A 54638-nucleotide genomic window follows, 5' to 3' on the forward strand; every position below is an offset into this window, starting at 1 on the left:
GATAGAAGTGCGGCAGCGGCCCCAGGGCCACGTCCGGCCAGCACTCGGCCGAGAGCGCCGTGCTCTTGCCGGGCAGCCATTCCAGGTTGCCGTGCTTGCCGACGTGGATCACCGCGTCCACCCGGTAGTGCTCGCGCAGCCAGAGGTAGAAGGCCAGGTAGCTGTGAGGCGGCACCAGCTCGGTGTCGTGATAGCTCCTGACCGGATCGGCATCCGGACCGGCGTCGATGTCACGCGCCGGCTGGATGCCGACGAAGGTCTCGCCGAGGCGAATGCCGGCGATCAGCAGCCGGCCCTGGCGGTGCTTGGGGTCGTCCTCGGGGGCGCCCCAGCGCCGCCAGACCGCCTCCTGCAAGGAGGCCGGCAGGGTGCGGAACCAGGCCAGGTAGTCGTCGACGCCGAGGCTCTGCCAGCTGCCGCGCCAGGCAAGCGACTGCGGATCGTTGGTCACGCTGGCCTGGAGGCGCCGGACCAGCTCATTGCCGTCCTCGGGCAGGTCCGCCAGCGGATAGCCGGCACCTTCCAGCGCGCGCAGCAGGTTGACCGTCGAGGCCGGGGTGTCGAGGCCGACGCCGTTGCCAATGCGGCCGTCCCGGGTCGGATAGTTGGCCAGCACCAGCGCCAGGCGCTTGTCGGCGTTGGCGGTGTGGCGCAGCCGCGCGTAGCGCCGGGCCAGTTCGGCGACGAAGGCGGCGCGCTCGGGATGCGGCTCATGGCGGGTCACCGAGAGCTGGCAGCGCTCGCTGTAGTGGGCCTCGGCCTTGAAGCCCACCGCGCGGGTGATGACGCGGCCGTCCATCTCCGGCAGCACCACCTGCATGGCCACGTCGCGGCTGTGCAGGCCGGCGGCCTTGTCGCGCCAGTCGTCCTCGGGGCTGCTGGCCAGTATAGCCTGCAGCACCACCGGGCGGCCGGCGAACAGGCCGCTCGCTTCGTCAGCCCCGTCGTCGCAGAACGCGCCGGCGTCGAGCGTGCCCTCGTCGGGCTCGCGGTTGACCGAGAAACCGGTGGTGTTGACCACCAGGCCGGCGCCGGTGCGCTCGATCAGGTGATCGACGAAGGCGACGCAGGCGTCTTCCTTCAGCGAGGCCACCGCCACCGCCAGCGGCGCCAGGCCCTCGGCCTCGAGCGCCGCAATCAGGCCGTCCAGCACCGCGGTGTTGGCCCCCTGCAGATGGCTGCGATAGAACAGCAGCAGGCAGACGGGACGCACAGAGTCGCGCTGCGCCTCCCAGTCCGCCAGGGTCGCCTCCTGTCCGGCCCTCGGCGCGGATTCGGGCGCCTGAGAGAGCGCCGTGTCGGGCGCCCCAGAAAGCGCGGGGTCGGGCGCTTTGGAAAGAGACAGATAGATCAGCGCGGGGGGAATCGCCCGCGGCTCGCGCCATTCCAGCGGCGCGTCCAGACATTCCGCGCCGACGAAACGCAGCAGCTGCTCGGCGTTGTCGGCGCCGCCCTCGCGCAGGTAGCGCCATACCCGACGGGCCGATTCGACCGGCACGCTGGAGGCCTCCAGCAGGGCATCGTCGGGAGCGTCGCAGCCCGGTACCAGGAGCAGCTGCCGCGTCGGGTCCGCAGCCGCCCAGGCCCGCAGGCGATCGAAGCCGTACTGCCAGTAGGCACTGCCGCCGAGCAGCGAGACGATCACCAGCCGCGCGTGCTCCAGCACCCGATCCTCGTAGAGGTCATAGGCGGCGGGCTTGACCAGGTTCATCCAGTTGGCGAGGCGCACCGATGGAAAGGCGTCGCCCAGCCGCTCGACCGCCTGGGCCAACGCCGACAGGCTGCTGTCGGCGGCCGACAGGATCACGACCTCGGCGGGCGTCTGCTGCAGGTCGACGATGCCCTCGTCGTCGACGAAGCCTCCGGGCTTGGCGGCGAACAGGTGCATCAGGCGGGCGTCGCGCTCTCGGCACCGGCCAGCGCCGCCTCCAGCACCTCGCGATCCAGGTGCCGGCCGATGATGACCAGCTCGGTGTGACGCGGCTCGTCCCGGGCCCACAGCCGATCGTAGTAGCCGTCCAGCCGCTCGCCCACGGCCTGGATGACCCGGCGCATGGGCTTGCCGGGAATCGCCGCGAAGCCCTTGGCGCGATAGATCTCGTGTTCTTTCAGCAGCGCGGCCAGGCGCGCCTCCAGCGCCTCGGCGTCGACTTCGCCCAGGCGGATCACCAGGCCGTCGAAGTGATCGTGGGCGTGGTCGTGGTGAGCGCCCTCGGCGTGATGGCGGTCGTGGTGGTTGTCGATGCGGTCGATGCCCTCCTCGCTCGCCGCGCCGATGCCCATCAGCGCCTCCAGGCGGGCCGGATCGTCGGCCAGGCTCGGATCGATAAACAGCGTCTTCACGGACCCGGGGACCTTGTCGGCCACCAGCGCCTCGACCCGCGCCCGCTCGTCCTCGGCGAGCAGGTCTCTCTTGCTGACCAGCACCAGGTCGGCGGCGCTCAGCTGGTCGTCCAGCAGCTCGCGCAGGCTGGGATCGTGATCCAGGCTGTCGTCGGCGCGGCGCTGGGCCTCGACCCGCTCGACGTCGCTGGCATAGCGGCCGGCGGCCACCGCCGGGCCGTCGACCACGGTGATGATGGCGTCGACGGTGCAGTGCTGGCGCACCTCCGGCCAGTTGAAGGCCTGCACCAGCGGCTTGGGCAACGCCAGGCCGCTGGTCTCAATCAGGATGTGGTCGATGTCGTCGCGGCGGGCCACCAGCTTCTTCATCACCGGCAGGAACTCTTCCTCCACCGTGCAGCAGATGCAGCCGTTGGCCAGCTCATAGATGCCGCCGTCGTCGTCCAGCGCCACCGCCCCCTCGTCTTCACAGCCGATGGCGCAGCCGCGCAGCAGGCTGGAGTCGATGTCCTGCTCGCCGAACTCGTTGACGATCACGGCGATGCGCTTGCCGGTGATGCGGCGCAGGATGCCGGCCAGCAGCGTGGTCTTGCCGCTGCCGAGGAAGCCGGTCACCACCGTGGCGGGAATCTTGTCGAGTTTCATGCGTGGCATTCCTTTGTCGAATCGTCAGCGACCGCGGCCGCGCCAAACAGGCGGGCCACGGCGGCGGGGTTGTCGGGGAAGAACAGGTGCAGGTAGGACGCGGTCAGGCCTCGCGCGCGATAGATCGCCTCGCCCGGCGCGGGATGGCGCTGGCGGCGACCGTGGGCGATGGGCTCGGGCGTGCCGCTGGCCTGGGAGCGGTGATGGGCGTGGCCGCGCACCGGCCCTTCGGGCAGCTCGGCGCTCTGCATGCCCTGGCAGCCGCGGCGCCCGCGCATGGCGCCGGCGCCGGGCAGCAGGCCCAGCATGGCGTGGGTCTCGCCGTCCTGATCGGTCAGGGTCTCCAGGCAGTAGAGCAGCCCGCCGCACTCGGCGAGGATCGGCAGATCGTCATCGAAGGCCCGCCGCAGGTCGTCACGCAGCGCGGCGTTGGCGGCGAGGCCTTCGGCGTGCAGCTCCGGATAGCCGCCAGGCAGCCACAGGGCGTCGCAGGCCGGCAGACTCGTATCGGCCAGCGGCGAGAAGAATCTCAGCGTCGCGCCCATGCGCTCAAGCAGGTCCAGGTTGGCCTGGTAGACGAAGCTGAAGGCGGCGTCGCGCGCCACGGCGATGGTGCGGCCGGCGAGCCAGGCCGGCGGTGCGGAGGCCTCGGTGGGCGCGGGAGTGAAGGCCACCGGCGGCAGCGCCAGCAGGGACTCGGCCAGGTCCTCGGCGGCGAGCGCCTCGGCGCCGGCGTCGAAGCGCGCCTCCAGGTCGTCGCGGATCTCCTCGGCCTGGACCAGCCCCAGGTGGCGCTCGGGCAGCGCCAGGGCCGGGTCGCGGGGCATCGCCGCCAGCAGCGGCACGGTCGCCGGCAGCGCGTCCTCGATCAGCTCGCGATGGCGCGCCGAGCCGCAGGCGTTGGCGATCAGCCCGGCGATGCGCACGTCGTCGCGGAAGCCGGCCAGCCCGGCCACCAGCGCCGCGGCGGTCTGGGCCATGCCCTTGACGTCCATCACGATCACCATCGGCAGGCCGAACAGCGCGGCCAGATCGGCGCTGGAGGGCTCGCCGTCGAACAGGCCCATGGCGCCTTCGACCAGGATCAGGTCGGCCTCCCGGGCGGCCTCGAACAGCCGCTGGCGGCAGTAGGCCTCGCCGGCCATCCACAGGTCGAGCTGGTCCACCGGCTGGCCGGAGGCCTGGGCCAGCACCCGCGGGTCCAGGTAGTCCGGGCCGGTCTTGAACACCCGCACCACCCTGCCCTGGCGTCGCAACATCCGCGCCAGCGCCGAGGTCACGGTGGTCTTGCCCTGTCCCGAGGCCGGCGCGGCGACGAACACCGCCGGGCAGCTCACGGCGTCGTGCTCGTGCATCGCGTTCGCTTCCTTGACGTTCATGTCGATGCCCCCGCCTCCAGGCCGGCCAGCGGCCGATAATCGGCGCCCAGCGCCCGGGCGATGTCGCGGCCGCGGCCGCGCTTCACGGCGGCGGATTCGGTGTCGACGACCACGCAGTCGCCGAGCGGCGGCAGGCCGCTCAGCGGCTGGCGGGTGCGGCCGTCGGTGATCAGGTAGGTGCGCACCTGCAGGCCCGCGTCCTGGCGGCGCCAGCGGCGCACCAGCTGCGCGGCGTGGCCCACGGCCTCGCGCAGCGGCGTGCCGCCGCCGCCGGGGACGGCATCGAGCCGCTCGAGCAGGTCCCTGGGCGCGCGGCGCCGGGGCTGGAGGGTCTCGATGCCGTCGTTGCCGAAGCCCAGCACCGCGATCTGCTCGCGGGCGGCGTAGGCCCGGCGCGCCAGGGCATCGACCGCGCCCTTGGCCCGGCCCAGCAGGCGCCGCCCGAGGGTCGAGGCGGAGGTGTCCAGCAGCACCAGGTGCAGCATCGGCTGACCGCTGCGCGGGCGGCGATAGCACAGGCGACGCCAGGGGCGTCGACCGCGGTGCTCGAGCAGGGTCGCGAACCAGTCCGGGCGCGGCGTGGGATCGCCAGATTCGGCCTGGCGACGATCCCGGCGGCGGCCGACCTGGCGGCCGGGGCGCCGGCTCGATGAGGCCGAAGCCGAGACCCCAGCGGCCTTGGGCGCGGTCGTCTCGGGCAGCGACGGCATCAGCATCGCGACGCTCGACTGCACGACCGGCGGCATGGCGCCCCACTGGCCCTGAGGTTGCGAATCGCCACCGGGGGCCTCGGGGGCCGGCTTGCGTGAATCGTCGCTGCTCGCCCTGCCGCGGCCCGTGTCAGGCTCGCCAGCCCGGTTCATGCCGGACCCGCCCTCGCCAGCCCCGTTCCCGCCGGCGCCGGAGTCGGAGTCGGAGCCGCTGCCGTTGTCGTCGGGGGCGGCGGTGCGGCGATGGGCCAGCACCCAAGGCTCGACGACGTCCAGGTCCTCACGCTCGACGCGCGCCGCACCGCGCCAGGCCGCATGGGCCCGGGCGGCGCGGTGCCAGGTGACATCGGCGCGCAGCCCCTCGACCCCGGCGGCCTCACTGCGCTCGGCGATGCGCTCGTAGATGTCATCGTCGGCGACGATGTCGGGAAGGCGCTCGCGGGCCTCGGCCAGGCGCCGGGTCAGCGCCGCCTGCTCGGCCTCGTGGGCGTCGACGAAGGCACGCGGGTCGCGGTCGAAGGCCTCGCGCTGGCGCAGGATCGCCACGCGCTCGGCCACGCCGGGGCTCGCCGACTGCTCGACACACAGGCCGAAGCGGTCGAGCAGCTGCGGGCGCAGCTCGCCCTCGTCGGGATTCATGGTGCCGATCAGGCTGAAGCGCGCGGCGTGGGCGTGGCTCAGGCCGTCGCGTTCGACGCGGTTGACGCCGCTGGCGGCCACGTCGAGCAGCAGGTCGACCAGCGCATCCGGCAGCAGGTTGACCTCGTCGACGTACAGCAGGCCGCCGTGGGCGCGGGCCAGCAGGCCCTCCTGGAAGCGCGCCTCGCCGTCGGCGAGCACCCGCTGCAGATCCAGGCTGCCGGTCAGGCGCTCCTCGCTAGCGCCCAGCGGCAGGGTCACCAGCGACGGTCGCCGGCCCTCGGCATCGCGCGGCAGAATCTCCGCCAGCGCCCGGGCCAGGGTCGACTTGGCACTGCCCTTGGGACCGCTGATCAGCACGCCGCCGAGGCGCGGATCGACAACGCTGAGCAGCAGCGCGGTCTTGAGCGCCGGCTGGCCGACGACGGCGACGAAAGGAAATTCGGCAACGGCGCTCATGGCGTCACGGCCGAGAAACGGCAGACGGACGCGGGACGCGCATCGCGGCGGAGGCTCCGCCGGGAGGGGGAATCGACAAACACGGGCATGGTGATCCTCTCGGTGCCCACCGCACCGGCATGGAATGACTCGACGTGACAGGCCGGTCTCCGGGCTCAGAAGGGGCACTCGCCGGGGCATGGCCGTGGGCGTCGTGCCGTGATCCGCACCTTCCCGGCATGTCGCCAGTGGTCGTCGCGGATCGCGCTTCATTACCGTTGCGGGGGCAGCGCTGGGATCGGCCGTGGCCTCACCAGACTTCCCGATTATCCCCTGAACCTCAGGGGCACCTGTCTTCGGAGGGGTATCGTAATGGACCGGCCATGTCCCGCGCAATCGACCACGCACTCGACCAGCGACGGCAAGCAAGCCCCTTGCCGGATAGATTTGTTATGATATAACATAACTTTTTATTTTCGCGGAAAAGCCTCGCGCGCAGGTCGCCGGCCTCTCCTCAAAGTCGGCGTCGACGCAGGCGTCGATGGGAGTGGAAAACGCCTCGAAACTCGTGGCAATCTCCCGTCGCCGGTCGGCCACTTCCCCTCCCCCACCTGGACACCGACGCATGACTCTCGCTCGTAGACTACTGGCAGTGCTCTCACTCATTACGGCGTCATCCGCCGGAGCGGAGGCGACACATTATCCGCTGACGATGATGAATTGCGGCCGCGACATTCACGTCGATGCCGCGCCGGAACGAACCGTCACCGTCGGTCAGTCGGCGACCGAAATTCTCTACGCTCTGGGGCTCGCCGATCGCGTCGTCGGCACATCGGTCTGGTTCACGCCAGTGCTGCCGGAATTCCGCGAAGCCAACACCGATATCGAGCGCATCGCCGACAATGACCCGAGCTTCGAGGCGGTCGTGAACAGGCGGCCGGACATTGTCACGGCCCAGTACGAGTGGCACATCGGCCCCACCGGCAGCGTGGCGACCCGCGACCAGTTCCAGGATCTCGGCATCAACACCTACATCATGCCCGCCGACTGCGATACCAAGAACAATGCCACCGGCGGCGACGGCACCCGTACCGCCGCCTTCTCCACCGATTCGGTGTACAAGGGCATCCACGAGCTGGCCACCATTTTCGACGCCAATGATGCCGGTGACGAGCTGATCGACGAGCTGAAAGACCGCGAGGAAAACGCCATTTCCCGCGCCGAATCGCTGTCGCTTCCGGACGATATTTCGGCGGTATTCTGGTTTTCGTCTCCCGACGGATCATCGGATCCCTACGTCGCGGGAAGGCTCGGCGCTCCCGGCTACATGATGGACAAGCTCGGCATCCAGAACGTCATCCAATCGAACGAGGAATGGCCGACCGTGGGCTGGGAAACGATCGCCCGCTCCGACCCGGACCTCATCGTGATCGCGACCATGGATCGCCGCCGCTATGCGGCGGACAGCGTCGAGACCAAGCGCGACTTCCTGCGCCACGATCCCGTGGCGAGCCAGATGTCGGCGGTGCAAAACGGCCACATCATCGAGATGGATGCCCACGCCATGAGCGCGACGATGCGCACCATCTTCGGCCTCGAGACGCTGGTGGATGCCCTGTCCGGGATGTCCTTCGCACGATGAATGACGCCGTTCGACTATCGCGCCCGCCCATGGCCAGGATAAGCGTCTCGCACTCCGCCTGGCACTGGGGCTGGCTGGCACCGCTGCTGCTGTTCGCCGCGGTGATGGCAGGCACCGCCATCGGCGAAACCGCGATTCCGTTCGACACCATCCTCAAGGTGCTGGCCAACCATCTCGGTGGCACGGCCTTCGCGGTGGATCGCATCGATGCCGGCATCGTCTGGGAATACCGTCTGAGTCGGGCGATCCTCGCCGCCTGCTGCGGCGCCGGCCTGGCGCTCGCCGGCGTGGTGCTGCAGGCGCTGCTGCGCAATCCCCTGGCCGACCCCTTCCTGATGGGCATCTCCGCCGGCGCCTCCACCGGCGCGGTGTCGGTGGCCATCCTCGGCGTCGGCGCCGGCACCCTGACGCTGTCGCTCGGCGCCTTCGCCGGCGCAGGCCTGGCCTTCGGTCTGGTGGTGCTGCTGGCCCATGCCGCCGGCAGCGGCACCGGCGGCGGCCGCGCGACCCAGGCCGCCGGCGCCATCATCCTCGCCGGCATCGCCGGCTCGCAGCTGTTCAACGCCCTCACCGCGCTGATCATCGCCAAGTCGGCGAGCGCCGAGCAGGCCCGCGGCATCATGTTCTGGCTGATGGGCAACCTCTCCGGCGTGCGCTGGAGCGACGTCGCCCTGGGGCTTCCCGCCGCCCTGGCGGGCCTGGCGATCTGCCTGTGGTACCGGCGCGCCCTGGACGCCTTCACCTTCGGCGCCGACAGCGCCGCGTCGCTGGGCATCCCCGTGCGCCGGGTGCGCGGCGTGCTGATCGCCGCCATGGCGCTGGTCACCGCCGCCATGGTGTCCATGGTCGGCGCCATCGGCTTCGTCGGGCTGGTGATTCCCCATGCCATGCGCTTCCTGGTCGGCAGCCGCCACACCCGGCTGCTGCCCGCCTCGGCGCTGGCCGGGGCCGTCTTCCTGATCGGCGCCGACGTGCTCTCGCGCACCCTGGTGGCCGGCCAGGTGCTGCCGATCGGCGTGGTCACGGCGCTGATCGGCGCCCCGGCCTTCGCCCTGATCCTGATCCGTGGGGCGAGGACGCAATGAGACTCTGCGCCGAACGCGTCGACTGGCGAGTCCACGGCCGCCGGCTGCTGGACGACGTCAGTCTGACGGTGGAACCGGGCGAGACCTTCGGCCTGGTCGGCCCCAACGGCTCGGGCAAGACCACCCTGCTGCGCGTGCTGGCCGGGCTGCGGCGGCCGAAGACCGGCCGCGCACTGGCGGACGGCCGGCCGATGCACGCCATGAAACCTCACGAGATCGCCCGCGCCATCGCCTTCGTCGAGCAGCAGGCGGACACCCTCGACCGCCTCCAGGTGCGCGAGGCCGTGGCACTGGGCCGCACGCCCTTCCTGTCGCCGCTGAGTCCCTGGCGCGAAGAGGACGATGCCATCGTCGACCGGGCACTGGCCGAGGTCGGCCTCGAGGCAATGGCCGAACGCCTGTGGCACACCCTCTCCGGCGGCGAGCGCCAGCGCGTGCACATCGCCCGCGCCCTGGCCCAGCGGCCCCGCGCCTTGCTGCTCGACGAGCCGACCAACCACCTGGACATCCGCCACCAGCTATCGATCCTGCGCCTGGTGAGGCGGCTGCCGATCACCGTGGTCGTCGCCCTGCACGACCTCGATCAGGCCATGGACTGCGACCGAATCGGCGTGATGGAAGGCGGCCGCCTCATCGACATCGGGCCGCCCCGGGAGGTGCTGACCCTCGAGCGACTGCGCCACACCTTCGGCGTGCACGCCGACTTCCTCGACGATCCCGAACAGGATCGACCGGTGCTGCGCTTCCGCCGCGCCCTGTAGATCGCTACCCTGCCCCACCACACGACATGACACGAGAGGGCTCGACATGCTCGACAAGAAAGCCAGCCGGCAAATGGAACGCCGGCTGACCCAGGCCCTGACCGACGCCTGCGAGACCGCCAAGCCGCTGCTGCCGGGCTTCGCCTGGCTGACCCACTTGGTGGACTACCGCCGCTTCCCCGACAGCCTGCGGGTGGTCTGGGTGTTCGAGACCCAGGACGACCTGGCCCGCGCGCTCAAGGGCGACGACCGCCGCCGCATGCGCGAGCTCACCGAAGCCGCCCTGTTCGAGGTGGACGTGGATATCCGCGACATCGACGCCCATCTGGACGCCGACAGCGAGGAAGAGTGCCGCCGCGTGCACGGCGGCGACTGGGAGCGGCGGCTGGCCGTGCTGGAGCGGCACTGATGGCCAAGCGCATCGAGAGCCCCTGCGTCTCGATCTGCCAGCTGAAGGGCGGGCTGTGCGTGGGCTGCGGCCGCACCACCGATGAGATCACCCGCTGGCAGTCGATGAAGCGCCCGGAGCGCATGAAGACCAACCAGCTCGCGACGCAGCGGCTGAAGAAGCTGAAAAAGGACTGAGTCAGCGGGTCGGCACGAAAACCGGCGCCCCGTCGACTTCGACACACATCAGTTTCTGGTGATAGAGGCTTTCGAGGGCCTCGACCGTCAGCATGGCCTCCGCCTCCCCCCAGCAGGCCTCGCCGTCGGGATAGAGCAGCAGCAGATGACTGCACCAGCGCGCCGCCAGGTTGAGGTCATGCAGGCACATCATCACGCCGTGGCCGCGATCGGCCTGCTCGGCGAGCAGCGCCATGGCCGCCACCTGGTGATGCAGGTCGAGGTGATTGGTGGGCTCGTCGGCGAGCCAGACGTCCGGCGCCTGGGTCAGCACCGTGGCCAGGCTGACCCGCTGGCGCTCGCCGCCGGAGAGCGTCGCCAGCTCGCGCTCGGCCAGGTGCGAGAGCTCGAGGCGCTCCAGCGCCGCCACCGCGCGGGCGTGATCCTCGGGGCCCTCCTGGCGCCAGGGCGAGAGGAACGGATGGCGGCCGATCAGGGCGGTCTCGCGCACCGTGGCCGGAAAGTCGTCGTGGCGCTCCTGGAACACCACCCCCAGCCGTCGGGCCAGCGCGCGGCGCCGCCAGTGCGACAGCCCGCGCCCGTCGAGGCGCACTTCCCCCGCCCGCGGCGGCCGGAGCCCGGCCAGGGTATGCAGCAGCGTGGTCTTGCCGGCGCCGTTGGGCCCGAGCACGCCCCAGCGCTGGCCAGGCTCGATGGCGAGATCGAGCGCCCGGCCATCCGGCCGCCCCGGCACGTCGATCACCAGGCCTGTCGCTTCCAGCCCCTTCGCCATCCGCCCCTTCGCCGCCGGGCCCGTCATCGCCGGCTCCGCTGCAGCAGGAAGAGGAAGGTCGGCACCCCGATCAGCGCGGTAATCACGCCCACCGGCAGCTGCTGCGGGGCGATCAGGGTACGCGCCAGGGTATCGGCCAGGGTCAGCAGGGTGCCGCCGGCCAGCAGACTCGCCGGCAGGATGCGCCGCTGGTCGTTGCCGAGCCGCAGACGCAGCATGTGCGGCACCATCAGGCCGACGAAGCCGACGCTGCCGGCGGTGGTCACCGCCACCGCGGTGACCAGGCTCGCCAGCAGGTAGAGGGCCCACTCCAGCGGCCGCACCGCCACGCCCAGCGCGGCGGCCTGCAGCCCGCCCCGGGCCAGCACGTTGAGGGTACGCCCCAGCGGCAGCACCACGGCCAGCGCGGCCGCGGCCGTCACCAGCACCGGCCAGGGGCTGCCGGCGTAGGCCAGATCGCCCATCAGCCAGTAGAGCATGCCGGGCAGGCGCTCCACCGGGCTGACCGCCAGCAGGAAGCTGATCAGCGCGCCCCAGCCCGAGGCCATCACCACCCCGGTGAGCAGCAGCCGAGTCGGCGTCCAGCTGCCGCCGCCGTGGGCCAGGCCGAACACGATCAGCGTCGAGGCCAGCGCTCCGGCGAAGGCCGCGCCGCCCACCAGGGCGGCGCCGAGTCCGGCCAGCATGGCGGCGAGCGCCGCCACCGAGGCGCCGCCGGAGAGCCCCAGCACGTAGGGATCGGCCAGCGGGTTGCGCAGCAGGATCTGCATCAGCGCGCCGGCCATGGCCAGCAGCGCGCCGGTGCCGAAGGCCGCAAGCGCCCGGGGCAGGCGCAGCTCCAGCACCAGGGTGCGATGCAGCGCCTCGCCGCCGCCGGTCAGCACCTGGACGAGCTCGCCCGGGCCGATCGCCACGCTGCCGAGGGACAGCGCCAGCCCCTGAGACAGCAGCGCCGCCAGCGCCAGCCCGACCAGCGGGCCGCGGGCGCTACTCAGCCGCTCCGACGCCCTAGCGCCGCTCACGGGCGGCCTCCAGATCCGCGCACAGCGCCCGGGTGCCCTCGACCAGCCGCGGCGTGGCGCGCTGCACCAGGTCGGGGTCGACGAAGAACAGGTTGTCGCGGCGCACCGCGGTCAGCTCGGGAAAGTCGCGCCAGGCCTCGAGCCAGCGGAAGTCGGCCTTGCCCATACCGCCGGTGATGATCGCCTCGGGATCGCGGGCCAGCACGGCTTCGCGGCCGATGCGCGGCACCAGCGGCGACTCGTCGGCGAACAGGGTCTCACCGCCGCACAGCGACAGCGCCCGGCTGATCCAGTGCTCGCCGTTGACCGTCATCAGCGGCTCGTCCCAGACCTGGTAGAAGACCGACACCGGGGCGGCGCCGGCGTATCGGCTGCGCAGCTCGGCCACCTCGCCGCGCAGCCTGTCGGCCGCGGCCCGGCCTTGCGCCTCGCTGCCGGCCAGCGCGCCCAGGCGCTCGAGGCTCGAGGCGATGGCGGCGAAGTCGCCGGCGTCGGAGAAATAGACCGGCAGACCGAGCGCGGCCAGGCGCTCGACCTGCTCCCGGGGATTGCCGCTCGACCAGGCCACGATCAGGTCGGGGTCGAGGGCCAGCAGCGCTTCGAGGTCGAGGCGGTCGTAGCTGCCGACCCGGGGCAGATCCTCGGCCGCGGCGGGATAGTCGCTGAAGCTCACCGCCCCCACCACCTGCTCGCCGGCGCCGGCAGAGAACAATAGCTCAGTGACGCCGGGCGAGAGCGCCACGATGCGCGTCGCCGGTGCGGCCAGGCAGACCTCACGCTCGGCATCGTCAGTGACGCAGATCGACTCATCGGCCTGGGCCTGCGCGAAAGACAGCCCCGCCGTCAGCCACAGCATGGCCACGACGGCCCACCGCGCCGGGTGTCGCCGGATCGGCATCAGCCGCCGAAGCTCACGCTGACAAAGGCCGCGCGGCCCGGGCTGTTGTAGCCACCGACCGTCTGGTACTGCTTGTCGAGCAGGTTCTCCAGCGTCAGGCGCGTCGACCAGCCCGGGGCGAAATTCCAGCCGGCGCGCAGGTCGAGGGTGGCGAAGCCGCCGAGGCGCTGTTCGTTGGCCTCATCCGCATAGCGATGGTCCTGGGCGATCACCGAGCCGCCAAGCGTCCAGTCGCCCAGCGCGCGGTCGGCGTCGAAGCGCAGGCTGCGCGAGGCACGATGCTGCAGACGCTTGCCGGTCTCGCGGTTCTCGGGGTCGACGTAGGTCAGGGCGGCGCGCAGCGTCCAGTCCTCAACGTCGGCGCCGGTGGCGACTTCCACGCCGCGAATCCGGGCCCGGTCGACGTTGTCCGTGGTATCGACGAAGCCATCGCCGTCGCTGTCGACATTGGTGATCAGGTCGTCGATGTCGCTCTGGTAGACCGCCAGGTCCCAGAATCCGCGGCCGAGCTGGCCCCGGATGCCCAGCTCATAGGTCTCCGAGGTTTCCGGGTCGAGATCCGGATTGCCTACGAAGAAGCCATCGAACGGATAGTAGAGGTCGTTGAACGTCGGCGCGCGGAAGGCGGTGCCATAGCTGGCCCGCAGGGTATGGATATCGTCGAGGGCGACACCCAGCGCCAGGCTGCCGGTCGTCTCCTCGCCGTAGGCCTCGTTGTCGTCGTGGCGCAGCGAGGCCTGGACGGTCAGCGGCGAGAAATCCATCAGCGCCTGGGTAAAGACGGCCGTGTTGTCGCGACTCTCCACCGAAAAAGCCCCGCTTCCGGTCTCGCTGTCGTTGACCTCTTCCTCACGGTATTCTCCGCCGACGACCAGCTGGTGCGGCCCCAGGTCCAGGGTATTTTCCCAGCGTGCCGTCTGCGCCTGGGTATCGAAGACACTGCCATACAGCGGCGTTGCCTGCTTGTCCCTCGCCTCGCTCAGCGTCAGGCGGCTGGACCAGGTCTCGGTGATCGGCAGCTCACCGTAGACGCCGGCCACCTGCTGCACGTAATCGGTATCGGCGGGAGTGCCGAAGGCATCGAACTCGGTATTGCCGCGCGCCCGCAGCGCCAGCACGCCCAGCTCGGCGCCGCCGGCGAAGGTGTGCGAGAGGCGCATCAGACCGGTGGTGTTGTCGTAGCCCTTGTCGCCCTCGCCGTCGACGATCTCGTAGCCGTCGCTCTCCAGTCGGCTGGCGGCCACATAGTAGCGGGTGCCCCCCTCGCTGCCGGACAGCGAGGCACTGGCACGGCGGGTATCGAAGCTGCCGCCGCCGAGCGTGATGCGCGGGGCCGGCTCGCCCTCGCCCTCGGGGGTGAACAGCTGGACCACGCCGCCCACGGCGTCGGCGCCGTAGAGGCTGCCGCGGGGGCCACGCACGATCTCGACGCGCTCGAACATGCGCGGCTCGAGAAACTGCCAGGCCGGGCCGCCAGCGGTGGCGGAGCGCAGCCGGATACCGTCGATCATCAGCGGCGTGGACTCGCTGCCGGTGCCACGCAGGTAGACGCTGGTGGTCTTGCCGAAGCCGCCGCTGGAGGTCACGTCGACGCCGGGCTGGGCGCGCAGCGCATCGGTAATGTCCGTCGGGTCCTGACGGCGCAGCTGGTCCTCGTCGATCACGGTGACCGAGGCCAGGCTCTCGTCGGCGGTGCGCGGCGCCAGAGCGGCGGTCACCACCAGCGGGTTGAGGGTCTCGGCGGCGGCGTCATCGGCGGCCTCGCCCTGGGCCTGGACGGCCAGCGGCAGCGCGGCCAGGGCAAACGCCAGGCCGCGGGAGGGATAGGGCTTGTTCATGGGAGTCCTTGCTCACCGTGCTCACCCGCACGGCGTATCGGTTTTTATCCAGCCGCGGGCTGTCTCGCCCATTGCGGCGCTGGCTCTCGGGCCGGTCTCCGGGCTGACGAGCGAGGCGCCTGTGCGCCTCCACACCGCCGCCTTCCCGTGCGTGGCACAGTGGCATGTGGCGGTGCGTGACTCGATCACCGTTGCGGGGGCAGCGTCGGACTGGATCACCGACTTCCCGTTTACCCTCGCCCTTCTTGTCGGGGCCTGTTGCGCCTGCCGACAGGACAGACTGGCGGGTCACCCGAGAGTGCGGCGTAAGCTAGCAATCGCCTACCGGGGCGTCAACGCGGCATGGAGACGTTGGCACGAGGTGAGGGGCGCCGGGGACAGGTCGTAGAGGGGGTTTTTGCCATGGATGGCAAAAGTAGCGCCCCGGGATGGGTTCACAGCGCCCCTCAGAGACCTGTCGCCGGGAAAGCCCCGAGTGATGTCTCTGGGGCCGGAGCAAGGCCCTCACAATCTCCGCGCCAACCCATGGCGCACATACCAGACCGATTCGGCGCGGGCGGCGGCATCCTGTGCCAGCCAGCCGGCCAGATCGCGCAGGCGTCGGTCCGCCGCGTCCATGGGCACGATGCCGCGGCCCATCTCGGGCAGGATCAGCACGATCTCTCCCCTCGCCTCCCGCTCGGCGTCTTTCAGCGCGTCGAGCGACGCGACCAGCCGCGCGCGCAGCCGGTCATCGTCGGGCTCCGTGGCCAGCGCGTTTTCCAGCCAGCGCGTCCAGCCGGTCAGCACCCGCACCGCGCCCGGGCGCAGGTCATGCTCGCGGCCGTCGAGCCCCAGCTCGTCGATCCGAGCCCAGCCGGCGTCGGGGAAGCGCGCCGCTACGAGATCGCGCTTGCCGGCGCAGGCACCGCCGATGAAGAGCTGCATGACCAGCCGTCCTCCTCGAGTGTGAACGTGAAACGCCGCCCCTGGGCCTGGCCGACCACGCCGTCCCAGAAGTCCGCGTCTTCCAGACGCCGGCGCAGCTCGCGGATGGCGCCGCCGTGGCTGACCGCCAGCACGCGGCGATGGCCCGCCTTCCGCGCCTCGGCCAGCACCTCCTCGAGCCAGGCCGAGAGCCGCGCCCAGAGGTCGTCGGCGGACTCGCCGCCGGGCGTGGCCAGCCGACCCTGGCTGTCGACCCAGGCGCGATAGTCGGGATCGTCCTTGAGCTCGGCCCAGGTCCGCCCCTCGTAGTCGCCGAAGGCCAGCTCGCGTAGCCGGGCATCGAGGCGCGGTGCGCCGCTTTCCCGACCTTCCAGCACGTGGGCCAGGGTCTGGCGGCAGCGGGTCAGGTCGCTGCAGTGCACGGCGTCGAAGGCGACGTCGGCCAGCGCCTCGCGCAGCCTGTCGAGGTCCGCCTCGGCGTCCGGCAGCAGCAGCGGAATGTCGCGATGGCCCTGGTAGCGGCGCTCACGGTTCCAGCTCGTCAGGCCATGACGAACGACCACCAGCTCCAGGCGATCAGCAGCAGCCATAGTTCTCCTCCCTCGATGGCGGCGCCGACGATGTCGCCATTGATGCCGCCGAAGGCCCGGCGCACCGCCCGGCCGTAGATGATGACGAAGCCCGCCAGGCCGACCAGCAGCCAAGCCAGCCCGGGCACGAAAACCAGACACGCCAGCGCCGGCAGCGCGGCCAGCACCAGGTCGCGCCGACCGAGACTCTGCTGCCAGGCGTGGGCCAGGCCCTCGGCGCGGGCGGCGGGCTGGCTCACCAGCAGGCCGACCGCGGCCAGCCGGCCCAGCGCCACCACCGGCACCAGCCACCAGGGGCTCGCCCCGGCCGCCAGCAGCGCCCACAGCAGTGCCGCCTTCCAGGCCAGCTGGAAGACCAGCGCCAGCATGCCGAAACTGCCGACCTGCGGGTCCTTCATGATCGCCCAGCGCTTCTCGAGCGGAGCGTTGCTGCCGAGCGCGTCGGCCAGGTCCATCAGTCCGTCGAGGTGCAGCCCGCCGGTCAGCGCCACCCACAGGCTGAGCAGCAAAAGCGTCAGCAGCGGCAGAGGCAGCAGGCCCTCGAGCAGCGTGCCGGCGGCGGCCACGATCACCCCCACCAGCGCACCCACCAGCGGATAGGCCCGCGCCGCCCAGCGCCGGGTGGCCGGCGTCCAGGGGCAGGCAAGCGTCACCGGCAGCCGGGTCAGGAACTGGATGGCCAGCAGCACGCCGAAGCCCGCGTCCTTCATGAATCGCCTCCTTTCCAGTCGATGACGCAGCCCGCCACCACCTCGATCACGCGATTCGACGCCGCGGCCAGATCGCGATGCAGGGCCTGCAGGAAGGCCAGATAGCGCCACACCAGGGCGTCGCGGGGCGGCAGTTCCTCGTTGAGATCGTTGGAGACCACCACCAGGGCGAGGTCGCGGCGGCGGGCCTCGTCGAGCCCGGCCGCCAGCATCGCCCGGCCCTCGGCCTGCGAGAGCCCGGCCTCGAACATCACCCGGCTGGCCCACAGGGTCAGGCAGTCGAGCAGCACCGTGCTGCCCGGGGGCATCGCGGCGAGCGCCTCGGCGAAGGCCAGCGGCGGCTCCAGGGTCAGCCAGCCGTCGCCGCGCTCGCGACGGTGGCGAGCGATGCGGGCGGCCATCTCGTCGTCGCCGGCCCGAGCGGTGGCGGTGGCGAGATAGAAGCGCGCGCCGCCGCGGGCCGACTGCCACTCGTCGACCAGCGCCTCGGCCAAGCCGCTCTTGCCGGAGCGGGCCCCGCCGGAGACGAAGGCGATCATGGGCGCCGCCATGCCGCCAGGGCCTCGAGCAGCCGGGCATTGTCGTCGCCGCCGCGCAGCGCCAGGCGCAGCCAGGCGCCGTCGAGACCGGGGAAGCCGTGGGTATGGCGGGCCAGGAGGCCGCGCTCGAGCAGGAAGGCGAACAGCGCCCCCGCTTCCTCGGCGTCCTCTCCGCCGCGCAGCAGCAGGAAGTTGGCGTGGGTCCGGGGCACCGTGTAGCCCAGCGCGCGCACGCGCTCGGGAAGGTCGCGCTCGGTGGCGAGCCAGGCCCGGGTACGGGCCAGATAGTCACGGTCGGCGAGCAGCGACGCCGCCAGCCCCAGGGCCAGGGCGTTGACGCTCCACGGCATCTGCAAATCGGCCAGCCGCGCGACCGCCTCGGGGGCACCGAGCAGGTAGCCTAGCCTGAGCCCCGGCACGTCGAACAGCTTGGTCAGCGAGCGCAGCAGCAGCAGGTTCGGTGAACGCTCGAGCAGCGGCGTCAGCCGTTCTTCATGCTCGGTGAAGTCGACGAAGGCCTCGTCCACCACCAGGGTGGTACCGGTCTGGTCGGCCCTCGCCAGCAGCCGCTCGACGTCGGCGCGGGGCACCAGGGTGCCGCTGGGGTTGTTGGGCCGGCACAGGAAGGCGATCTCGACACCGGCCAGGGCGGCCTCGGCGGCGTCGAGGTCGAGCCGGAACTCGGGCATCGCCAGGCCCAGCCGCTCGACCTCGAGGCCATGCCGAGCGCAGGCCAGGGCGTACTCGCAGAAGGTCGGCTCGATCACCAGCGCCCGGCCACCGGCATGCCGCGCGGCGGCGAGATGGATCGCCTCGATGCCGCCGTTGGTGACCAGCACCCGCGCCGGCGCCACGCCGTCGTTGGCGGCGATGGCCCGGCGCGCCCGATCGTCGTCCGGGTCCGGATAGCGGGCCAGCGACGCGGCACCGCCCAGCGGCTCACTCATCCAATCGCTCAGCCAGTCGCCGAGCCAGGGCGGCGGTCCAAGAGGGTTGAGGTTGGCGCTGAAATCGATCACCGGGTGGTCGGCCGGCAGGCCATGGCGCGCCAGCAGCGGCGCGATGCGCCCGCCGTGGGCGGGCCAGCCCGGTGTGCTGTTCGCATCCGGTCCTGCGTGTGCCGTCATGCCAGCCACTCCCGCAGCAGCACCAGCGACGCCAGCAGCGCCAGCACGCCGATCCAGCCGCCGTGCATATGATGGATGGCGCGCTCGATATGGGACACGCTCAGCGGCTCCAGCGCGCGGCCGAGGACGGCGCGATGCGAGGGGCGACCGTCGTAGTGGTTGAGCCCGCCGAGCTGCACGCCCAGCAGGTGCGCCACCATGGCCTCGGGCCAGCCGGCGTTGGGGCTCGGGTGCCGCGGCGCCTCGCGGCGGGTGGCGGCCATGGCCCCCTGCGTGCGGCCGCCGACGACGAGCCGAGCGGCCAGCCACATGGCCAGAGCCGTGAGCCGCGCCGGCACCCAGTTGACGGCGTCGTCCAGGCGCGCCGAGGCGCGGCCGAAGTCTTCATAGCGCGGGCTACGATAGCCGACCATGGAGTCCAGCGTGTTGACCGCCTTGTAGGCCAGCGCCAGCGGCGCCCCGCCGATCAGCGCCCAGCACAGCGGGGCGGTGATGCCGTCCACGGTGTTCTCGGCCACGGTCTCCACCGCGCCGCGGGAAAGCCCCGCCTCGTCCAGCGTGTCGGTATCGCGGCCGACGATCCCCCCCAGCGCGCGGCGGGCCGCCGGCAGATCGCCCTGCCTGAGCGGCTCGGCCACCGCCCGGGCCGCCTGGGCGAGACCGCGGGTGGCAAAGGCCGTGGCCAGCATGACGAGCTCGGCGGCGAGCGACAGCGCCGGCGACAGCCAGGCCAGCATCGTCAGCAGGCCCCAGGCCAGCGCCCAGGTGCCGGCGGGCACCGCCACCGCCAGCCACAGGCCGCGCCGACGGCGTGCCTCGGCGCGGCCGTGGTTCCAGGCGCGCTCGAGCCTGGCGATCGCCCGACCGATGCCGACCACCGGATGCGGCAGCCAGGCCGGGTCACCCAGCGCGAGGTCGATGGCCAGCGCAACACCGACCAGCGCCAGCAGTTCCCAGGACAGCGGGTCCAGCGTCATGCTCGAGGCTCCTCGTGCTCGCTGCGGTCGTCGACGCCGGCGGCGTCGAAGGTGGCCATCTCGGCGAGCATCGCCGTGGCCGCCTCGAGCAGCGGGAAGGCCAGGGCCGCGCCGCTGCCCTCGCCCAGGCGCAGCTCCATGGCCAGCAGCGGGTCGGCGTCGAGCGCCGCCAGGGCATGGGCGTGGCCGGGCTCATGGGAGCGATGGCCGAAGATCAGGTAGGGACGCAGCGCCGGGTCGAGCCGGCAGGCGGTCAGCGCGGCCACGGTGGCGATGAAGCCGTCGACCAGCACCGGCAGGCGCCGTGCCGCCGCTTCCAGGCAGGCCCCGACCATGGCGGCGATCTCGAGCCCGCCGAGCTTCGCCAGCACGTCCAGCGGGTCCGCGGGATCGGCCGCGCGGGCGGAAAGCGCCGCCTCGATCACCGCGCGCTTGTGGGCCAGCGCCTCGCCGGCCACGCCGGTGCCCGGGCCGACCAGCTCGGCGACGGGCACGCCGGTCAGCGCCGCCAGCATGGCGCTGCTGGCAGTGGTGTTGGCGATGCCCATCTCGCCGGCGATCAAACAGCGGCAGCCCGCCGCCGCGGCCCGCTCGGCGGCGCGACGACCGACAGCGATGGCGGCCAGCGCCTCGTCGCGGCTCATGGCGTCCTCGCGGGCCAGGTTGCCGGTGCCGGGGCGGATGCGTTCATGGACGACGCCCTCGGCGGGCAGCGCATTGGCCACGCCCACGTCGACCACCTCCAGCCGGGCATCGATGCGGCGGGCGAAGGCGTTGATGGCCGCGCCGCCGGCGACGAAGTTGGCCACCATCTGGGCCGTCACCGCCTGGGGAAAGGCCGAGACGCCCTCCGCCGCCACGCCGTGGTCGGCGGCGAACACCACCACCGCGGGCGGGCCGACCCGCGGGAAATCCTCGCCGGTGATCGCAGCCAGGCTCACCGCCAGGGACTCCAGGCGGCCGAGGCTGCCCGGTGGCTTGGTCAGGGTGTCGAGATAGCGGGCCACGCGCCCGGCACAGGCGGTATCGGGCGCGGGAATGGGCGGCATGGCATCGGTCACTGGGCGTCTCCGGGCGTCCTTGGCGAGGCGGGCATTCTACCAGAGGCAGACCTGACTCCGCGGGCCTAAGCTGATCAAGGCCAGACCGTGACAGCGAGCGTGCCCGACACGCCCTCATCACGCGCCTTCATAACAACAGCTCACGACATCAGCCCGGCCGACGACGCCTGCGCCGCCCGCCGGGCGCTTCAGGAGTCAGCGCCATGACCAGGAAGCTTCCCCGCACCCGCGGCCTGCATGAGCTCTACGCCGAAGACCCGCAACGGGCCGACCGGCTGCTCTGGGATCGCGACGTCGACCCCGTCACCCGACGCGGTTTTCTCAAGCGCTCCAGCCTGCTGGCGATGGCCGCCGCGGTGGGCGCCCAGATCCCCTTCGCCGATCGCATGCCCGGCGGGCTGATTCCCGCCGCCCTGGCCCAGAGCGACGAGCCCTTCACGCTGCAGGGCAAGGAGGGCCTGACGGTGCTCAACGATCGGCCGATCAACGCCGAGACGCCGGCCCACCTGCTCGACGACGACATCACCCCCGCCGAGCGCATGTTCGTGCGCAACAACGGCATTCCGCCGGCGATGGATGCCATCGACGTCGCCGCCTGGCGGCTGGAGGTCGCCGGGGAATCCTGCGTGACGCCCATGACCTTCTCCATCACCGAGCTCAAGGAGCGCTTCGCGCATCACACCTACCAGCTGCAGGTGGAATGCGGTGGCAACGGCCGCAGCGAATATGTGCCCGCGGCCAGCGGCAACCAGTGGACCACCGGCGCGGTGGCCTGCCCACGCTTCACCGGCGTGCGGCTGCGCGACGTGCTGGAGGCCTGCGGCATCGCCGACGACGCCGTCTATGTCGGCTACTACGGCGCCGACGCCCATGCCAGCGGCGATCCGAATCGCGATCCCATCTCCCGCGGGGTGCCGATGGAGAAGGCGCTGGAGGACGAGTCGCTGATCGCCTGGGCGATGAACGATGCCGACATCCCCTACCTGAACGGGCATCCGCTGCGCCTGGTATGCGGCGGCTGGCCCGGCTCGGTGTCGGGCAAGTGGCTCGAGCGCATCGTGATCCGCAACCGCAAGCACGACGGCACCAAGATGGGGGCGCCCTCCTACAGCGTGCCCAAGCACCCGGTCGCGCCCGGCACCGACGTGCCGCTGGAGGACTTCGAGACCATCCAGTCAATGCCGGTGAAGTCGCTGGTGACCTTTCCGAAGTCCGGCATCACCCACGCGCTGGGCGAGCCGCTGACGGTACGCGGCCACGCCTGGGCCGGCGACCTGGCGGTCGAGGCGGTCCACGTCTCGATCGACTTCGGCGCCACCTGGCAGCCGGCCGAGCTCAGCGCCGCGCCCAACCGCCTGGCCTGGCAGCGCTGGACCAGCGCCCTGGACTTCCCCGAGCCCGGCTACTACGAGGTCTGGGCCAAGGCCACCGACAGCCAGGGACGCGCGCAGCCCATGGTCGTGCCGGGCTGGAATCCCAAGGGCTATCTCAACAACGCCTGCCACCGCATCGCCGTTCAGGTGGCCTAGGGGGATGCCATGACACGCACGAACTCCCGTCGGCATCCGGCGCTGGCCGCGGCGCTGCTGCTGTCCATCGGGGTCTTCTTTCAGGGAGGCTCTTTTCAAGGGGCTTGGGCCCAGGACGACGCACCGGCCACCGATCCGGACAGCGGCCTGGTCCAGGCCGAGGGCTGGCAGGTGGTCAAGGCCAACTGCACGGTGTGCCACTCCGCCAGGCTGATCACCCAGAACAGTGGCTCGCGCAACCACTGGGAGCACCTGATCCGCTGGATGCAGGACACCCAGGGACTGTGGCCATTCCAGCCCGAGATGGAGGCCACCATCCTCGACTATCTGGCCGAGCACTACGGCCCCAAGGAAGACGCCCGACGCGCGCCGCTGCCGCGCCAGCTGATGCCGGACAATCCCTACTCACGCCCAGCGGAGATCGGATCGGCTTCCGGCTAGGACAGCGGGCTGAACGACGTCGCCATCGCCGCTATACTGTATATATAGACAGAAAAAGGAAGCCCGCATGGCGACGTCACCCTCGAACGCCGTGGCCCGCAAGGGCCGCGGCGCCACCTTCGATCCCGACAACCGCTTCGCCCCCATGCGGGTGGAGGCGGTGGACGACGGCTGGTGGCAGGAGGCCGTGCCCGAGCGGCTGGCCACCCGGGTCACCGAGGAGCAGGCCCGCAGCGCGCTGGCCTGGAACCGCTCGCCGGACCTGCCCTTCGACCGTTCGCTGAATCCCTACCGCGGCTGCGAGCACGGCTGCATCTACTGCTATGCGCGCCCCAGCCACGCCTACTGGGATCTCTCCCCGGGGCTCGACTTCGAGACCCGGCTGATCGCCCGCCAGGGCCTGGTCGAACGCCTGGAGGAGGAGTTGGCCCGCCCCGGCTACGAATGCCGCCCGATCAACCTGGCCGGCAACACCGATGCCTACCAGCCCCTCGAGGCCGAACGCGGCACCACCCGTCGGCTGCTGGCCTTCCTGCTCGACTGCCGCCATCCCGTCACCCTGGTGACCAAGGGCGCGCTGGTGCTGCGCGATCGCGACCTGCTCGCCGAACTGGCCAAGCGGCGGTTGGTACGGGTGCTGGTCAGCCTGACCAGCCTGGACGCCGACCTGAAGCGCACCCTGGAGCCCCGCACCGCCGCCCCGGCGACGCGCCTGAAGATGATCGAGCGGCTTACCGACGCCGGGGTGCCGACGGGCGTGCTGGTCTCGCCGGTGATTCCGGGGCTGACCGATCACGAACTGGAGCGACTGCTGGACGCCGCCAGAGCAGCCGGCGCCATGGAGGCGCGCTGGATGCTGCTGCGCCTGCCCAGGGAGGTAGCACCGCTGTTCGAGGACTGGCTGGCCCAGCACTATCCCGATCGGGCCGCCAAGGTGATGAGCCTGATCCGCCAGTGCCGCGGCGGCCAGGACTACGACGCCCGCTTCGGCCATCGCATGCGCGGCCAGGGGGTATTCGCCGACCTTCTCGATCAGCGCTTTCGCCAAGCTTACCGGCGGCTCGATTTCCCCGGCCTGCCGGCGCTGGATACCGATGCCTTCCGACCGCCGCGCCGCCAGGGCGACCTGTTCGACTAGGCCCACCCCTCGGCTTTTTGACTAGGCCGCCCCTCGCCTTCGATCTGTCTATTCAGCTCTTCAAGGTAGCTCTCCAGCACCAGATTGGGCGGCGAGCCCTTGCGGGTGATGGCGCTGTAGCGGGTCAGGTACTGCCGGCTCGCCGGATTCAGGGCTCGCATCCGGCCGTCACGCACCCAGCGCTCGGCATAGTGGGTCGGCAGATAGCCGACATAGCGGCCGGAAAGGATCAGGAAGGCGATACCCTCCCGGTCGGTGGCCGAAGCCGAGGCGCGCAGGGATTCATGGAGCGCCTTGATCTCCGGCGCCTGGGCATAGGCGGGCAGCACCGCATCGCACTCCGCCAGCTGGTGCTCCATCACGTCGGCGACATCGAACAGCGGATGGCCCTCGGCGCAGTAGAGCCGTGAGGCCTCCTCGTAGAGCGAGCGATACTCGAGCCCCGGCAGGGTCTTCAAGGCCGGCACCACGCCGGTATGCAGGCGACCGTCCAGCACTGCCAGCTCGATGTCGTTGGGCGGGATCATGCGGATATTGATGCGCACCTCGTCGCCGCGCGTCTTGAGGGCGCTGAGCGCGTGGGTGATATGCATCTCGGGCATGGTCACCAGGTTGTCGGTGATGCCGATGTTGAGCTCGCCCTTGAGCCGGGCATGCAGGCCATTGACCCGGGTGCGAAATCCTTCCACCGCAGCCTGCAGCTGCAGGGTGGCCTCATAGACCTCGCTGCCCTCGTCGGTCAGGGCGAAGCCGCTTCGCCCCCGCTGGCACAGGCGCAGCCCGAGCCGCGTCTCGAGATCGTTCATCGCCATGCTGATCGCCGCGCGGCTGATGTTCAGCTCCACCTCGGCGGCGGAGAAGCCGCCGCATTCGACGACCTTGCGATAGATCCGCAGCAGGCGAAGATCGGCATCGCTGGGCTGCCCCGTGAAGGCCGGCTTGTGCTGCGACATGGCGGTATTCCCGTGTTCATGGCGGAGACATCGAGCATAGCGCCGCCCGACCACAAAGTTAACCATATGCTTTCATGAAGGTAAGACGTCATGGGTTTAACTGATCGATAGCACGGCCTAACGTCGACATCAGAGCGTTCCATCCGAACAGCCACACCCAGAACAGACCAGCCCGTCACAGATCAACAAGAGAGGGAGCCCATGTCGGATCGAGACCCGTCACGCGGTGCGGGCCTGAGCCCGGAACAGCTGGATGCCTACTGGATGCCCTACACCGGCAATCGCCAGTTCAAGCGCGATCCGCGCATCATCACCGGCGCCAAGGGCCACTACTTCACCGATGCCGAGGGGCGTCAGATCTTCGATGGCCTCTCCGGCCTCTGGACCTGCGGCGCCGGCCACTGCCGCCCGGAGATCACCGAGACGGTATCGCGCCAGCTCGCCGAGCTCGACTATGCCCCGGCCTTTCAATACGGCCATCCCAAGGCCTTCGAGCTGGCGCATCGCCTGCGAGAGCTGACGCCCGACGGGCTCGACCACGTGTTCTTCACCGGTTCCGGTTCCGAGAGTGCCGACACCTCGCTGAAGATCGCCCGCGCCTACTGGCGCAAGAAGGGCCAGCCGACCAAGACCAAGCTGATCGGCCGCGCCAAGGGCTATCATGGGGTCAACTTCGGCGGCTTCAGCCTGGGCGGCATCGGCGCCAACCGCAGCCTGTTCGGCCAGGGCGTGGATGCCGACCACCTGCCCCACACCCTGCTGCCGGAGAACGCCTTCACCCGTGGCATGCCCGAGCGCGGCGCCGAGCGGGCCGACGATCTGCTGGAACTGATCGCGCTGCACGATGCCTCCAACATCGCCGCGGTGATCGTCGAGCCCATGGCCGGCTCCGCCGGGGTGATTCCACCACCGGTAGGCTATCTCCAGCGGCTGCGCGAGATCTGCGACGCCCACGACATCCTGCTGATCTTCGACGAGGTGATCACGGGCTTCGGCCGCATGGGCGCGATGACGGGCGCCGAGGCCTTCGGCGTGGTGCCGGACATCATGAACGTCGCCAAGCAGCTGACCAACGGCGCGGTGCCGATGGGCGGGGTGATCGTGCAGCGCGAGATCTACCGCACCTTCATGGAACAGGGCGGCCCCGACTACATGCTCGAACTGCCCCACGGCTACACCTATTCCGGCCACCCGGTGGCCTGTGCCGCGGCACTCGCGGCCCTGGACGTGCTCGAGCAGGATCGTCTGATCGATCGCGTGCGCGAGATGGCACCGGTCTTCGAAGCCAACCTGCACGGCCTGCAGGGGACGCGCTACATCAGCGATATCCGCAACTACGGGCTGGCCGGCGCCCTGCAGATCGCACCGTCGCCTGGCGAGCCGGCCCTGCGCCCCTACCAGATCGCCATGAAGTGCTGGGAGAAGGGCGTCTATGTCCGCTACGGCGGCGACACCATCCAGCTCGGCCTGCCGTTCTCCGTCGAGCGGGAAGAGATCGACCGGCTGATCAATGTCCTTGGCGACGCCATCAACGAACTCGACTGACATCGCCACCACGACTTTTCACCACAAGACATTTTGAGAGGAATCTCCATGAGCACGGTTGGCCATCTGATCAACGGCGCGCGCGTCGACGACGCGACGCGCACCCAGGACGTCTACGACCCTTCCACCGGCGAGGTCGGCGGCCAGGTCGCCCTGGCCGGCAAGGCCACCGTCGAACAGGCCATTGCCGCCGCCCAGGACGCCTTCCCGGCCTGGCGCGACACTCCGCCCGCGAAGCGCGCGCGCATCATGTATCGCTTCAAGGCGCTGCTCGAGCAGCACGCCGACGAAATCTGCCGTCTGATCGGCCAGGAACACGGCAAGATCGTCCACGACGCCCGGGGCGAACTGCAGCGCGGCATCGAGAACATCGAGTACGCCTGCGGCGCCCCGGAGCTGCTCAAGGGCGAGTACAGCAAGAACACCGGCCCCGGCATCGACTCCTGGAGCGAGTTCCAGCCCCTGGGCGTGGTCGCCGGCATCACGCCGTTCAACTTCCCGGCCATGGTGCCGCTGTGGATGTATCCGGCGGCCATCGCCTGCGGCAACACCTTCGTCCTCAAACCCTCCGAGCGTGACCCTAGCTCGACCCTCTACATCGCCGAGCTGGCCCTGGAAGCCGGATTGCCGCCCGGGGTGCTCAACGTGGTCAACGGCGACAAGGAAGCCGTCGACACCCTGCTCGACGACAGCCGCGTCCAGGCCGTCAGCTTCGTCGGCTCAACGCCGATCGCGGAGACCATCTATGCCCGCGCCAGCGCCAACGGCAAGCGCTGCCAGGCGCTGGGCGGGGCCAAGAACCATGCCATCGTGATGCCCGACGCCGACATGGACAACGTGGTCAACTCGCTGACCGGCGCCGCCTTCGGCTCCTCCGGCGAGCGCTGCATGGCGCTGTCGGTGGCCGTGGCCGTCGGCGACGAGGCCGCCGACGCGCTGATCGACAAGATACAGGCGCAGATGAAGACCCTGAAGGTCGGCCCCTTCCATGACGCCGACAACGACTTCGGCCCGGTGATCACCCGGGCCCATCAGGAGAAGGTCTGCGGCTACATCGAGAGCGCCCAGCAGCAGGGCGCCGAGATCGTCGTCGACGGCCGCGGCGTGCAGGTGCCGGGGCACGAGAACGGCTTCTTCGTCGGCGGCACCCTGATCGACCGCGTGACGCCCGACATGACCTGCTACCTCGAAGAGATCTTCGGCCCGGTGCTGCTGGTGGTCCGCGCCGGCTCCATGGAAGAGGCCATGCGGCTGATCGACGAGCACGAATACGGCAACGGCACCTGCATCTACACCCGCGACGGCGAGGCGGCCCGCTACTTCAGCGACCGCATCCAGGTCGGCATGGTCGGCATCAACGTGCCGCTGCCGGTGCCGGTCTCCTATCACAGCTTCGGCGGCTGGAAGCGCTCGCTGTTCGGCGACCTCAGCGCCTACGGCCCGGACGCCGTGCGCTTCTACACCAGGCGCAAGACCGTCACCCAGCGCTGGCCGTCGACCGGCGTTCGCGAGGGGGCGCAGTTCTCCTTCCCCTCCTGAACGGCCTGAGCCATCCCGCAAGACGCCGAACCGGGCCGCCCGGTTCGGCTTTTGTGCCTCAGGGCACCAGCACGGCGGCGCCGGACAGGCGCCCGGCGCGCAGATCGTCGAGGGCGCGGTTGGCGTCTTCCAGCGGATAGGCGACGGTCTCGGTGCGGATCGGCACCTGCGGCGCCAGCGCGAGGAACTCGTCGCCGTCGCGACGGGTGAGATTGGCCACCGACCTGAGGCTGCGCTCCTCCCACAGCAGCCGGTAGGGAAACGACGGGATGTCGCTCATGTGGATGCCGCCGGAGACCACCGTGCCGCCGGGACGCACGTGGGAGAGCGCGATCGGCACCAGCTCGCCCACCGGGGCGAACAGCAGGGCGGCGTCCAGCGGCTCGGGCGGGGCCTGGTCGCTGCCGCCCGCCCAAGCGGCACCGAGGCGCCGGGCGAAGGCCTGGGCCTCGGTGTCGCCGGGGCGGGTGAAGGCGTAGAGGGTCTGGCCGCGGGAGCGCGCCAGCTGGGCGAGGATGTGCGCCGCGGCGCCGAAGCCGTAGAGGCCCAGCCGCCGAGGTACGTCGCCGCCGGCCAGCCGCCAGGTGCGATAGCCGATCAGTCCCGCGCACAGCAGCGGCGCGGCGGCCTGGACATCGTCGACGTCGAGCGCGAAACAGTAGCGGGCGTCGGCCACGCAGTACTCGGCGTAGCCGCCGTCGCGGGTGTAGCCGGTGAACTCGGCGCGCTCGCAGAGGTTCTCGCGCCCGGCCCGGCAGGACTCGCACTCGCCGCAGGTCCACCCCAGCCAGGGCACGCCGACCCGCTGGCCTCTTTCAAGCCCTGTCTCGAGCCCTGTCTCGGGCCCAGCGACGCCCTCCCCCAGCGCATCCACCTCGCCGACGATCTCGTGGCCGGGCACCAGCGGCAGGCGGGGCTCAACGAGCTCACCATCGACCACGTGCAGGTCGGTGCGGCACACCCCGCAGGCCAGCACCCGGACCCGCACCTCGCCGGGGCCGGGCTCGGGAATCGGCACGCGTTCGAGGCGCAGCGGCTGGTGGGCGGCGTGCAGGCGCATGGCACGCATCTCGCTCATGGGACGCTCCTCGTGCGGTTCACGTCCCGAGCATAGTCGAGCTTACGGACTCAAGCTTCGACCCGGATCTCGTAGCCGGTGAACTTGCGCAGGTTGATCACGCCGCTGTCGAGGATCAGGTACTGGCCCTTGATGCCGAGCAGGGTGCCGGCCACCTCGGGCTGCTTGTCGAAGTTGTGGGAGACCACCTTGGTGGGATGCTCGAGCACCGGGTACTCGAAGGCCCAGGGCGCGGCATCGACCTCGCGGATGGCGTCATGGCCGAAGCGCTCGCGCAGCTCGAGCAGCCCCGGCGCGAGGCGTTCGAGCAGGCGGTCGCGCTCGCCGGGCAGATCCAGCTCCGTGGCCTCGCCCTTTAGCATGGCGCGCCAGTTGGTGCGATCCGAGACCTCGTCCTTGAACAGCACCTCGACGAAACCGGACTGCTGACGGGTATCGACCTCGAGGATCGGCAGCGCCTGGACGGCGCCCTGGTCGAGCCAGCGGGTCGGCACCTGGGTATCACGGGTGATACCGACCTTGAGCCCGGAGGCGTTGGCCAGGTAGACCACGTGGGGCCGGAAGCAGTGGGTCTCGCCCCACGCCGGTTCGCGGCAGGTGCCCTGGAAGTAGTGGCACTGCTCGGGCTTCATGATGCAGCTGTCGCACTGGGCGAGCTTCTTGAAGCAGGGATAGCAATGGCCCTGGCCGAAGCTCTTCTTCGTCGCCCGCCCGCAGTGGGTGCAGGCGATGGCGCCGGTCCAGGTCAGCCGCAGCGGCTGACCCAGCCGGGCATTGAGGTCGAGGCGCTCGTCGCCGGCGCGCAGGGTGTAGCGCGCCGGGGCGCCCGGCTCGACCGACATCTTGATCAGACAGCCCGTCAGGGCGACGGCATCAGTCACGGCCGACGTCCCGGCCGAGACCGGCCTGCTGAGGAGACACGCCGGCACCGCTGCTGTCGGCGCCGCAGGTACGACGCTCCAGATAGCCGACGCGCTCCTCGGCGGGCACGTTGTTCTCGGCCTCGTAACGCATCACCGCCTCGAGGCAAAGCTCGGTCTGCTCGGCCGTCAGGAAGCGGCCGTCGGGCCACTTGCGCAGGGCCACCGACTGCTTGAGGCTCTCGTAGATGGCCGGCGTCATCTGCTGGATCATGCGCTCGAAGGTCATATCGCTCATGGCGGACTCTCTCGGAAGAAACGGGTCGGTACGCGACGGGTCGCCGGCATGCGGAGCCGGTGGTCAGTGTCGCTGGACGTGGCGGGAATGATACCAGCCGATCATCAAACCCACGACCAGCCCGCCCAGGTGCGCCTCGTTGGCCACGTTGCCGAAGCCGAACAGCTCGGCCACGTCGGTCATGGTGAAGACCATCCAGCCGAGCATGAACACCACCAGCATCTGGGGCACGAAGAAGCCGTCGCCCGGGCGCCGGCGCGACATCAGCCAGACGTAACCGAGCAGTGCGAAGTCGACGCCCGACATGCCGCCGAACAGCACCGTGCCGGTGGCATACTGGGCCAGGTTGCCGCCGATGCCCGCGGCCAGCAGCAGCGTCAGCATGCGCCCGCGGCCATGGAAGGCTTCGACCTGGCGGCCGAAGTACCAAAGCCACAGCATGTTGAAGACCAGATGCATCCAGCCGAAGTGCAGGAAAGCCGGCGACAGCAGGCGCCATACCTGCCCGGAGGCCAACGTTTCGCCCAGGTCGCCGAAGACCAGCTGGCCCCCCGCCACGCCCACCGGCACGATGGTCAGGGCGGCGGTCACCAGGTCGCCGAGCACGCTCATCACCGCGAACACCGCCAGGCACAGCGCCATGGCAGCCGCGGTCACCGGCGCCTGGCGGAACGGCGCCAACCAGGCCACCCTGCCAGCGGCGCCATGCAGGCGACGCGCCCTGCCGCCCTCGGGCCTCAGCGGCTCCCCCCGCTGCCAGCGCATCACCAGACGCTGCATGGCATCGCGCTGCTGAGGATCGACCAGCCACAGCACCTGGCCCTCCTCCTCGTCGGTGAAGAAGTGACCGATGCGCTCGGCCCATAGGGCCTTTCGCAGCTCGCGGGTATCGGTGTCACGGGGCAGCAGCATCACCCGATGCATGGCGTCTCCTCGGGGGAATCGGGGGCGAACCGCGCCGGCCGGACACGCAAAGAAAAAGTCCGGCGGAAGGGGCCGCCGGACAAGAGCAAGGGATCGTTCAAGGGAACACTTACTCTGACGGCCCCGCATGCGGCAAGTTCGCAACATTGAGCGGTAGTTAGGTAACGTTTTGTATCAGTCGAAATCGATTTCCCAGGGCTGCGGCCGGGCCTGCTCTTCCCGGGGCACACGGACCCACACGAAGCGGTCGGCATCGAGGCGCGCCTCGCCGTTCCAGCGGTAGGCCACCAATCGGCCGAACTTCACCGCGCTGTAGTCCAGGCAGGCAATGTTGGGAGCCGGCAGGGCCGGAATGCCCTCGCACCAGTAGTGGCCGATGAACAGCGGCGGCTCGTCGGGGCCGTAGTACGTCAGCCGTTCCGCCTCGGCCGCACTGAGCGGTCGCAGCTCCAGGTCGCCCGGCAGATTGTCGGGCTGGAACACCACGTCGCCCCAGGTCCGGGGCCGATGCGCCCAGAAGTGGGCGCGGAAGCTGCGTCGGGTGAAACCGTCGCCGGACTGGATCTGCACGCCCTCGGGCAGCGTGATGTGGCTGCCGCGGGTCAGCCGGTCGAGGATCTCGAACTCGCGGGTGCCGTGACGCACGGCGGCGGTCAGGAAATCGAGGTCGATGCGACCGTCCGGGCGCGAGGCGCGCAGCTCGTCGATTCGTGACTGATCCCAGCAGGCATGCACCACTCGCAGGCCGTCGAGCTCCAGGAACAGCGGGATGTCGAGGAACCAGGCCAGCGTCTCGTCCCACTCCTGGGGATGATCGCGGTACTGCTCGAGGGTCTCGCGGACGATGCGGTTATGACGCGGCGTGTGCTCGCGCAGCCATTCGCGGCCCAGCTCGGCGGGGGCACGATGGTGATAGGCCAGGGCGTTGATCTCGTGATTGCCCATCACGATCAGCGCCTCGCCCTCCTCCACCATGCGCCGGGCGATGGTCACGGCGAGGCGGATACGCGGGCCGCGGTCGATCAGGTCGCCGAGGAAGATCACCTTGCGTCGCGGATGGCGATAGACGCCGCCACGCTGATGATAGCCGAGGCGTTCGAGCAGGGCCGCCAGCGTCGCGCCGCAGCCGTGCACGTCGCCGATCAGGTCGTAGCCTTCCAGGGGCGCTCTGCTCACCTCAGTCTCCCAGGCGGTTGCTCCAGCCCAGCTTGCTGCGCAGGACCTCGTAGAAATTGTGCCCCACGGGGTGGACGAGCTGCACGCGCTCCGGCTTGCGACGGATCACCAGCACGTCGTCGGGTTTGGCCACCGCACGCGTCTGGCCATCGCAGCTGATGTGCGGATAGGTCTGATTGGTCTCGCCGATGTGAATGCGGATCTCGCTGGCGGCGTCGATGGCGATCGGACGACTCGACAGGGTATGCGGGAACATCGGCACCAGGGTGATGACGTCCAGCCGCGGATGCATGATCGGCCCGCCGCCGGACAGCGCATAGGCCGTGGAACCGGTCGGCGTGGCGACGATCAGGCCATCGCTGCGCTGGCTGTGCACGAACTGGTCGTCGATGAACAGCTCGAACTCGATCATGCGCACCGCCTTGCCGGGATGCAGCACCACCTCGTTCAGGGCATCGCCGTCGCCGACCCGCTCGCCGTCGCGGTAGAGCTCGGCGTCGAGCAGGAAGCGTTCCTCGAGCTCATACTGGCCGGCCAGCACCTCGCCGACGCGCTCCTCGAGTTCGTCGGGCGAGATATCGGTGAGAAAGCCCAGCCGGCCGCGGTTGACGCCCAGCACCAGGGTGCCGCTATGACACAGGGTGCGGGCGGCGCCGAGCAGGCTGCCGTCGCCGCCGACCACGATCACCAGATCGCACAGCTCGCCCAGCCGGCGGCGGCTGGCCTCGGGATGGCCGTGGCCGAGCAGCACCGTGGCGGTGCGATCCTCGAGGATGACGTGGTAGCCGGCATCGTCGAGGAAGCGGCTGAGCCGCTTGAGGGTCTCGACCACCTTGGCGCTACCCAGGCGGCCGATCAGGCCGATATTCCTGAAGGCCTGATGCTTGACGACATTGTTGTTGGCAGCGGGCATGAGCGGGTCCTTCGCTTCGCGACGGCTCATTATGGCGATTGGCTCCCGGCCGGGCAAACCGCCGCTCAGGCGGCACGCGGCGCGCGGCGGCGCTGCCACCAGTCGTTGACCAGCAGCGAGGCCAGGATGATGGCCCCGCCCAGCGCCAGGCGAGGCAGGTCGGCGTCACGGTTCCAGATCAACAGGTTGACCAGCAGGCCCGCCGGCACCAGGGCGTTGTTCATGACCGCCAGCGCGCCCGCATCGACCTTGGTCGCGCCGAGGTTCCACAGGAAGTAGCCCACGCCCGAGGCCACCAGTCCGAGCCAGGCCAGCACGCCCCACTGCAGCGGCGTGGCGGGCAACGCCGAGGCATCGCCCCACCACAGGAAGGCCGGCACGGCCACGGCCACGGCGCCGAGGTAGAACCAGCCGAACACGGACAGGCGGGACAGATCGGCGGGCAACCCGGCCGAGAGACGACGATAGCCGACCTGGCCCAGGGCGAAGCACAGGTTGGCGCCCTGGACCACCAGGAAACCGAGCCAGTAGTCACCATCCAGGCCGCGATAGCGGATCACCGCCGCCCCCAGCACCGCCATCGCCGCGGTCAGCAGGTGGAACGGCGAGAAGCGCTTGAACAGCAGGTCGTCGAGCAGGGTGATGTAGAGCGGCGTGAGCACCGTGAACAGCAGCACCTCGGGCACCGAGAGCAGCAGGAAGGACTGGTAGAAGAAGATGTACATCACGCCGAGCTGCACGGCGCCGAGCCCCATCAGGGCCAGGCGCTGGCGCCCGCGCAGCAGGCGCGGCCGCAGCAGCGGCAGGAACAGCAGGGCCGCCAGCACGATGCGGGTCATCACCGAGAAGTAGCTGTCTACCTGACCGGCCAGGTAGACGCCGATCAGCGAGAACGAGAACGCCCAGAGGACGGTGATGCCGACGAGATAGCCCAAGGTTCCACTCCGTTTGGAAAAGCAAGGCGTCGAGGATTATACCGGCGGCATCCCGCCTGCCAAGCGGCTCAGCCCCGGCGGCGTTGCCGCAGGGCATGCAGCACGTAGGCCACCCCGGGTAGCCAGCCCAGCAGCGTCAGCCCCAGGGCGATCCACACGCGGCGCGAGCCGCCGCCGGCCAGCCCCATCGCCAGCGGCGGCAGCAGCACCGCCAGCGTCACCAGGGCGGCGAAGGGCTCGGCGCGGCCGGCCGGGGCTGACTCGACGGCCGGCGGCGTGGCCGGTTCCGGTTCCGCGTCCGGCCGGGCGGGCTCGCTCGAGGCCGCGGATGGCGCCTCCGGCGCCCACTGTCCGACCTCGGCGGCCGCCGGCCGCGCGGGCGCCGACTCATGCTCCAGGGCCTGACGATGGGCCTCGTGATCAATCTTCTGCGTCAGCTCGTCGGCGCCCTCGGCGAGTTCGTCGTGATAGCGCTCCCAGTCCTCCCAGTCGTGAGGGGTGCCCGCCCGGGGACGATGGTCTCCGGATTCACGGGCGCGTTCCCAGGCCTTCTCTTCCAGGGTATTGGGGCGCTCGCGGTCACGCTCTCCGTCCAGCCCCTTGCGGGCCAGGTATTCACGGGCATCCATGGTGAAACTCCATCACTCATCGGGTGGCGGCATTGTGCCTCATTGGAGCGGTGTCTCAAGGGGCCAGTTCCCGGCGGGGCAGCAACCGTTGGTGGCGGTCGGCAGGCGGCGCGCCGTGAGTCGACTATGATGAACGCGAGACACGCCGCGGTCTCCGGCCGACCGACGGGCGCAGCACGCAACCATCACAAGGGACGTGCGCCCGGGCCGGGCCACCAGGCACGAGGTTCCACCGGGACGAGGAGAACCGCCATGCCCAGCAAGGCTCCCACCATCGTACGCGAGATCATGTCGCGCGACTGCTATCGGGTCACCGGCAAGACGTCGGCCACCACCCTGGCCCAGGGCTTGGCCCTGCACCGGCTGCCCGGGGCGCCGGTGGTCGACGAGCGCGACCAGCTGATCGGCTTCATCTCCGAGCAGGACGTGCTCGGCAAGCTGCTGGAGAGCGCCTACCTCGACGACGAGCCGCCGCTGGTCAGCGAACTGATGCGCAACGAGGTGCTGTCCGTGGCCCCGTCCAAGAGCATCACCGACCTGGCCCAGGAGATGCTGGGCGCCAAGCCCAAGATCTACCCGGTCACCGAACAGGGTCGCCTGGTCGGCATCGTGACCCGGCGCGACGTGCTCAGCGCCATCCTGCGCATGCGCCACTCCTGACCCTTCACCGCTCCTCGCTTCCGACACCCGGCGCCGCCGGGTGTCGTCGTTTGCGGACATAAAAAAACCGCCTCATCGGTGATGAGGCGGTCAAGGATCGAATCGCAAGCTAGATCAACAGTGCTAGCGACTGCCATCGCTACTGTTGTCTGCACCTGTTCTGACAGTCTTGGCAGGAAAAGTTCAGACGGCGACGAAAAAATTCCACGCTCCCTATCCGGTGCCCGCTGACGACCGGGGTTGTCAGCGTTAAGCCATTGGCGATAGTATCGAAATCGCCTCGCGGGTGTAGCTCAATGGTAGAGCAGAAGCTTCCCAAGCTTAAGACGAGGGTTCGATTCCCTTCACCCGCTCCACAGGCCTCTCACATCCTGACTCGCGCCCGCGAGCCGAACCGCCAGGTCCCGCCATGGCCCTCTTCCTGACCGTTCTGGCCGTCTGCCTGCTGATCATCGGCGGCATGATCGCCATTCTGATGACCGCGCGCACGCCCCGCTATCGCACCGAGCCCGAACACCTGCTCGAGCTGTTCGATCAGGCCCTCGAAAGCCGGGTCAGCGAGACCGAATGGAACGCGGTGGTCGGCTATCCGATTCGCCACGACGATTATCTGGAGGGCGTGCGGCGCCGCGCCCAGCGGCTGATGGACGAGCACGGCCGCCATGGCCGGGTGGCCCGCGGCAAGCCGCTGCTGGACGACGAAGGACACGCCGACCTCAGCGCCCTGCGCGATCACCTCGCCGCGCGCACGGCCCTGCGCCACGGCGAAGAGCGGGAATGAGGCCTGGCGACGAATTCGGTACACTGGGCCTCATCCCGTGACCGCCGCGCCGGAGGGCGACGATGACCAGCGCGATCCGCCAGTTTCCTCTCGATACCGCCATCCACCATCATGCCCACGACTTCCACCAGATCGTGATCGGGCTCAATGGTCAGGCGGAGTTCGAGATCGAGGGCCTCGGCGGCTCGATCTCGGCGCTCTCGGGCTGCATCGTCCCGGCCAATCACATGCATTACTACGCCGGTACCGGCGACAACCATCAGCTGGTCCTCGACCTGCCGCAGGACGCGCTGTCGCTGACCGGCCATCACCATGAACTGGCCCGGCTGTTCGACGCCCCGCGCTTCTTCGACCTGGATGCCTCGCTGGCCCGCTATCTCGAGTTCGTGCTCCAGGAGCTGCGCCTGCTGGCCAGTCAAGGCGCCCTGAGCGACCTGCAGCAGGACCGCCTGGCTGCCACCCTGCTCGGCTCGCTGCATGCCCGGCTGTCCGGCGACGCCTCGTCGACGGGGCGCCCCCTGGATCTCTCGGCCCTGGACCGCTACATCGACCAGCACCTGAGCGGCCAGCTCCGGGTCGCCGACCTGGCGGCCCAGGCCTGCCTCAGCGAAGCCCACTTCACGGCACGCTTCCGCGCCCAGACCGGCCTCTCGCCGTGGCGCTACGTGATGCGTCGGCGCCTGGAGACGGCCCGACGCCTGATCCACGAGAGCCATCTGCCGCTCTCCGAGATCGCCGCGCTCACCGGATTCACCAACCAGAGCGCCCTCTCCCGCGCCTTTCGCCGCGACTACGGCCACCCCCCCAGCCAGCTGCGACGCCCGGGCGCCAGGCGACTCGCCAGCAACGCACCGATGCCTTAGACCAAGGTCGTAAAAAAGCTGTCACCCGACGGCAACATCCGCGAATTCGTCAAATCCCCCAACGGAATCGACAAGCAGAGCCCTCTCTGGCGCCCTACGCTTGCAGGATACCGTGCATCCGTCGGCGCTCCCCCTGACGCGGCGGCGGACACACGACCCTGTGACGATCGGCTTCCATCGGGGAACGACATGCTCAACGCCAACAACATGCTGGAAGACGCCACCTGGCGTCAGGATCTCGACACCCTCTTCGCCCGCATCAGCGAACACTACGTGGTCGACGAGAACGACTTCGTCGAGGAGCTGATCCAGGCCCTCGGCGCGGGCCACCAGGACTTCGCCCGCACCGCCGAGAAGACCGCCGAGCTGGTACGCGAGATCCGCGAGATGGATACCGCCGTCGATACCATCGACGAGCTGCTCCAGCAGTACAGCCTGGATACCCACGAGGGCCTGATGCTGATGTGCCTGGCCGAGGCCATGCTGCGCATCCCCGACAAGGCCACCGCCGACGCCCTGATCGAGGACAAGCTCGGCCCCGCCGACTGGAAGGCGCACCTGGGCAAGAGCGAATCCTGGATGGTCAACGCCTCCACCTGGGGCCTGCTGATGACCGGCCGCGTGGTGACCCTGGACAAGCCCCAGGAAGGCCGTCCGTCCGGCTTCATCAACAAGATGGTCAACCGCATGGGCGAGCCGGTGATCCGGCGCGCCATGGTCGAGGCCATGAAGGTCATGGGCAAGCAGTTCGTCCTCGGCCGCGATATCGACGAGGCGCTCAAGCGCTCCAAGCCGCTGTTCGACAAGGGTTACACCTACTCCTACGACATGCTCGGCGAGGCCGCCCGCACCCGCCGTGACGCCAAGCGCTACTTCGACGACTACGCCCGCGCCATCGAGCGGGTCGGCAAGACCAGCCGTACGCTGTCCGCCAAGACGCCCACGCCGTCGATCTCGATCAAGCTCTCGGCGCTGCATCCGCGCTACGAGTTCGGCCGCCGCAAGCAGGTGCTGCGCGAGCTGGTCGGCAGCGTGCGCGAACTGGCCCAGATGGCCCGCGAGCGCGACGTGGCCGTGACCATCGACGCCGAGGAGGTCGACCGCCTGGAGCTGTCGCTGGAGGTGTTCCGCGCCGTCTACGAAAGCGAGACCTGCCGTGGCTGGGGCAAGTTCGGGCTGGTGGTCCAGGCCTACTCCAAGCGCGCCCTGCCGGTGCTGCACTACCTCAATCGCCTGGCCGAGCACCAGGGCGACGAGATCCCGTTGCGCCTGGTCAAGGGCGCCTACTGGGACAGCGAGATCAAGGAATCCCAGCAGCTGGGCGTGGACGGCTACCCGGTCTACACCCGCAAGTCCGCCACCGACGTGGCCTATCTGGTGTGCTCGCGCTTCCTGCTCTCCGACGCCACCCGCGGCCGGATCTTCCCGCAGTTCGCCACCCACAACGCCCATACCATCACCAGCATCCTCGAGCAAGCCAACGCCGCCGACCGGGCCTTCGAGTTCCAGCGCCTGCACGGCATGGGCGAGGCACTCTACGATGCGGCCCTCAAGCGCGCCCCCCAGGGCACCTACTGCCGCATCTACGCCCCCACGGGCGCCCACAAGGACCTGCTGCCCTACCTGGTGCGCCGGCTGCTCGAGAACGGCGCCAACTCGTCGTTCGTCCACCAGCTGGTCGATCCCAAGGTGCCGGTGGAATCGCTGTGCGTGCACCCGGCGGAGACCCTGCGCCAGTACGATAGCCTGGCCAACCCGCAGATTCCGCTGCCCCGCGATCTCTACGGGCCCGGTCGCCCCAACTCGAAGGGGGCAAACCTCAACATCCGCAGCCAGTACCAGCCGCTGATGGATGCCATGGCGACGCACATGGACACCGTGTACGAGGCGCGCCCGCTGCTGGCCTTCGACGTGGCCAGCGACCCGGCGCAGACCCACGAGGTGACCGCGCCCTACGACCGCCGCCAGCGCGTCGGCACGGTGCTGTGGACCACCAAGACACAGGCCGAGCAGGCCCTGGACGCCGCCTGGGCGGCCTTCCCGCGCTGGGAGGCGACGCCGGTGGGCGAGCGCGCCGACATCCTGCGTCGCTTCGCCGACCTGATGGAGGCGAACATGGCGGAGCTGATGGCGCTGTGTTCCCGCGAGGGCGGCAAGCTGCTCACCGACGGCGTCGACGAGATCCGCGAGGCGGTGGACTTCTGCCGCTACTACGCCGTGCGCGCCGAGGAGCTGTTCGCCGAACCGACCCGCCTGCCGGGGCCGACCGGCGAGTCCAACGAGCTGATGATGGGCGGCAAGGGCGTGTTCGCGGCGATCAGCCCCTGGAACTTCCCGGTGGCGATCTTCTGCGGCCAGATGGTCGCCACCGCCGTGGCCGGCAACACCGTGCTGGCCAAGCCCGCCGAGCAGACCTCGATCGTCGCCCATCGCGTCGTCGAGCTGCTGCGCGAGGCCGGCATGCCCCGCGACGTGGTGCAGCTGCTGCCCGGCGACGGTCCCACCGTCGGCAGCGTGCTGACCAGCGACCCGCGCGTCACCGGCGTGGTGTTCACCGGTGGCACCGACACCGCCCAGGTCATCAACCGCGCCCTGGCCAACCGCGAGAACGCCGCGCTGCCGACCCTGGTGGCCGAAACCGGCGGCATGAACGCCATGATCGTCGATTCCACCGCCCTGCCCGAGCAGGTCGTGGCCGACGTCATCCATTCGGCCTTCCAGAGCGCCGGCCAGCGCTGCTCGGCGCTGCGCGTGCTCTACCTCCAGGACGACGTGGCCGACCGCGTGATCCAAATCCTCGAAGGCGCCATGGCCGAGCTTCACGTGGGCGACCCGCGCGACCTGGGCACCGACGTGGGCCCGGTGATCGACGAGGACGCCCGCCGGGGCCTGCAGGCGCACATCGACCGGCTCAAGGGCGAGGGTCGGCTGCTGGCCGAGACCCGGCTCGACCCGGCGCATACCGCCGAGGGCACCTTCATTGCCCCCAGCGCCTTCCAGATCGACGGCATCGACGCCCTGGAGCGCGAGCAGTTCGGCCCGGTACTGCACATCGTGCGCTACAAGGCCCAGGACCTCGACCGGGTGATCGAATCGATCAACGGGCGCGGCTATGGCCTGACGTTCGGCGTGCACAGCCGCAACGAATCCTTCGCCGAGGAGATCGCGCAGAAAATTCGCGTTGGCAACGTATACGTCAACCGCAATATCATCGGGGCCGTCGTCGGGGTCCAGCCGTTCGGCGGCCAGGGCTTCTCCGGAACGGGCCCCAAGGCGGGTGGGCCCCACTATCTTCTGCGGTTCGCCACGGAAAAGACGGTGACGATCAATACCGCCGCACTCGGCGGCAATGCGTCACTGCTTGCGCTGGGAGACGAGTGATCCCCGCTCGTCGGTAACGACAACAAACTGAAGGAAGTCCCTCATGGTCGAAAACAACGCCACCATAGGCTTTACATTCGCGCTGTACCTGATCGTGATGCTCGGCATCGGGATCATCGCCTACAAGCGCACCAGCAACCTCTCCGATTACATCCTCGGCGGGCGCTCGCTGGGCCCCTGGACCTCGGCGATCTCCGCCGGGGCCTCGGACATGTCCGGCTGGCTGCTGCTGGGCCTGCCCGGCGCGGCCTACGCCAGCGGCCTGTCCGCGGGCTGGATCGCCGTCGGCCTGCTGGCCGGCACCTGGCTCAACTGGCTGCTGGTGGCACGTCGGCTGCGCGTCTACAGCTTCCGGGCCGATGACGCCCTGACGATCCCGGACTTCCTGGCCAAGCGCTTCCGGGATAACAGCCAGCTGCTGCGGGTGATCTCGGCGGTGTTCATCCTGCTGTTCTTCATGTTCTACACCAGCTCCGGCCTGGTGGCAGGGGCCAAGCTGTTCGACACGGTGTTCGGCTTCGACTACACCCTGGCGTTGACCATCGGCACCCTGGCGATCATCTCCTACACCTTCTTCGGGGGCTTCCTAGCGGTGTCCTGGACCGACCTGATCCAGGGCCTGATGATGGCCGCGGCGCTGCTGATCGTGCCGGTCGTGGCGCTGACCGAGATGGGGGGCCTGGGCGGCAGCGCCCAGGAAATCCTGGCGGCCAACCCGGACATGCTGAAGTGGTTCACCGACGCGTCCACCGGCGAGGCGCTGTCGGTGATGGGCATCGTCAGCTCGCTGGCCTGGGGCCTCGGCTATTTCGGCCAGCCGCACATCCTGGCCCGCTTCGCCGCCATCCGCAGCGAGAAGGACATCCCCACCGCACGCCGCATCGCGGTGAGCTGGAGCGCCCTGGGCCTGCTCGGTGCCATGGCCGTGGGCCTGCTCGGGACCGTCTACATGGCGCGTGACCTGGGCGACGGCGAGACCATCTTCATGGTCATGGTCAACGCCATCTTCCACCCGGTGATCGCCGGCGTGCTGCTGGCCGCCATCCTGGCCGCAGTAATGTCCACCGCCGACTCCCAGCTGCTGGTGTCGTCCTCGGCGCTGACCGATGACTTCTACAAGGCCATCTTCCGCAAGGATGCCACCCAGGGCGAACTGGTGTGGGTGGGCCGCTTCGCGGTCATCGGTATCGCCGTCATCGCCTACCTGCTGGCGCTGAACCCCGACTCCACGGTGCTGGGACTGGTGTCCTACGCCTGGGCAGGCTTCGGTGCGGCCTTCGGCCCGGCGCTGATCATGTCGCTGTTCTGGCGCCGCATGAACACCTGGGGCGCGCTGGCCGGCATCGTCGTCGGCGGCGTCACCGTGGTAGCCTGGGCCCAGATCTCCGGCGGCATCTTCGATCTCTACGAGATCGTGCCCGGCGTGATCTTCGCCTACATCGCCATCGTGGTGGTGAGCCTGGTGACCGAGGCGCCGACCGACGACATCACCGCCGAGTTCGACAGCCTCGAGGAAGCCGCCTGATCGCGGCATCCGGACGAGAGAGCAAGCAAGAAGCCGCCTGCGGGCGGCTTCTTTCGTTTCGTCATCCCGTCGTCACGTCCCCGGGGCGGCGAGATCACCCCATCAGCCCCCTGCCCAACAGCGCCAGGGCGAACAGCGGCAGGGCCGCCCGGCTCCAGGTCGTGCCGGAGAATCGCCACAGCCCCCGCCCACCGACCGACATGACCACCGGCCGCGCAAAGGCGCCACCCAGCGCCCAGATGCCCAGCAGCACCAGCACTGACCGCCAGGGCCAGTCGAGCCCCTGCACCAGCGCGGGTTGATACAGCAACCATACCGACAGCCCCGCCGCCGTCAGCAGCGCGACCAGCGGCCTGTCGCCCGCCCCCAGCCTGGCGGGAAACCGCGTCTCGAAGCGCATGGCCATTCCCTCTCGCCGTCGCCTGTCTCACCGATCCAGTGAAGCCGAAAACCTCGAGATCGGCGAATCCTCGCAGGAAATGTGAAAGCTATACGTCTCCTGTACATCATAAGTCCCTGTCGGCAGGCGCTTTCGTTAAAGCAGGAGAAAACCGCCAGGGGTTTGATAGAAAAATCCTACAAGACATTTAGAAACAGTGTTTTTATACTGACCACATTCCATGCGATGACGCCGAATCGGTCGGCGTCGGCATCCAGGACGAACCAGGGAGGTTTCCACATGAAGATGACCCGTCTGATCACCGCCACCGCCATTGCCGCCGCCGGCCTCGTCGGCGCCCAGTCCGCCATGGCCTACCAGGCCGGCGACATCTACGTGCGCGGCGGCATCGCCAAGTCCGAAGTCAACGACGACATAGGCTCCCTCAACGGCGACGATATCGACGTCTCCGACGAGCGCGGCTTCTCCTACGGCCTGGGCTATCAGTTCCACGACAAGTTCGGCGTCGAGCTCAACGGCACTCAGGACATCGAGCACGATGTGGCCATCGGCGGCACCAACGTCGGCTCCGTGGACCGCCGCCCGATCAACCTGATGCTCAACTACTACCCGCTGGGCGGCACCGGATCGCGCATCCAGCCCTACGCTGGTGCGGGCCTCAACTACACCGACTTCAACGACGTGACGGTTGCCGGCCTGGATGTCGATGACTCCTACGGCGCCGCCGCCCAGCTTGGCGTGGACTTCGCCCTGACCGACCACCTGCTGGTCGGCGCCTTCGCCAACTACGCCGATGTCAGCCCCGACATCGAGATCAACGGCCAGGATGCCGGCGACATCGACGTCGACCCGGTCACCGTCGGCGGCGGCTTCACCTACCGCTTCTGATCCGCGCCACGCCATGACCACCAAGACGCCGGGCCCCGTGCCCGGCGTCCTGTTTTGACGTGCATCAATTCAAGCCGCGAACCATTTTGCCTTGAGTCAAATCGGCGCCGCGGCGCACCCCGTAGACTGGAGCCCTCGCTTACCTTCACCGAGGAGCCAGCCTCATGCGCCGCACCCTGATTTCCACCCTGATCGTCGCCACCGGCCTCGCCGCCAGCAGCCAGGTGCTCGCCTACGGCGCCGGCGATATCTACACCCGCGTCGGCGTGGCCAAGGTCGCGCCCAAGAGCGATAACGGCGATCTCGCCAGCGGCACCTATGAGGTCGACGTTCAGGACGACAACGGCTTCGCCTTCACCCTGGGCTATCGCTTCACCGACAAACTGGGCATGGAGCTGCTGGCCGCCGAGCCCTTCGAGCACGACATTCAGCTCAACGGCGCCAACCTCGCCTCCACCAAGCACCTGCCGCCGACGCTGACCCTGCAGTACTATCCGCTGGGTGGCACCCAGGCGCGCGTGCAGCCCTATGCCGGCGTCGGCGTCAACTACACGCATTTCTCCGACGAGCACATCGACGGCGGCGATCTGGAGCTGGAAGACTCCTGGGGCGCGGCCGCCCAGCTGGGCGTCGACCTCCTGATCGACGAACACTGGGCCCTCAACGCCGCCGCCTGGTATCTCGACATCGACACCGATGCCGAGCTCGGCGGCACCGACATCGGCAACGTCGAGATCGACCCGCTGGTGGTGATGGGCGGCATCAGCTTCCGCTTCTGAGCCGCGTCGACATGCCATGCAAAAGGCCCGCCGAACGGCGGGCCTTTTGGCGTGCGAGCCGCGTGGCGAGTGTCGGCGCCGCTAGCGGGCGGTATGGCGCGACAGCCCCAGCGCCTTGAGCGTCTCGTCGTCGAGGCCGTGGATGGCTTCCACATCGGCCAGGCGGGCGTGATAGTCGGCACTCAGGAAGGGCTTCCCGGCCAGGAGGTGGTCGAGATACTCCCGCGCCGGCCGCAGCGCCTCGCCGGTGGTACCCGGCGCGGCCACATAGACCCAGGCCTCGATGGGGCCTTGCCCCGTGTGGATGGGCAGGCGCAGCCGATCGTAGTCGTGGGGGTAGCCCTCGAAGGGGTCCATGCACTCGATCTGCTCCGGGGCGAGCAGCTCGAACAGCGCTCCCTCGACCCGCTCACCGTCGGCGGGCACCACGTTGGCGTGGCTGATGCCGGCCACTCGCGAGGCCTTGTCGAAACGCAGGGCATGGTCGCGCAGCACCCCGGGCAGGGCACGCCGGGTCGTGCCGATCCGCGCCTCGATCCGGGCGGCGTTCATGTTGCTGCCGTAGGCGAAATAATAGGGCATGGGCGACTCAGTTCTCGGTGACCAGCTGGTCGATCCGCTCCACCACCTTGCCCATCAGCACCCGCTGGCTGGCCTTCGCCCCTTCCTGGATCAGGTAGGCGTCCACGGCGGGGGCCACGTCGCAGCTCGCCGGCATCGGTGCGCGCGCCTCGACCAGCGCCTCGAGCCGGGCGATGAACACGAAGCGCAGCCACTGGGGCAGCGACATCGTGTCGATGCAGAACGGCTGGGAGCTGTTGAAGGCCTCCGGCGCGGGCTGCTCCATGCGCCACAGGTCGGACGCCTTCATGGTGGACTCGAGTTCGCGCAATGCCTGCTCGAGTTCCTGATGAACGGTCATGGGGAAATACCTCTGATCTGACTAGGGGACCATTATCCCGCGCCTGCACGATGCGGGCCACCCCCCGTCACGCCGGCGCGGCGGGCAGCACCTTGCGCAGGAAGTCCCGGGTTCGCGGGTCCTCGGGTGCCTGGAACAGCCGCGAGGGCGGGCCCTGCTCGACGATGCGCCCGCCCTCCATGAACACCACCCGATCGGCGACGTCCCGGGCGAAGGCCATCTCGTGGGTCACCACCAGCATGGTCTGGCGCTCGGCGGCCAGCTGCTTCATCAGCGCCAGCACCTCGTCGACCCACTCCGGGTCCAGCGACGAGGTCGGCTCGTCGAACAGGATCACCTCGGCCTGGGCGGCCATGGCGCGGCCGATGCCGACCCGCTGCTGCTGGCCGCCGGACAGCGAGGCCGGATAGGCGTTCGCCTTGTCGGCCAGGCCGATGCGCTCGAGGATCTCCCGAGCCCGGGCATGGGCCTTCGCCTTGGGCCAGCGATTGACCACGATCAGGCCCTCGGCGATGTTCTCCAGCGCCGTCTTGTTGGCGAACAGCGCGTAGTTCTGGAACACGAAGGCGGTGTGCCGACGCGCGGCCAGGATGTCGGCGCGGCTGGCCCGGGTCACGTCGACCTCAAGGTCGCCCAGGGTCAGCCGGCCGGCGTCGGGCCGCTCCAGGAAGTTGAGGCAGCGCAGCAGGGTCGACTTGCCGGTGCCCGACGGGCCGATCACCACGATGATCTCGCCCCGCTCGATCTCCAGATCGATGCCGTCCAGCACTATGCTGTCGCCGAAGCGCTTGACGAGTTGGTTGACCTTGATCATCGGCGATAGGCCTCGTTGAGTCGGCGTTCCAGGCGCCGCTGGCACCAGGCCAGCAGCTCGACGATGGCCCAGTAGATCACCGCCACGGTGATGAAGGCCTCGAAATAGAGGAAGCTGCCCGCCGCCTCCTTCTGAGTGGCCCCCATCAGCTCGGTGACGCCGAGAGTGAATGCCAGGGAGGTGGCCTTGATCATGTCGATGAAATAGTTCATCAGCGTCGGCACGGCCACCCGGGTGGCCTGGGGCAGCACGATCCGCCGCATCAGCTGGCCGTTGGTCATGCCGATGGACAGCGCCGCCTCGGTCTGGCTGCGGTCCACGCCGACGATGGCGGCGCGGATCGACTCCGCCATGTAGGCCGAGAAGTGCAGCGTCAGCCCCATGATGGTGGCGGTGATGCCATCGATCTGGGTCAGGAAAGCCAGCACCTGGGGCAGGCCATAGTAGAACAGGAACAGCTGCACCAGCAGCGGGGTACCGCGGAAGAAGGAGATGAACAGCAGGGTGATGCCGTTCAGCCCCGGAAGCTTCAGCACCCGTATCACCGCCAGTCCGCAGGCCAGGGCCAGGGCCAGCACCATCCCCGCCGCGGCCATCGCCAGGGTCAGCGGCAGATAGCCGAGCAGAATGGGCGCGAGCCCCAGCATGTAGTCGAAATCGAGCACGCTCATGTCGGGTGCTGCGCCTCAGGGCCGCGTGATGTCGTTGCCGAACCAGCGCTCGGAGATATCGGCCAGGGTGCCGTCCTCGCGCAGGGCCTCGAGCGCCGCGTCGACCTCGTCGCGCAGGGCACGTCCCTGCTCGGTGTCGCGGAACGGCAGGGCGTTGTGGATCTCGGAGAACGGCTGGCCGGCCAGCTGCAGCGGCAGCGGTTTCTCCTTGATCACCTGGCTGGCACTGACGCGATCCATGACGAAGGCATCGACGCGGCCCAGCGCGGTGTCCTGCTCGATATTGCTCTCGTAGGTGCGGATATCGATGTCGTCGGCGTAGGGCAGCTCACGCAGCAGCTGCTCGTAGTTGGAGCCGAGGTTCACCGCCACGCGCTTGCCGCGCAGGTCCTCGACGCCGTCGATCGCGTCATTGCCCTCCTTGACCACCACCTGGGCGCCGTCATAGACGTAGGGCGCGGTGAAGACATACTTCGCCTCGCGCTCCTCGGTGATGGTGATCTGGTTGGCGATAGTATCGATGCGACCGGACTCCAGCATGCCGAACAGGCCGGAGAAATTGGCGGTCACGAACGTCACCTCGGCGCCCATCGCCTCGCCCACCGCGTTCATGACATCGACCTCGAAGCCCTTGAGGGTGTCCTGCTCGACGAAGGTGAAGGGGAAATAACCGCCCGACATGCCGACCCGGAGCGTCGTGTCCTGGGCGAAGGCGCCGCCGGAGAAGGCGATGGCGCCGGCGGCGAGAAACGTCAGAGTGAAGCGACGAAGCATGATGTGCCTCCGTTTGGATTCTGTTTTTGGAATAAAAACGACTGTTTAATATTTCATTTTCGCACAGACCATAGTGGAAATCTCGGTCATGGACCAATAGTGGCCCATTATGGGCGCCATAGCGGCCAAGCGGATCATTCATTCACAGCAGCGCTGAATGTTCCTGTGGATAACCACTGGAAAGCCGTCGCCGAGGCCGATACGGCGGGCGCGAAGCATGATCGTTCAGGATTTGATCAGCCTGCTCATCATCGCCCGCCGCCACGGGCTGACAGCGTCGGGGCACCACGGTAGAGTGCACGCTCGTCACAGAGGGAAACCGCATGCAGCCGATCGACAGCTTTCACGATTTCTTCGCGCGCACCGGGGCCGAGACCCGGCTCTATCACATGGGGCGCGGCGTCGAACCCTGCGGGCTGGAGACGCTGACGGCGCTGGAGCGGGACGAGCGGCCCTGGCCGCAACCCTGGCAGGGCAAGGCCCGGCTGGCGATGGTATTTCGTCTCGGCGAGATGGAAGACCCGCTGATCTGGTTCCTGGCACTGCCGCTGGACGAACAGGGCCGGCTCGACCCGGCGCCTCGCGACGCCTTCCTGCAGCGCCTGCTGGAGACCCTGGGTCGCAACGTCCAGGGCCTCGGCCGCGAGGACGGCGAGGCGATCGACAACCTGATGAAGGACAATCCGCTGGCCTTCACGCCCTCCCTGCCCTTCCAGGCCGTGCTGCACGCCCGGGCAAGCCGCGACATGGACCGGCCGGCCAGCCAGCACATGGAACCCGCCGAGGCCTACCTGGAAGGCCAGCAGGCGCTGGACTGGCGAGCCCTGGGCCTGCAGGGCCTGGCCGACGTCGCCGTGCGCATGGACGACGCCCAGGCCCAGCGCCTGGCGGCGCGTCTGCCGACCCTGCCTGGCGAAGTGCTGGCCTCGCTGTGCTACTGTCTGGAACATGTGGACGTTCCCCGGCCGCTGGCCGAGGCGCTGCGCGTCCGGGGCGAAACGGCCGCCGAGTCCGGCGACATCGAGACCTTCTGCGCCTGCGTGCGCGCCGTGTCCGGCGCCGAACGCGAGGTCGCCGGCGCCTGGCTCGATGCCCTGCTCGACGATCCCGAGGCCTGTGGCCCGGACCTGCTGGCGGCCATCGCCGGACGCGGCTGGCGTCACCTGGAAGACGGCGAGCGACTGCCGCGCTTCCTGACCCGGCTGGCGGACACGCCGCGCGCGGACTTCGCCGCCGTGGCACGCGACCTGGCGCTGATTCCGCGCCTGCGGCTGCCGGTGCTGATGACGCTGCGTGAGGCCGACGCGGACTCCGCCATCGGACGACGCCTGGGCGATCTGTCCCGCGGATGACATCATGAGGGAGGATGCCATGAAGGAGCTGCCCTATCAGGCCAAGGCGGTCATCGGCCGCCGCGAGATGGTGACCCTGCCGGAACTCGGCCTGACGCTGTGCGCCAAGGCCGACACCGGCGCGCGCACCTCGTCGCTGCACGCCGAGGACATCGAATCCTTCGAGGAAGACGGCCACCTGTGGGTCAGCTTCACCACCCGTGGCGGCGGGCCGACGAGCCCGGCCCACGTGCACTGCCTGCACCTGTACGACCGGCGCCAGGTCACCAGCTCCAACGGCCAGGCCGAGTGGCGTTACGTGATCCGCACGCCGATGCAGCTCGGCGAACTGGAGTTCCCCGTCGAGCTGACCCTCGCCGACCGTCGCCAGATGCGCCATCCCATGCTGCTCGGGCGTCGCGCCCTGCGGCGGCTGCTGGTGGCCCCGGGCGCCGGCTTCCTGCACGGCGAACCCTGATCCCCGCCATCTCCTGGCATCGGAGGCCCTATGCATATCGCGCTGCTGTCCCGCAACCGCAGGCTCTATTCCACTCGCCGGCTGATCGAGGCCGCCGAGCAGCGAGGCCATACCACCCGGGTGGTGGACACCCTGCGCTGCTACATGAGCATCGCCTCCCACCAGCCCTCGATCCACTACAAGGGCGAACAGCTCGAACCCTTCGATGCCGTGATCCCGCGTATCGGGGCCTCGATCACCTTCTACGGCTGCGCCGTGCTGCGCCAGTTCGAGATGATGAATATCCCGGTGCTCAACGACAGCGTCTCGATCACCCGCTCGCGGGACAAGCTGCGCTCGTTGCAGCTGCTCTCGCGCAAGGGCATCGGCCTGCCGGTGACCGGCTTCGCCCACTCCCCGGACGACATTCCCGACCTGATCACCATGGTCCGCGGCGCACCGCTGGTCATCAAGCTGCTGGAAGGCACCCAAGGCATCGGCGTGGTGCTGGCCGAGACCAACCAGGCCGCGGAGTCGGTGATCCAGGCCTTCATGGGCATGAAGGCCAACATCATGGTCCAGGAGTACATCAAGGAGGCCAAGGGGGCCGACATCCGCTGCCTGGTGATCGGCGACAAGGTGGTGGCGGCGATGAAGCGCCAGGCCGCCGAGGGCGAGTTCCGCTCCAACCTGCATCGCGGCGGCAGCGCCAGCGTGATCCGCATCACCCCGGAGGAGCGCTCCACGGCGATTCGCGCCGCCAAGGCCATGGGCCTGCGCGTGGCCGGGGTCGACCTGCTGCGCTCGAACCACGGCCCGGTGATCATGGAAGTCAATTCGTCGCCCGGCCTGCAGGGCATCGAGACCGCCACGGGCAAGGACATCGCCGGGTTGATCATCGAGCACCTGGAGAAGAGCTCGACCCCGAGACGCAAGGCGCCGCCCAAGCCGAAAGGCTAAGCCAAGACGCCGAAATATTTGACCGCTGGGGGTGGCAAAAGGCCGACGACACCCCCACAATCTGCGTCACCGGAGGAGGTGACCGCCCATGTTTCTCGATAATCGCCAGGTGGCGATGGACAGCGTCCTCGAGGCGCTGGCCGACAGCATCGACTATTTCCAGGACAACCATGAGCGCCTGCGGCCCAGCCTGCGCGACGTCCTGCAGCCCTATTTCGATACCCGGAAAGCGTTGATGCGCGAGTTGCAGGAACTGGCCCGCCGGCACCTCGCCCTCCTCCCCCGCGATGCCGACGTCGAGCGCGACGATTACATGTGGCTGTGGAGCCGCCTGAAGAGCTTCGTCGGCGACGACAGCCAGGTGCTGATCAACGAGCTGCTGGAACAGGAGCGGGTGCTGATGCAGGCGCTTTCGACCCTGTACACCCACCCGCTTCCTGACGCCATCGAGTCGGTCATCGAGGAGTGCTGGAAGCACTGTCGCTCGCTGATTCGCGAGCTGTATCGGCAGCAGAAGAAGCATCAGCGGCGCTGAGCGCCGCTCGCGGCACGATCTGCAGCGGCTCCTCGGGCCCCAGGAAATGGGGCTCACGCCCCCATACGTAGAGATCGCCCAGGGTCGCCACTCGTGCGGCCCACTCCCGCGCCTTCAGCCACAGCACGCCCTCCGACGGTCGCTCCGGCGCCGCGCAGCCGCGCGCCTCGATGCCCAGCGCCTCGGCGATGAACAGGGCCCGCGGCAGGTGCCACGACTGGGTGACCAGCAGCGCTCGCGTCACGCCGAAGACGCCGCGCGCCCGGGACAGGGTATCGAAGGTGCTGAAGCCGGCGTAGTCCAGCGTCATGGCCGCGTCGGGCACGGCGCGACCGCGCAGGTCACGCCACATGGTCACCGGCTCGTTGTAGTAACGGGTGCTGTTGTCCCCGGACAGCAGCAGGTGCTGCACCCGCTCACCGCGGTACAGCCGCGCAGCCGCCTGCATGCGGCCCTCGAAATGCGGATTGCGCTGGCCGCTGCGCGTCCAGTGGGAGGTGCCGAAGACGATGCCCACCCGCTCGGGGCCGCACTGCTGAAGTCCGTGGTCGATGCGCCCGCGGGTCTCGGCCAGCACCCACAGGTTGGCGCCCACGAAAAGCAGAATCGCCAGGAGTGCGAGCCCCCCCAGCGACATCAGCAGCCCCCTGACACCTTTCCACAATGAGATGGGCATCCGCCTTACCGGTTAAAACATGCCGAGCTCGAGCTTGGCCTCGTCACTCATCATCTCACGACTCCAGGGCGGGTCGAAGACGATCTCGGTGTGCACCTGGCTGATCTGCGGGGCGCCGAGGATCTTGTGGCGCGCATCGGCGGCGATGACGTCACCCATGCCGCAGCCCGGCGCGGTCAGGGTCATGCGGATGGTGACGATACGCTCGCCGGTGATCAGACGCTCGATACGACAGCCGTAGACCAGCCCGAGTTCGACGATGTCGACCGGGATCTCGGGGTCGAAGCAGGTCCGCAGCTGATCCCAGACGAACTGCTCGATCGCTTCCTCGGAGGCGTCCTCGGGCAGGGTCGGGCGCGGCACGGCCTCGAGTCCCAGGGCGTCGAGGTTGCTGCCCTCGATCAGGTAGAGCCGCCCCTCGTGGCCCACGCTGACCGAGTTGCCCTTGGCCTGCATCACGCTGACCTCGCTGTCCTCGGGCAGCGTGATGGTCTTGCCGAAGGGAATGGAGATGACCTCGACGTCGCGCTGCAGGGGCAGGACCTGGCCCTTGTGCAGGCTCGCCAGGGGATCGTCGATCTCGCTCATAGGACTCCTTGGAGCTTCATTCACAGCAACCGCGGCGAGCCTTCAGGAGGTCCGCCGCGGCGTGACCCGGGAGCAGCGCTCAGCGCAGCATGCCCACGACCCGCTCTAGGCCGTCGACGAAGACGTCGACCTCCTCGGGGGTGTTGTAGGCGGCGAAGGAGGCGCGGCAGGTGGCATCGACACCGAACGAGGACAGCAGCGGCTGGGCACAGTGGTGTCCGGTGCGGATCGCCACGCCGAGCTGGTCGATCAAAAGGCCGATGTCCTGGGAATGGGCGCCCTCGACCACGAACGACAGCACGCCGGCCTTCTCGGGCGCGGTGCCGAGGATGCGCAGGCCGTCGATGCGCGACACGCTGCGCGTGGCGTGCTCGAGCAGCCGCGACTCCCAGGCGCCGATCAGCGGCAGGCCGATCTCCTCGACCCACTGAATCGCGCGTCCCAGGGCGATCACCTCGGCGATGGCCGGGGTGCCGGCCTCGAACTTGTGAGGAATGCCGGCGAAGGTGGTGGGCGCCTCGAAGGACACGGTGGCGATCATCTCGCCGCCACCCTGCCAGGGCGGCATGGCCTCGAGCAGTTCGGCGCGGCCGTAGAGCACGCCGGCGCCGGTGGGGCCATAGACCTTGTGGCCGGAGAAGGCATAGAAGTCGACGCCGAGCGCCTGCACGTCGACCTTCTGGTGCGGCGCGCCCTGAGCGCCGTCGACCAGAATCAGCGCGCCGTGCTCGTGGGCCACTCTGGCCATGTCGGCCACCGGATTGACGGTGCCCAGCGCGTTGGAGACGTGATTGACCGCCACCAGCCGAGTGCGCTCGGAGATCAGATCGCGGTAGGCGGCCTGGTCGAGCACGCCGCGCTCGTCGACCGGAATCACCTTGAGGGTAAAGCCCTTCTCGGCGGCCAGCATCTGCCAGGGCACGATGTTGGAGTGGTGCTCCAGGCGCGAGATCAGCACCTCGTCGCCTTCGCCCAGGTTGGCGCGGCCCCAGCTCCCCGCCACCAGGTTGATCGCCTCGGTGGTGCCGCAGGTGAAGACGATCTCGCGGCTCTCGGCGGCGCCGAGGAAGGCACGCACGGTGTCCCGGGTGCCCTCGTAGGCCGCGGTGGCCTCATCGGCCAGGGTATGCAGACCGCGATGGATGTTGGCGTTGTAGCGCCCGTAGTACTCGTCGAAGACCTCGATCACCTGACGCGGGGTCTGGCTGGTGGCCGCGTTGTCGAGATAGACCAGCGGCTTGCCGTGGACCTCCCGATCGAGGATCGGGAAGTCGCGACGGACCCGCGCCACGTCGAGCAGCAGATCGCTGAAGTCGACCATGGATCAGTCCTCGTTGAGCGCCGCGGCGGCTTCCACCAGCCCGGCCAGGTTGAAGCGTTCCGGCAGCTTGCCGGCCACCGTGAGCTCGACCCGCTCGGCAACGGCGTCGAGGTCGACCAGCTCCATCACCTCACCGGCGAAGGCCAGCGTCAGCAGGCCGCGGGCGGTCTGCTCGTCGATGCCGCGGGCGCGCAGGGCGTAGACCGCTTCCTCGTCGAGCTGGCCGGTGGTGGCACCGTGGGCGCACTTGACGTCGTCGGCATAGATCTCGAGCTCGGGCTTGGTGTCGACCTCGGCGCGGTCGGAGAGCAGCAGGTTGGCGTTGCTCTGCTCGGACTCGATCTTCTGGCTGTCGCGCTTGACCACCACCCGGCCGTTGAACACGCCATGGGCACGATCATCGAGGATGCCCTTGTAGTTCTCGCTGGAACGGGTGTGCGGCGCGTTGTGGTTGACCTCGGTGTGGTTGTCCACGTGCTGGCGACCCTGGCCGTAGAACAGGCCGTGCAGCGTCGCCTCGGCGCCCTCGCCGTTGAGGTCGTTGATGAAGTCGTTGCGCACCAGGCCACCGCCCAGGTTCAGGTTGAACGAGGTATAGCGGCTGTCGCGCCCCTGCTCCACCTGGATGCTGGCGATGTGACGGTCCTTGAGCGGCGCTTCCTGCAGCTTGTAGTGGGTCAGGATGGCGCCGCGGTCGAGGATGATCTCCTCCACCAGGTTGGTGAAGTTGGCCGCGCCCTCTTCACCGGCATGGTGCTCGATCAGGGTCGCCTCGCTGCGACCGCCGGCCTCGACCAGGATGCGCGGATGGCTCATCACCGGCTGCTCGCCGGCCCGGGACAGGAACTGCAGCACGATGGGCTTGTCGACCACGGTGCGCGGCGCCAGGCGGACCAGGGCGCCCTCCTCGAAGAAGGCGGTGTTGAGCGCGGCGAAGGCCGAGAAGTCGACGCCGGTGAGCCGGCCGAGCGGGCCGCCCACGGCCTCGTGGTTCTCTTCCAGGGCCTGGGACAGCGGCAGCACCTGCACGCCGGCCGGCAGGTTGCCGAGGTCCGACAGCGCCGGGGCGAAGACGCCGTCGACGAAGGTCAGGCGATGCGCGTCCAGCGGCAGAGTCAGCGCCGCCGCCGCGGCCGGCGAGAACTCGGCGTCGTCGGTCAGCGCGAAGTCAGTGCGGGCGATGTCGCGCACGTCGGTGTACTTCCACGCCTCGACGCGACGATGCGGGAAGCCCATCGCCTCGAAGCGGGCGGCGCCGGCCTGGCGCCGGGCGGCGATCCAGGTCGGCTCGTCGCCGCGCTGGGCGCTGCGCTCACTCAGGCGATCGAGGAAGCGTTGCACGTCGTCATTCATGCCGCGGAGCCCTCCAGCAGCCAGTCGTAGCCGCGGTCCTCGAGTTCGCGCGCCAGCTCGGCATCACCGCTCTTGACGATGCGGCCGTCGACCAGCACGTGCACCCGATCCGGCACGATGTAGTCGAGCAGGCGCTGATAGTGGGTCACCAGCAGGATGCTGCGATCCTCGGCGCGCAGCGAGTTGACACCCTCGGCGACGACCTTCAGGGCGTCGATGTCGAGGCCGGAGTCGATCTCGTCGAGCATGGCGAGCTTCGGCTGCAGCACCAGCATCTGCAGGATCTCGTTGCGCTTCTTCTCGCCGCCGGAGA

At 69.5% G+C, this 54638-nt stretch carries 56 protein-coding genes, 1 tRNA gene and 2 riboswitches (2 of these 59 only partly in view); of the genes, 22 read left to right on the forward strand and 35 right to left on the reverse strand.

The annotated features are described in order from the left end of the window. The 4 genes in view from cobN to QWG60_RS11835 are tightly spaced (each overlapping or abutting the next) and all read right to left on the reverse strand, a layout consistent with a single transcriptional unit that may run on beyond the window. Positions 1–1888 carry the start of a cobaltochelatase subunit CobN gene (cobN, locus tag QWG60_RS11820; RefSeq protein WP_146907188.1) on the reverse strand. The gene continues 2078 nt to the left of window position 1, outside the view, so only the first 1888 of its 3966 coding nucleotides appear in the window; it begins with the start codon at positions 1886–1888; its stop codon lies off the left edge, out of view. Next, positions 1888–2988 carry a cobalamin biosynthesis protein CobW gene (cobW, locus tag QWG60_RS11825; RefSeq protein ID WP_107181213.1) on the reverse strand — a complete coding sequence of 367 codons (1101 nt, stop codon included), beginning with the start codon at positions 2986–2988 and terminating at the stop codon, positions 1888–1890. The genes cobN and cobW overlap by 1 nt, the downstream gene beginning before the upstream one ends. Further along, positions 2985–4367, reverse strand: a complete 1383-nt coding sequence (locus QWG60_RS11830; protein ID WP_146907186.1) for a cobyrinate a,c-diamide synthase — start codon at positions 4365–4367, stop codon at positions 2985–2987. Before QWG60_RS11830 ends, cobW begins: the two co-directional genes overlap by 4 nt. Continuing rightward, positions 4364–6175, reverse strand: a complete 1812-nt coding sequence (locus tag QWG60_RS11835; RefSeq protein WP_146907184.1) for an AAA family ATPase — start codon at positions 6173–6175, stop codon at positions 4364–4366. The genes QWG60_RS11830 and QWG60_RS11835 overlap by 4 nt, the downstream gene beginning before the upstream one ends. 123 nt (positions 6176–6298) lie before the next feature. Further along, positions 6299–6523, reverse strand: a riboswitch (cobalamin riboswitch). Positions 6524–6779: 256 nt separating this feature from the next. On the opposite strand from QWG60_RS11835, the gene QWG60_RS11840 reads away from it, so the two are divergent. From QWG60_RS11840 to QWG60_RS11860, 5 genes are read left to right on the forward strand one after another with little or no spacing between them, the layout of a single operon-like run. Further along, positions 6780–7796, forward strand: a complete 1017-nt coding sequence (locus tag QWG60_RS11840) for an ABC transporter substrate-binding protein (protein ID WP_046079852.1) — start codon at positions 6780–6782, stop codon at positions 7794–7796. Positions 7797–7825: 29 nt separating this feature from the next. After that, the gene (locus QWG60_RS11845; RefSeq protein ID WP_146907182.1) at positions 7826–8881 is read left to right on the forward strand and encodes a FecCD family ABC transporter permease; all 1056 of its coding nucleotides are present in this window, start codon (positions 7826–7828) and stop codon (positions 8879–8881) included. After that, a complete protein-coding gene (locus tag QWG60_RS11850; RefSeq protein WP_046079854.1) occupies positions 8878–9642 on the forward strand; it encodes an ABC transporter ATP-binding protein in 765 nt (254 codons plus the stop codon). Before QWG60_RS11845 ends, QWG60_RS11850 begins: the two co-directional genes overlap by 4 nt. 46 nt (positions 9643–9688) lie before the next feature. Beyond that, positions 9689–10051, forward strand: a complete 363-nt coding sequence (locus QWG60_RS11855) for a hypothetical protein (protein WP_146907179.1) — start codon at positions 9689–9691, stop codon at positions 10049–10051. Beyond that, positions 10051–10227, forward strand: coding sequence for a DUF1289 domain-containing protein (locus tag QWG60_RS11860; protein WP_082090930.1), 177 nt, complete (start codon positions 10051–10053; stop codon positions 10225–10227). The genes QWG60_RS11855 and QWG60_RS11860 overlap by 1 nt, the downstream gene beginning before the upstream one ends. Before the next feature lies 1 nt (position 10228). Here the strand turns inward: QWG60_RS11860 and QWG60_RS11865 are convergent, their stop codons facing one another. The 11 genes from QWG60_RS11865 to cobT form a co-directional block, all read right to left on the reverse strand. Next, positions 10229–10999: an ABC transporter ATP-binding protein gene (locus QWG60_RS11865; protein ID WP_046079856.1), complete on the reverse strand. Its 771-nt coding sequence runs from the start codon at positions 10997–10999 to the stop codon at positions 10229–10231. Positions 11000–11022: 23 nt separating this feature from the next. Next, a complete protein-coding gene (locus tag QWG60_RS11870; RefSeq protein WP_173834959.1) occupies positions 11023–12021 on the reverse strand; it encodes a FecCD family ABC transporter permease in 999 nt (332 codons plus the stop codon). Then, complete coding sequence (locus QWG60_RS11875; RefSeq protein ID WP_246124612.1) at positions 12008–12877, reverse strand: cobalamin-binding protein; 870 nt, start codon at positions 12875–12877, stop codon at positions 12008–12010. Before QWG60_RS11875 ends, QWG60_RS11870 begins: the two co-directional genes overlap by 14 nt. Positions 12878–12918: 41 nt before the next feature. After that, positions 12919–14757, reverse strand: coding sequence for a TonB-dependent receptor domain-containing protein (locus QWG60_RS11880; RefSeq protein ID WP_107181206.1), 1839 nt, complete (start codon positions 14755–14757; stop codon positions 12919–12921). 89 nt (positions 14758–14846) lie between these two features. Continuing rightward, positions 14847–15013, reverse strand: a riboswitch (cobalamin riboswitch). Between the two features lie 248 nt (positions 15014–15261). Then, entirely contained in the window at positions 15262–15684 is a 423-nt protein-coding gene (locus QWG60_RS11885) for a bifunctional adenosylcobinamide kinase/adenosylcobinamide-phosphate guanylyltransferase (protein ID WP_046079859.1), read from the reverse strand. Then, complete coding sequence (locus QWG60_RS11890; protein WP_046079860.1) at positions 15636–16274, reverse strand: histidine phosphatase family protein; 639 nt, start codon at positions 16272–16274, stop codon at positions 15636–15638. The genes QWG60_RS11885 and QWG60_RS11890 overlap by 49 nt, the downstream gene beginning before the upstream one ends. Beyond that, positions 16226–16984, reverse strand: coding sequence for an adenosylcobinamide-GDP ribazoletransferase (gene cobS / locus QWG60_RS11895; protein ID WP_046079861.1), 759 nt, complete (start codon positions 16982–16984; stop codon positions 16226–16228). The genes QWG60_RS11890 and cobS overlap by 49 nt, the downstream gene beginning before the upstream one ends. Further along, on the reverse strand, positions 16981–17523 hold the full coding sequence (locus QWG60_RS11900) for a bifunctional adenosylcobinamide kinase/adenosylcobinamide-phosphate guanylyltransferase (RefSeq protein ID WP_186810031.1): 543 nt from the start codon (positions 17521–17523) through the stop codon (positions 16981–16983). The genes cobS and QWG60_RS11900 overlap by 4 nt, the downstream gene beginning before the upstream one ends. Beyond that, on the reverse strand, positions 17520–18650 hold the full coding sequence (cobD, locus tag QWG60_RS11905) for a threonine-phosphate decarboxylase CobD (RefSeq protein WP_146907173.1): 1131 nt from the start codon (positions 18648–18650) through the stop codon (positions 17520–17522). The genes QWG60_RS11900 and cobD overlap by 4 nt, the downstream gene beginning before the upstream one ends. Continuing rightward, positions 18647–19627 carry an adenosylcobinamide-phosphate synthase CbiB gene (cbiB, locus tag QWG60_RS11910; protein WP_146907171.1) on the reverse strand — a complete coding sequence of 327 codons (981 nt, stop codon included), beginning with the start codon at positions 19625–19627 and terminating at the stop codon, positions 18647–18649. Before cbiB ends, cobD begins: the two co-directional genes overlap by 4 nt. Beyond that, positions 19624–20676, reverse strand: a complete 1053-nt coding sequence (cobT, locus tag QWG60_RS11915) for a nicotinate-nucleotide--dimethylbenzimidazole phosphoribosyltransferase (protein ID WP_146907385.1) — start codon at positions 20674–20676, stop codon at positions 19624–19626. Before cobT ends, cbiB begins: the two co-directional genes overlap by 4 nt. Positions 20677–20891: 215 nt before the next feature. On the opposite strand from cobT, the gene QWG60_RS11920 reads away from it, so the two are divergent. The 3 genes from QWG60_RS11920 to QWG60_RS11930 all read left to right on the forward strand — a co-directional run bounded on the left by QWG60_RS11920 (position 20892) and on the right by QWG60_RS11930 (position 23796). Continuing rightward, positions 20892–22217 carry a sulfite oxidase gene (locus tag QWG60_RS11920; protein ID WP_146907169.1) on the forward strand — a complete coding sequence of 442 codons (1326 nt, stop codon included), beginning with the start codon at positions 20892–20894 and terminating at the stop codon, positions 22215–22217. Between the two features lie 9 nt (positions 22218–22226). Continuing rightward, positions 22227–22658: a hypothetical protein gene (locus QWG60_RS11925; RefSeq protein WP_146907167.1), complete on the forward strand. Its 432-nt coding sequence runs from the start codon at positions 22227–22229 to the stop codon at positions 22656–22658. Positions 22659–22725: 67 nt separating this feature from the next. Further along, complete coding sequence (locus QWG60_RS11930; RefSeq protein WP_146907164.1) at positions 22726–23796, forward strand: PA0069 family radical SAM protein; 1071 nt, start codon at positions 22726–22728, stop codon at positions 23794–23796. On the opposite strand, the gene QWG60_RS11935 is transcribed toward QWG60_RS11930, so the two are convergent. Beyond that, positions 23793–24749 carry a LysR family transcriptional regulator gene (locus tag QWG60_RS11935; protein WP_146907162.1) on the reverse strand — a complete coding sequence of 319 codons (957 nt, stop codon included), beginning with the start codon at positions 24747–24749 and terminating at the stop codon, positions 23793–23795. The genes QWG60_RS11930 and QWG60_RS11935 overlap by 4 nt on opposite strands. A gap of 201 nt (positions 24750–24950) precedes the next feature. On the opposite strand from QWG60_RS11935, the gene QWG60_RS11940 reads away from it, so the two are divergent. Together QWG60_RS11940 and QWG60_RS11945 are read left to right on the forward strand one after the other, a co-directional pair. Then, a complete protein-coding gene (locus QWG60_RS11940) occupies positions 24951–26294 on the forward strand; it encodes an aspartate aminotransferase family protein (protein ID WP_046079867.1) in 1344 nt (447 codons plus the stop codon). A gap of 48 nt (positions 26295–26342) precedes the next feature. Further along, on the forward strand, positions 26343–27833 hold the full coding sequence (locus tag QWG60_RS11945; protein ID WP_146907159.1) for a CoA-acylating methylmalonate-semialdehyde dehydrogenase: 1491 nt from the start codon (positions 26343–26345) through the stop codon (positions 27831–27833). A gap of 58 nt (positions 27834–27891) precedes the next feature. Here QWG60_RS11945 and QWG60_RS11950 read toward each other — a convergent pair whose 3' ends face one another. The 8 genes from QWG60_RS11950 to QWG60_RS11985 form a co-directional block, all read right to left on the reverse strand. Further along, positions 27892–28911 (reverse strand): zinc-dependent alcohol dehydrogenase family protein, encoded by a 1020-nt coding sequence (locus QWG60_RS11950; protein WP_186810030.1) that lies wholly within the window; start codon positions 28909–28911, stop codon positions 27892–27894. 50 nt (positions 28912–28961) lie between these two features. Then, the gene (locus tag QWG60_RS11955) at positions 28962–29753 is read right to left on the reverse strand and encodes a DUF2797 domain-containing protein (protein WP_107181239.1); all 792 of its coding nucleotides are present in this window, start codon (positions 29751–29753) and stop codon (positions 28962–28964) included. A 31-nt stretch (positions 29754–29784) separates the two neighbouring features. After that, positions 29785–30069: a YeaC family protein gene (locus QWG60_RS11960; protein ID WP_046079869.1), complete on the reverse strand. Its 285-nt coding sequence runs from the start codon at positions 30067–30069 to the stop codon at positions 29785–29787. A gap of 63 nt (positions 30070–30132) precedes the next feature. Beyond that, the gene (locus QWG60_RS11965; protein ID WP_107181195.1) at positions 30133–30993 is read right to left on the reverse strand and encodes a rhomboid family intramembrane serine protease; all 861 of its coding nucleotides are present in this window, start codon (positions 30991–30993) and stop codon (positions 30133–30135) included. Between the two features lie 174 nt (positions 30994–31167). Then, entirely contained in the window at positions 31168–32154 is a 987-nt protein-coding gene (locus QWG60_RS11970) for a metallophosphoesterase (protein ID WP_107181238.1), read from the reverse strand. 16 nt (positions 32155–32170) lie between these two features. Beyond that, positions 32171–33082, reverse strand: coding sequence for an NAD(+) kinase (locus tag QWG60_RS11975; protein ID WP_046079871.1), 912 nt, complete (start codon positions 33080–33082; stop codon positions 32171–32173). Between the two features lie 65 nt (positions 33083–33147). Continuing rightward, a complete protein-coding gene (locus QWG60_RS11980; RefSeq protein WP_146907157.1) occupies positions 33148–34017 on the reverse strand; it encodes an EamA family transporter in 870 nt (289 codons plus the stop codon). Between the two features lie 68 nt (positions 34018–34085). Then, a complete protein-coding gene (locus QWG60_RS11985) occupies positions 34086–34646 on the reverse strand; it encodes a YqaE/Pmp3 family membrane protein (RefSeq protein WP_146907155.1) in 561 nt (186 codons plus the stop codon). Between the two features lie 252 nt (positions 34647–34898). On the opposite strand from QWG60_RS11985, the gene QWG60_RS11990 reads away from it, so the two are divergent. From QWG60_RS11990 to putP, 6 genes are all read left to right on the forward strand, one after another. Beyond that, positions 34899–35306, forward strand: coding sequence for a CBS domain-containing protein (locus tag QWG60_RS11990; RefSeq protein WP_035595521.1), 408 nt, complete (start codon positions 34899–34901; stop codon positions 35304–35306). A 282-nt stretch (positions 35307–35588) separates the two neighbouring features. Continuing rightward, positions 35589–35662 (forward strand) — tRNA-Gly (locus tag QWG60_RS11995). Positions 35663–35715: 53 nt separating this feature from the next. Next, positions 35716–36087 (forward strand): hypothetical protein, encoded by a 372-nt coding sequence (locus tag QWG60_RS12000; RefSeq protein ID WP_046079874.1) that lies wholly within the window; start codon positions 35716–35718, stop codon positions 36085–36087. Positions 36088–36149: 62 nt separating this feature from the next. Continuing rightward, entirely contained in the window at positions 36150–36950 is an 801-nt protein-coding gene (locus QWG60_RS12005; protein WP_035595414.1) for a helix-turn-helix domain-containing protein, read from the forward strand. 189 nt (positions 36951–37139) lie between these two features. After that, positions 37140–40331 carry a bifunctional proline dehydrogenase/L-glutamate gamma-semialdehyde dehydrogenase PutA gene (gene putA, locus QWG60_RS12010; RefSeq protein ID WP_146907153.1) on the forward strand — a complete coding sequence of 1064 codons (3192 nt, stop codon included), beginning with the start codon at positions 37140–37142 and terminating at the stop codon, positions 40329–40331. 43 nt (positions 40332–40374) lie between these two features. Then, positions 40375–41856, forward strand: a complete 1482-nt coding sequence (gene putP / locus QWG60_RS12015; RefSeq protein WP_046079876.1) for a sodium/proline symporter PutP — start codon at positions 40375–40377, stop codon at positions 41854–41856. A 94-nt stretch (positions 41857–41950) separates the two neighbouring features. On the opposite strand, the gene QWG60_RS12020 is transcribed toward putP, so the two are convergent. Then, positions 41951–42262 (reverse strand): hypothetical protein, encoded by a 312-nt coding sequence (locus tag QWG60_RS12020; protein ID WP_146907151.1) that lies wholly within the window; start codon positions 42260–42262, stop codon positions 41951–41953. Between the two features lie 273 nt (positions 42263–42535). Here QWG60_RS12020 and QWG60_RS12025 point away from each other — a divergent pair, with 273 nt between their 5' ends. Together QWG60_RS12025 and QWG60_RS12030 are read left to right on the forward strand one after the other, a co-directional pair. After that, on the forward strand, positions 42536–43144 hold the full coding sequence (locus tag QWG60_RS12025) for an OmpW/AlkL family protein (RefSeq protein WP_052719383.1): 609 nt from the start codon (positions 42536–42538) through the stop codon (positions 43142–43144). Positions 43145–43308: 164 nt separating this feature from the next. Then, the gene (locus QWG60_RS12030) at positions 43309–43923 is read left to right on the forward strand and encodes an OmpW/AlkL family protein (protein WP_046079878.1); all 615 of its coding nucleotides are present in this window, start codon (positions 43309–43311) and stop codon (positions 43921–43923) included. Between the two features lie 81 nt (positions 43924–44004). Here the strand turns inward: QWG60_RS12030 and QWG60_RS12035 are convergent, their stop codons facing one another. The 5 genes from QWG60_RS12035 to QWG60_RS12055 form a co-directional block, all read right to left on the reverse strand. Next, positions 44005–44505 carry a gamma-glutamylcyclotransferase family protein gene (locus tag QWG60_RS12035; RefSeq protein WP_107181039.1) on the reverse strand — a complete coding sequence of 167 codons (501 nt, stop codon included), beginning with the start codon at positions 44503–44505 and terminating at the stop codon, positions 44005–44007. A gap of 7 nt (positions 44506–44512) precedes the next feature. Beyond that, positions 44513–44845: a YqcC family protein gene (locus QWG60_RS12040; protein ID WP_046079880.1), complete on the reverse strand. Its 333-nt coding sequence runs from the start codon at positions 44843–44845 to the stop codon at positions 44513–44515. Positions 44846–44912: 67 nt separating this feature from the next. After that, on the reverse strand, positions 44913–45659 hold the full coding sequence (locus QWG60_RS12045) for an amino acid ABC transporter ATP-binding protein (RefSeq protein WP_146907149.1): 747 nt from the start codon (positions 45657–45659) through the stop codon (positions 44913–44915). Then, positions 45656–46330, reverse strand: a complete 675-nt coding sequence (locus tag QWG60_RS12050; protein ID WP_016853886.1) for an amino acid ABC transporter permease — start codon at positions 46328–46330, stop codon at positions 45656–45658. The genes QWG60_RS12045 and QWG60_RS12050 overlap by 4 nt, the downstream gene beginning before the upstream one ends. A 15-nt stretch (positions 46331–46345) precedes the next feature. Further along, complete coding sequence (locus QWG60_RS12055; protein ID WP_046079882.1) at positions 46346–47104, reverse strand: amino acid ABC transporter substrate-binding protein; 759 nt, start codon at positions 47102–47104, stop codon at positions 46346–46348. 323 nt (positions 47105–47427) lie between these two features. Here QWG60_RS12055 and QWG60_RS12060 point away from each other — a divergent pair, with 323 nt between their 5' ends. From QWG60_RS12060 to QWG60_RS12075, 4 genes are all read left to right on the forward strand, one after another. Next, the gene (locus tag QWG60_RS12060) at positions 47428–48456 is read left to right on the forward strand and encodes a DUF3549 family protein (protein ID WP_146907147.1); all 1029 of its coding nucleotides are present in this window, start codon (positions 47428–47430) and stop codon (positions 48454–48456) included. 19 nt (positions 48457–48475) lie between these two features. Further along, a complete protein-coding gene (locus QWG60_RS12065) occupies positions 48476–48913 on the forward strand; it encodes an ATP-dependent zinc protease family protein (protein WP_035595393.1) in 438 nt (145 codons plus the stop codon). Between the two features lie 30 nt (positions 48914–48943). Further along, a complete protein-coding gene (gene rimK / locus QWG60_RS12070) occupies positions 48944–49852 on the forward strand; it encodes a 30S ribosomal protein S6--L-glutamate ligase (protein ID WP_035595390.1) in 909 nt (302 codons plus the stop codon). Positions 49853–49940: 88 nt separating this feature from the next. Continuing rightward, on the forward strand, positions 49941–50387 hold the full coding sequence (locus QWG60_RS12075) for a ferritin family protein (RefSeq protein ID WP_046079884.1): 447 nt from the start codon (positions 49941–49943) through the stop codon (positions 50385–50387). On the opposite strand, the gene QWG60_RS12080 is transcribed toward QWG60_RS12075, so the two are convergent. The 5 genes from QWG60_RS12080 to sufC all read right to left on the reverse strand — a co-directional run. Beyond that, a complete protein-coding gene (locus QWG60_RS12080; protein WP_046079885.1) occupies positions 50308–51063 on the reverse strand; it encodes a SanA/YdcF family protein in 756 nt (251 codons plus the stop codon). The genes QWG60_RS12075 and QWG60_RS12080 overlap by 80 nt on opposite strands. Before the next feature lie 12 nt (positions 51064–51075). Next, positions 51076–51651 carry a putative Fe-S cluster assembly protein SufT gene (gene sufT / locus QWG60_RS12085; protein WP_173834957.1) on the reverse strand — a complete coding sequence of 192 codons (576 nt, stop codon included), beginning with the start codon at positions 51649–51651 and terminating at the stop codon, positions 51076–51078. Positions 51652–51730: 79 nt separating this feature from the next. After that, the gene (locus tag QWG60_RS12090) at positions 51731–52972 is read right to left on the reverse strand and encodes a cysteine desulfurase (RefSeq protein ID WP_146907145.1); all 1242 of its coding nucleotides are present in this window, start codon (positions 52970–52972) and stop codon (positions 51731–51733) included. Positions 52973–52975: 3 nt separating this feature from the next. After that, positions 52976–54325 carry a Fe-S cluster assembly protein SufD gene (sufD, locus tag QWG60_RS12095; RefSeq protein ID WP_107181032.1) on the reverse strand — a complete coding sequence of 450 codons (1350 nt, stop codon included), beginning with the start codon at positions 54323–54325 and terminating at the stop codon, positions 52976–52978. After that, positions 54322–54638 carry the 3' portion of a Fe-S cluster assembly ATPase SufC gene (gene sufC / locus QWG60_RS12100; RefSeq protein WP_046079888.1) on the reverse strand. 436 nt of this gene lie beyond the right edge of the window, so only the last 317 of its 753 coding nucleotides appear in the window; the start codon falls outside the window, past its right edge — the gene reads right to left on this strand; its stop codon occupies positions 54322–54324. Before sufC ends, sufD begins: the two co-directional genes overlap by 4 nt.

The organism is Halomonas halophila (assembly GCF_030406665.1).
In the GTDB taxonomy this organism is placed as follows: Bacteria; Pseudomonadota; Gammaproteobacteria; order Pseudomonadales; family Halomonadaceae; genus Halomonas; species Halomonas halophila.

Bases quoted from the DNA above. Each gene is read 5' to 3' on its own strand.
- QWG60_RS12050 (WP_016853886.1), bottom strand. From the start codon at position 46,330: ATGAGCGTGCTCGATTTCGACTACATGCTGGGGCTCGCGCCCATTCTG.
- QWG60_RS12065 (WP_035595393.1), top strand. From the start codon at position 48,476: ATGAAGGAGCTGCCCTATCAGGCCAAGGCGGTCATCGGCCGCCGCGAG.
- sufT (WP_173834957.1), bottom strand. From the start codon at position 51,651: ATGAGCGAGATCGACGATCCCCTGGCGAGCCTGCACAAGGGCCAGGTC.
- QWG60_RS11930 (WP_146907164.1), top strand. From the start codon at position 22,726: ATGGCGACGTCACCCTCGAACGCCGTGGCCCGCAAGGGCCGCGGCGCC.
- QWG60_RS11835 (WP_146907184.1), bottom strand. From the start codon at position 6,175: ATGAGCGCCGTTGCCGAATTTCCTTTCGTCGCCGTCGTCGGCCAGCCG.
- QWG60_RS12000 (WP_046079874.1), top strand. From the start codon at position 35,716: ATGGCCCTCTTCCTGACCGTTCTGGCCGTCTGCCTGCTGATCATCGGC.
- QWG60_RS11860 (WP_082090930.1), top strand. From the start codon at position 10,051: ATGGCCAAGCGCATCGAGAGCCCCTGCGTCTCGATCTGCCAGCTGAAG.
- QWG60_RS12020 (WP_146907151.1), bottom strand. From the start codon at position 42,262: ATGGCCATGCGCTTCGAGACGCGGTTTCCCGCCAGGCTGGGGGCGGGC.
- QWG60_RS11850 (WP_046079854.1), top strand. From the start codon at position 8,878: ATGAGACTCTGCGCCGAACGCGTCGACTGGCGAGTCCACGGCCGCCGG.
- QWG60_RS12040 (WP_046079880.1), bottom strand. From the start codon at position 44,845: ATGACCGTTCATCAGGAACTCGAGCAGGCATTGCGCGAACTCGAGTCC.
- QWG60_RS11840 (WP_046079852.1), top strand. From the start codon at position 6,780: ATGACTCTCGCTCGTAGACTACTGGCAGTGCTCTCACTCATTACGGCG.
- QWG60_RS11845 (WP_146907182.1), top strand. From the start codon at position 7,826: ATGGCCAGGATAAGCGTCTCGCACTCCGCCTGGCACTGGGGCTGGCTG.
- QWG60_RS11945 (WP_146907159.1), top strand. From the start codon at position 26,343: ATGAGCACGGTTGGCCATCTGATCAACGGCGCGCGCGTCGACGACGCG.
- QWG60_RS11960 (WP_046079869.1), bottom strand. From the start codon at position 30,069: ATGAGCGATATGACCTTCGAGCGCATGATCCAGCAGATGACGCCGGCC.
- QWG60_RS11890 (WP_046079860.1), bottom strand. From the start codon at position 16,274: ATGGCTGCTGCTGATCGCCTGGAGCTGGTGGTCGTTCGTCATGGCCTG.
- QWG60_RS11900 (WP_186810031.1), bottom strand. From the start codon at position 17,523: ATGATCGCCTTCGTCTCCGGCGGGGCCCGCTCCGGCAAGAGCGGCTTG.
- QWG60_RS12080 (WP_046079885.1), bottom strand. From the start codon at position 51,063: ATGCCCATCTCATTGTGGAAAGGTGTCAGGGGGCTGCTGATGTCGCTG.
- QWG60_RS11985 (WP_146907155.1), bottom strand. From the start codon at position 34,646: ATGGATGCCCGTGAATACCTGGCCCGCAAGGGGCTGGACGGAGAGCGT.
- QWG60_RS11925 (WP_146907167.1), top strand. From the start codon at position 22,227: ATGACACGCACGAACTCCCGTCGGCATCCGGCGCTGGCCGCGGCGCTG.
- QWG60_RS11885 (WP_046079859.1), bottom strand. From the start codon at position 15,684: ATGCAGCTCTTCATCGGCGGTGCCTGCGCCGGCAAGCGCGATCTCGTA.
- putP (WP_046079876.1), top strand. From the start codon at position 40,375: ATGGTCGAAAACAACGCCACCATAGGCTTTACATTCGCGCTGTACCTG.
- QWG60_RS11920 (WP_146907169.1), top strand. From the start codon at position 20,892: ATGACCAGGAAGCTTCCCCGCACCCGCGGCCTGCATGAGCTCTACGCC.
- QWG60_RS11875 (WP_246124612.1), bottom strand. From the start codon at position 12,877: ATGCTGTGGCTGACGGCGGGGCTGTCTTTCGCGCAGGCCCAGGCCGAT.
- QWG60_RS11975 (WP_046079871.1), bottom strand. From the start codon at position 33,082: ATGCCCGCTGCCAACAACAATGTCGTCAAGCATCAGGCCTTCAGGAAT.
- QWG60_RS12055 (WP_046079882.1), bottom strand. From the start codon at position 47,104: ATGCTTCGTCGCTTCACTCTGACGTTTCTCGCCGCCGGCGCCATCGCC.
- QWG60_RS11935 (WP_146907162.1), bottom strand. From the start codon at position 24,749: ATGTCGCAGCACAAGCCGGCCTTCACGGGGCAGCCCAGCGATGCCGAT.
- rimK (WP_035595390.1), top strand. From the start codon at position 48,944: ATGCATATCGCGCTGCTGTCCCGCAACCGCAGGCTCTATTCCACTCGC.
- QWG60_RS11880 (WP_107181206.1), bottom strand. From the start codon at position 14,757: ATGAACAAGCCCTATCCCTCCCGCGGCCTGGCGTTTGCCCTGGCCGCG.
- QWG60_RS11865 (WP_046079856.1), bottom strand. From the start codon at position 10,999: ATGGCGAAGGGGCTGGAAGCGACAGGCCTGGTGATCGACGTGCCGGGG.
- QWG60_RS12030 (WP_046079878.1), top strand. From the start codon at position 43,309: ATGCGCCGCACCCTGATTTCCACCCTGATCGTCGCCACCGGCCTCGCC.
- QWG60_RS11955 (WP_107181239.1), bottom strand. From the start codon at position 29,753: ATGTCGGTCGAGCCGGGCGCCCCGGCGCGCTACACCCTGCGCGCCGGC.
- QWG60_RS11830 (WP_146907186.1), bottom strand. From the start codon at position 4,367: ATGAACGTCAAGGAAGCGAACGCGATGCACGAGCACGACGCCGTGAGC.
- QWG60_RS12005 (WP_035595414.1), top strand. From the start codon at position 36,150: ATGACCAGCGCGATCCGCCAGTTTCCTCTCGATACCGCCATCCACCAT.
- QWG60_RS12045 (WP_146907149.1), bottom strand. From the start codon at position 45,659: ATGATCAAGGTCAACCAACTCGTCAAGCGCTTCGGCGACAGCATAGTG.
- cobW (WP_107181213.1), bottom strand. From the start codon at position 2,988: ATGAAACTCGACAAGATTCCCGCCACGGTGGTGACCGGCTTCCTCGGC.
- QWG60_RS11990 (WP_035595521.1), top strand. From the start codon at position 34,899: ATGCCCAGCAAGGCTCCCACCATCGTACGCGAGATCATGTCGCGCGAC.
- QWG60_RS12060 (WP_146907147.1), top strand. From the start codon at position 47,428: ATGCAGCCGATCGACAGCTTTCACGATTTCTTCGCGCGCACCGGGGCC.
- cobD (WP_146907173.1), bottom strand. From the start codon at position 18,650: ATGACGGCACACGCAGGACCGGATGCGAACAGCACACCGGGCTGGCCC.
- QWG60_RS11965 (WP_107181195.1), bottom strand. From the start codon at position 30,993: ATGCATCGGGTGATGCTGCTGCCCCGTGACACCGATACCCGCGAGCTG.
- QWG60_RS11940 (WP_046079867.1), top strand. From the start codon at position 24,951: ATGTCGGATCGAGACCCGTCACGCGGTGCGGGCCTGAGCCCGGAACAG.
- QWG60_RS11855 (WP_146907179.1), top strand. From the start codon at position 9,689: ATGCTCGACAAGAAAGCCAGCCGGCAAATGGAACGCCGGCTGACCCAG.
- QWG60_RS12090 (WP_146907145.1), bottom strand. From the start codon at position 52,972: ATGGTCGACTTCAGCGATCTGCTGCTCGACGTGGCGCGGGTCCGTCGC.
- QWG60_RS12035 (WP_107181039.1), bottom strand. From the start codon at position 44,505: ATGCCCTATTATTTCGCCTACGGCAGCAACATGAACGCCGCCCGGATC.
- cbiB (WP_146907171.1), bottom strand. From the start codon at position 19,627: ATGACGCTGGACCCGCTGTCCTGGGAACTGCTGGCGCTGGTCGGTGTT.
- cobT (WP_146907385.1), bottom strand. From the start codon at position 20,676: ATGCCGCCCATTCCCGCGCCCGATACCGCCTGTGCCGGGCGCGTGGCC.
- cobS (WP_046079861.1), bottom strand. From the start codon at position 16,984: ATGAAGGACGCGGGCTTCGGCGTGCTGCTGGCCATCCAGTTCCTGACC.
- QWG60_RS12075 (WP_046079884.1), top strand. From the start codon at position 49,941: ATGTTTCTCGATAATCGCCAGGTGGCGATGGACAGCGTCCTCGAGGCG.
- QWG60_RS12025 (WP_052719383.1), top strand. From the start codon at position 42,536: ATGAAGATGACCCGTCTGATCACCGCCACCGCCATTGCCGCCGCCGGC.
- putA (WP_146907153.1), top strand. From the start codon at position 37,140: ATGCTCAACGCCAACAACATGCTGGAAGACGCCACCTGGCGTCAGGAT.
- QWG60_RS11950 (WP_186810030.1), bottom strand. From the start codon at position 28,911: ATGAGCGAGATGCGTGCCATGCGCCTGCACGCCGCCCACCAGCCGCTG.
- sufD (WP_107181032.1), bottom strand. From the start codon at position 54,325: ATGAATGACGACGTGCAACGCTTCCTCGATCGCCTGAGTGAGCGCAGC.